At 71.5% G+C, this 57671-nt stretch carries 47 protein-coding genes and 1 pseudogene (2 of these 48 running past the window's edge); 24 read left to right on the forward strand and 24 right to left on the reverse strand.

The window, feature by feature from the left end; all coding sequences use genetic code 11:
* Positions 1 to 303, forward strand: partial view of an isoprenyl transferase gene (locus tag ACGFIB_RS26460; RefSeq protein ID WP_142571252.1) — the final stretch only. Its footprint begins 459 nt before the window's first position; 303 of the gene's 762 nt are visible here — the last part of the coding sequence; its start codon lies off the left edge, out of view; it ends in the stop codon at positions 301 to 303.
* Between the two features lie 246 nt (positions 304 to 549).
* Positions 550 to 1860 carry a PhoH family protein gene (locus ACGFIB_RS26465; RefSeq protein ID WP_191052519.1) on the forward strand — a complete coding sequence of 437 codons (1311 nt, stop codon included), beginning with the start codon at positions 550 to 552 and terminating at the stop codon, positions 1858 to 1860.
* A gap of 9 nt (positions 1861 to 1869) precedes the next feature.
* Here the strand turns inward: ACGFIB_RS26465 and ACGFIB_RS26470 are convergent, their stop codons facing one another.
* Genes ACGFIB_RS26470 through ACGFIB_RS26480 form a run of 3 tightly spaced genes read right to left on the reverse strand, consistent with a single transcriptional unit; the run spans position 1870 to position 4540 of the window.
* Positions 1870 to 2427: a hypothetical protein gene (locus tag ACGFIB_RS26470; protein ID WP_357240599.1), complete on the reverse strand. Its 558-nt coding sequence runs from the start codon at positions 2425 to 2427 to the stop codon at positions 1870 to 1872.
* Positions 2424 to 3869, reverse strand: coding sequence for a sensor histidine kinase (locus ACGFIB_RS26475; protein ID WP_357240596.1), 1446 nt, complete (start codon positions 3867 to 3869; stop codon positions 2424 to 2426). The genes ACGFIB_RS26470 and ACGFIB_RS26475 overlap by 4 nt, the downstream gene beginning before the upstream one ends.
* Positions 3866 to 4540: a response regulator transcription factor gene (locus ACGFIB_RS26480; RefSeq protein WP_142571256.1), complete on the reverse strand. Its 675-nt coding sequence runs from the start codon at positions 4538 to 4540 to the stop codon at positions 3866 to 3868. Before ACGFIB_RS26480 ends, ACGFIB_RS26475 begins: the two co-directional genes overlap by 4 nt.
* Positions 4541 to 4792: 252 nt before the next feature.
* Here ACGFIB_RS26480 and ACGFIB_RS26485 point away from each other — a divergent pair, with 252 nt between their 5' ends.
* Both ACGFIB_RS26485 and ACGFIB_RS26490 read left to right on the forward strand, forming a co-directional pair.
* Positions 4793 to 5503 carry an aggregation-promoting factor C-terminal-like domain-containing protein gene (locus tag ACGFIB_RS26485; protein WP_393375778.1) on the forward strand — a complete coding sequence of 237 codons (711 nt, stop codon included), beginning with the start codon at positions 4793 to 4795 and terminating at the stop codon, positions 5501 to 5503.
* Between the two features lie 95 nt (positions 5504 to 5598).
* The gene (locus ACGFIB_RS26490) at positions 5599 to 7548 is read left to right on the forward strand and encodes a glycosyltransferase family 2 protein (RefSeq protein ID WP_393375780.1); all 1950 of its coding nucleotides are present in this window, start codon (positions 5599 to 5601) and stop codon (positions 7546 to 7548) included.
* Between the two features lie 16 nt (positions 7549 to 7564).
* On the opposite strand, the gene ACGFIB_RS26495 is transcribed toward ACGFIB_RS26490, so the two are convergent.
* The 10 genes from ACGFIB_RS26495 to ACGFIB_RS26540 all read right to left on the reverse strand — a co-directional run bounded on the left by ACGFIB_RS26495 (position 7565) and on the right by ACGFIB_RS26540 (position 21731).
* Positions 7565 to 8599, reverse strand: coding sequence for an alpha/beta fold hydrolase (locus tag ACGFIB_RS26495; protein WP_393375784.1), 1035 nt, complete (start codon positions 8597 to 8599; stop codon positions 7565 to 7567).
* Positions 8596 to 9948, reverse strand: coding sequence for a 3-hydroxybutyrate oligomer hydrolase family protein (locus ACGFIB_RS26500; RefSeq protein WP_393375786.1), 1353 nt, complete (start codon positions 9946 to 9948; stop codon positions 8596 to 8598). The genes ACGFIB_RS26495 and ACGFIB_RS26500 overlap by 4 nt, the downstream gene beginning before the upstream one ends.
* Positions 9948 to 11285, reverse strand: coding sequence for an MFS transporter (locus ACGFIB_RS26505; RefSeq protein WP_393375789.1), 1338 nt, complete (start codon positions 11283 to 11285; stop codon positions 9948 to 9950). Before ACGFIB_RS26505 ends, ACGFIB_RS26500 begins: the two co-directional genes overlap by 1 nt.
* A 76-nt stretch (positions 11286 to 11361) precedes the next feature.
* Positions 11362 to 13290, reverse strand: coding sequence for a helix-turn-helix domain-containing protein (locus tag ACGFIB_RS26510; RefSeq protein ID WP_357263080.1), 1929 nt, complete (start codon positions 13288 to 13290; stop codon positions 11362 to 11364).
* Positions 13275 to 14060: a 3-hydroxybutyrate dehydrogenase gene (locus ACGFIB_RS26515; protein ID WP_142571263.1), complete on the reverse strand. Its 786-nt coding sequence runs from the start codon at positions 14058 to 14060 to the stop codon at positions 13275 to 13277. The genes ACGFIB_RS26510 and ACGFIB_RS26515 overlap by 16 nt, the downstream gene beginning before the upstream one ends.
* Positions 14061 to 14127: 67 nt before the next feature.
* The gene (locus tag ACGFIB_RS26520) at positions 14128 to 15519 is read right to left on the reverse strand and encodes a class II fumarate hydratase (RefSeq protein WP_142571264.1); all 1392 of its coding nucleotides are present in this window, start codon (positions 15517 to 15519) and stop codon (positions 14128 to 14130) included.
* A 161-nt stretch (positions 15520 to 15680) separates the two neighbouring features.
* Positions 15681 to 17072 (reverse strand): serine/threonine-protein kinase, encoded by a 1392-nt coding sequence (locus ACGFIB_RS26525; RefSeq protein WP_393375792.1) that lies wholly within the window; start codon positions 17070 to 17072, stop codon positions 15681 to 15683.
* Positions 17073 to 17114: 42 nt separating this feature from the next.
* Complete coding sequence (locus ACGFIB_RS26530; RefSeq protein WP_357263086.1) at positions 17115 to 18599, reverse strand: serine/threonine-protein kinase; 1485 nt, start codon at positions 18597 to 18599, stop codon at positions 17115 to 17117.
* A 185-nt stretch (positions 18600 to 18784) separates the two neighbouring features.
* A complete protein-coding gene (locus ACGFIB_RS26535; protein ID WP_357263089.1) occupies positions 18785 to 20458 on the reverse strand; it encodes a fumarate hydratase in 1674 nt (557 codons plus the stop codon).
* Positions 20459 to 20756: 298 nt separating this feature from the next.
* A complete protein-coding gene (locus ACGFIB_RS26540; protein ID WP_393375796.1) occupies positions 20757 to 21731 on the reverse strand; it encodes a DMT family transporter in 975 nt (324 codons plus the stop codon).
* A 67-nt stretch (positions 21732 to 21798) separates the two neighbouring features.
* Here ACGFIB_RS26540 and pdxR point away from each other — a divergent pair, with 67 nt between their 5' ends.
* Complete coding sequence (gene pdxR, locus ACGFIB_RS26545) at positions 21799 to 23184, forward strand: MocR-like pyridoxine biosynthesis transcription factor PdxR (protein WP_393375799.1); 1386 nt, start codon at positions 21799 to 21801, stop codon at positions 23182 to 23184.
* Here the strand turns inward: pdxR and ACGFIB_RS26550 are convergent.
* Together ACGFIB_RS26550 and ACGFIB_RS26555 are read right to left on the reverse strand one after the other, a co-directional pair.
* Positions 23174 to 24439 carry an MFS transporter gene (locus ACGFIB_RS26550; RefSeq protein ID WP_393375801.1) on the reverse strand — a complete coding sequence of 422 codons (1266 nt, stop codon included), beginning with the start codon at positions 24437 to 24439 and terminating at the stop codon, positions 23174 to 23176. The genes pdxR and ACGFIB_RS26550 overlap by 11 nt on opposite strands.
* A gap of 83 nt (positions 24440 to 24522) precedes the next feature.
* A complete protein-coding gene (locus ACGFIB_RS26555; protein WP_393375804.1) occupies positions 24523 to 26862 on the reverse strand; it encodes an ATP-binding protein in 2340 nt (779 codons plus the stop codon).
* Positions 26863 to 27015: 153 nt separating this feature from the next.
* On the opposite strand from ACGFIB_RS26555, the gene ACGFIB_RS26560 reads away from it, so the two are divergent.
* Positions 27016 to 27663, forward strand: coding sequence for a DUF1707 SHOCT-like domain-containing protein (locus ACGFIB_RS26560; RefSeq protein WP_317984814.1), 648 nt, complete (start codon positions 27016 to 27018; stop codon positions 27661 to 27663).
* 18 nt (positions 27664 to 27681) lie between these two features.
* Here the strand turns inward: ACGFIB_RS26560 and glpX are convergent, their stop codons facing one another.
* Positions 27682 to 28710, reverse strand: coding sequence for a class II fructose-bisphosphatase (glpX, locus tag ACGFIB_RS26565; protein ID WP_142571273.1), 1029 nt, complete (start codon positions 28708 to 28710; stop codon positions 27682 to 27684).
* Between the two features lie 147 nt (positions 28711 to 28857).
* On the opposite strand from glpX, the gene ACGFIB_RS26570 reads away from it, so the two are divergent.
* A complete protein-coding gene (locus tag ACGFIB_RS26570; protein WP_357240558.1) occupies positions 28858 to 29451 on the forward strand; it encodes a TetR/AcrR family transcriptional regulator in 594 nt (197 codons plus the stop codon).
* Between the two features lie 46 nt (positions 29452 to 29497).
* Complete coding sequence (locus ACGFIB_RS26575) at positions 29498 to 30046, forward strand: DUF4245 domain-containing protein (RefSeq protein ID WP_393375807.1); 549 nt, start codon at positions 29498 to 29500, stop codon at positions 30044 to 30046.
* Positions 30047 to 30138: 92 nt separating this feature from the next.
* On the opposite strand, the pseudogene ACGFIB_RS26580 reads toward ACGFIB_RS26575, so the two are convergent.
* Positions 30139 to 30636 (reverse strand): annotated as a pseudogene (locus ACGFIB_RS26580) (LysR family substrate-binding domain-containing protein); the annotation flags it as partial.
* Between ACGFIB_RS26580 and ACGFIB_RS26585 the strand changes: the two are divergent.
* Positions 30595 to 30936, forward strand: a complete 342-nt coding sequence (locus ACGFIB_RS26585; protein ID WP_393376005.1) for a RidA family protein — start codon at positions 30595 to 30597, stop codon at positions 30934 to 30936. The pseudogene ACGFIB_RS26580 and the gene ACGFIB_RS26585 sit on opposite strands and share 42 nt — an antisense overlap.
* A gap of 101 nt (positions 30937 to 31037) precedes the next feature.
* Here the strand turns inward: ACGFIB_RS26585 and ACGFIB_RS26590 are convergent, their stop codons facing one another.
* Entirely contained in the window at positions 31038 to 31331 is a 294-nt protein-coding gene (locus ACGFIB_RS26590) for an exodeoxyribonuclease VII small subunit (protein WP_268239489.1), read from the reverse strand.
* A 134-nt stretch (positions 31332 to 31465) separates the two neighbouring features.
* Between ACGFIB_RS26590 and asnB the strand changes: the two genes are divergently transcribed.
* Positions 31466 to 33307 (forward strand): asparagine synthase (glutamine-hydrolyzing), encoded by a 1842-nt coding sequence (asnB, locus tag ACGFIB_RS26595; protein ID WP_393375810.1) that lies wholly within the window; start codon positions 31466 to 31468, stop codon positions 33305 to 33307.
* Positions 33308 to 33372: 65 nt separating this feature from the next.
* Here asnB and xseA read toward each other — a convergent pair whose 3' ends face one another.
* Complete coding sequence (gene xseA / locus ACGFIB_RS26600) at positions 33373 to 34578, reverse strand: exodeoxyribonuclease VII large subunit (protein ID WP_142571279.1); 1206 nt, start codon at positions 34576 to 34578, stop codon at positions 33373 to 33375.
* Positions 34579 to 34709: 131 nt separating this feature from the next.
* On the reverse strand, positions 34710 to 35786 hold the full coding sequence (locus ACGFIB_RS26605; protein ID WP_393375813.1) for a hypothetical protein: 1077 nt from the start codon (positions 35784 to 35786) through the stop codon (positions 34710 to 34712).
* 116 nt (positions 35787 to 35902) lie between these two features.
* Between ACGFIB_RS26605 and ACGFIB_RS26610 the strand changes: the two genes are divergently transcribed.
* Positions 35903 to 36868, forward strand: a complete 966-nt coding sequence (locus ACGFIB_RS26610; RefSeq protein WP_393375815.1) for a 4-hydroxy-3-methylbut-2-enyl diphosphate reductase — start codon at positions 35903 to 35905, stop codon at positions 36866 to 36868.
* A gap of 54 nt (positions 36869 to 36922) precedes the next feature.
* Here ACGFIB_RS26610 and ACGFIB_RS26615 read toward each other — a convergent pair whose 3' ends face one another.
* Positions 36923 to 37417, reverse strand: a complete 495-nt coding sequence (locus ACGFIB_RS26615) for a DUF6542 domain-containing protein (protein ID WP_357240538.1) — start codon at positions 37415 to 37417, stop codon at positions 36923 to 36925.
* Between the two features lie 9 nt (positions 37418 to 37426).
* A complete protein-coding gene (locus ACGFIB_RS26620) occupies positions 37427 to 38749 on the reverse strand; it encodes a DNA recombination protein RmuC (protein ID WP_393330816.1) in 1323 nt (440 codons plus the stop codon).
* Positions 38750 to 38837: 88 nt separating this feature from the next.
* On the opposite strand from ACGFIB_RS26620, the gene ychF reads away from it, so the two are divergent.
* A complete protein-coding gene (ychF, locus tag ACGFIB_RS26625) occupies positions 38838 to 39926 on the forward strand; it encodes a redox-regulated ATPase YchF (protein ID WP_142571284.1) in 1089 nt (362 codons plus the stop codon).
* A 102-nt stretch (positions 39927 to 40028) separates the two neighbouring features.
* Here the strand turns inward: ychF and ACGFIB_RS26630 are convergent, their stop codons facing one another.
* Together ACGFIB_RS26630 and ACGFIB_RS26635 are read right to left on the reverse strand one after the other, a co-directional pair.
* Entirely contained in the window at positions 40029 to 42398 is a 2370-nt protein-coding gene (locus ACGFIB_RS26630) for a ricin-type beta-trefoil lectin domain protein (RefSeq protein WP_393375818.1), read from the reverse strand.
* A 404-nt stretch (positions 42399 to 42802) separates the two neighbouring features.
* A complete protein-coding gene (locus ACGFIB_RS26635) occupies positions 42803 to 43279 on the reverse strand; it encodes a GNAT family N-acetyltransferase (protein ID WP_357240532.1) in 477 nt (158 codons plus the stop codon).
* A 141-nt stretch (positions 43280 to 43420) separates the two neighbouring features.
* On the opposite strand from ACGFIB_RS26635, the gene ACGFIB_RS26640 reads away from it, so the two are divergent.
* The 12 genes from ACGFIB_RS26640 to ACGFIB_RS26695 all read left to right on the forward strand — a co-directional run.
* Complete coding sequence (locus ACGFIB_RS26640) at positions 43421 to 43867, forward strand: RNA polymerase sigma factor (RefSeq protein WP_393376007.1); 447 nt, start codon at positions 43421 to 43423, stop codon at positions 43865 to 43867.
* Complete coding sequence (locus ACGFIB_RS26645) at positions 43860 to 44783, forward strand: hypothetical protein (RefSeq protein ID WP_393375822.1); 924 nt, start codon at positions 43860 to 43862, stop codon at positions 44781 to 44783. Before ACGFIB_RS26640 ends, ACGFIB_RS26645 begins: the two co-directional genes overlap by 8 nt.
* Positions 44784 to 45091: 308 nt before the next feature.
* Positions 45092 to 45787, forward strand: a complete 696-nt coding sequence (locus tag ACGFIB_RS26650) for a hypothetical protein (protein ID WP_393375825.1) — start codon at positions 45092 to 45094, stop codon at positions 45785 to 45787.
* Between the two features lie 351 nt (positions 45788 to 46138).
* Positions 46139 to 47149: a conjugal transfer protein gene (locus tag ACGFIB_RS26655; RefSeq protein ID WP_357240523.1), complete on the forward strand. Its 1011-nt coding sequence runs from the start codon at positions 46139 to 46141 to the stop codon at positions 47147 to 47149.
* Positions 47150 to 47199: 50 nt separating this feature from the next.
* Positions 47200 to 47487 (forward strand): hypothetical protein, encoded by a 288-nt coding sequence (locus tag ACGFIB_RS26660; protein WP_139577384.1) that lies wholly within the window; start codon positions 47200 to 47202, stop codon positions 47485 to 47487.
* Between the two features lie 22 nt (positions 47488 to 47509).
* Positions 47510 to 50242 carry a TcpE family conjugal transfer membrane protein gene (locus ACGFIB_RS26665; RefSeq protein WP_393375828.1) on the forward strand — a complete coding sequence of 911 codons (2733 nt, stop codon included), beginning with the start codon at positions 47510 to 47512 and terminating at the stop codon, positions 50240 to 50242.
* Between the two features lie 30 nt (positions 50243 to 50272).
* Positions 50273 to 52750, forward strand: coding sequence for an ATP-binding protein (locus ACGFIB_RS26670; RefSeq protein ID WP_142571291.1), 2478 nt, complete (start codon positions 50273 to 50275; stop codon positions 52748 to 52750).
* The gene (locus tag ACGFIB_RS26675) at positions 52747 to 55233 is read left to right on the forward strand and encodes a type IV secretion system protein (RefSeq protein WP_393375831.1); all 2487 of its coding nucleotides are present in this window, start codon (positions 52747 to 52749) and stop codon (positions 55231 to 55233) included. Before ACGFIB_RS26670 ends, ACGFIB_RS26675 begins: the two co-directional genes overlap by 4 nt.
* Before the next feature lie 19 nt (positions 55234 to 55252).
* Positions 55253 to 55903 carry a hypothetical protein gene (locus ACGFIB_RS26680; RefSeq protein WP_142571292.1) on the forward strand — a complete coding sequence of 217 codons (651 nt, stop codon included), beginning with the start codon at positions 55253 to 55255 and terminating at the stop codon, positions 55901 to 55903.
* Entirely contained in the window at positions 55900 to 57051 is a 1152-nt protein-coding gene (locus tag ACGFIB_RS26685) for a C40 family peptidase (RefSeq protein WP_229689751.1), read from the forward strand. Before ACGFIB_RS26680 ends, ACGFIB_RS26685 begins: the two co-directional genes overlap by 4 nt.
* Positions 57048 to 57449, forward strand: a complete 402-nt coding sequence (locus ACGFIB_RS26690) for a (deoxy)nucleoside triphosphate pyrophosphohydrolase (RefSeq protein WP_393375835.1) — start codon at positions 57048 to 57050, stop codon at positions 57447 to 57449. Before ACGFIB_RS26685 ends, ACGFIB_RS26690 begins: the two co-directional genes overlap by 4 nt.
* Before the next feature lie 93 nt (positions 57450 to 57542).
* Positions 57543 to 57671: the 5' end (the start) of a hypothetical protein gene (locus tag ACGFIB_RS26695; protein WP_393375837.1), read on the forward strand. 924 nt of this gene lie beyond the right edge of the window; the window shows 129 of its 1053 coding nt (coding positions 1-129); it begins with the start codon at positions 57543 to 57545; the stop codon falls past the right edge of the window.

Here is a 57671-nt window from a genome sequence, read left to right on the forward strand (position 1 = left end):
GAGATCGCTGATGCGGTGCGCTCCCTCCTCCAGGAGCACGCCAGCAAGGGCGCGAGTATCGAGGACCTCGTCGAGGTCCTCGACGTCGAGCACATCGCGGAGCATCTCTACACGCGCGGCCTGCCCGATCCGGATCTCGTCATCCGGACCTCGGGAGAGCAGCGACTCTCTGGATTCCTGCTCTGGCAGAGCGCCCACTCCGAGTTCTACTTCTGCGAGGCCTACTGGCCCGACTTCCGCAGAGTCGACTTCCTGCGGGCGCTCCGCTCGTACGCCGCACGACACCGTCGGTACGGCTCCTGAGACGGTACGTGAACAGCGTCTTTCCGCCTGCGTAAACCTATTGGGCTGGGGAGATTCGTTACGTAACGTGGTAGCTGAGCGGCCGTCGAGGGGATCGGCGGCCACCACCTCGGGAGAGGGCCCGTCCTTGCGCGACCACCATGCGAGGAGGGCCGGAGCCCCGGTCTGCTCTCGCAGGTCACGGGCCCGGTCCGTTCACCACCAGTCAAGGCAGGGCGCCCACCTCAGGCGCCCGGGGGAGAACGCGTGGCAGTGTCCTCGAGCAACCCGTCCACATCCCGCACCTACGTTCTGGACACGTCCGTCCTGCTCGCCGACCCGGCGGCGATGAGCCGCTTCGCCGAGCACGAGGTCGTCGTCCCGATCGTCGTCATCACGGAACTGGAGGCCAAGCGCCACCACCCCGAGCTCGGCTACTTCGCCCGGGAGGCTCTGCGCTTCCTCGATGACCTCAGAGTGCGGCACGGACGGCTGGATGAGCCCATGCCGATCGGCGACGGGAACATCCGGGTCGAGCTGAACCATAGTGATCCGTCCTGCCTCCCGGCGGGCTTCCGCCTGGGCGACAACGACACCCGCATCCTCACCGTCGCGCAGAACCTCGCGGCGGAGGGCAAGGACGTGGTGCTGGTGTCGAAGGACCTTCCGATGCGGGTCAAGGCGGCCTCCATCGGCCTCAGCGCGGAGGAGTACCGCGCCGGCATGGTGGTCGAGTCCGGCTGGACCGGCATGGCGGAGCTCCAGGTCACCACGGAGGAGATGGACGCCCTCTTCGAGTCCGGCACGGCCGACATCGACGAGGCGCGCGACCTGCCGTGCCACACCGGCCTGCGGCTGCTGTCGAGCCGCGGCTCCGCGCTCGGCCGCGTCCTGCCGGACAAGTCGGTACGTCTGGTGAGGGGCGACCGTGAGGTCTTCGGGCTGCACGGCCGGTCGGCGGAGCAGCGGATCGCGCTCGACCTGCTGATGGATCCCGACGTCGGCATCGTCTCGATGGGCGGGCGGGCCGGCACCGGCAAGTCCGCGCTGGCGCTGTGCGCGGGCCTGGAGGCGGTGCTGGAGCGCCGCCAGCATCGCAAGATCATTGTCTTCCGCCCGCTGTACGCCGTGGGCGGCCAGGAGCTCGGCTACCTGCCCGGCTCGGAGAACGACAAGATGGGCCCGTGGGCCCAGGCGGTCTACGACACGCTGGGCGCGGTGACGTCCCCCGAGGTGATCGAGGAGGTCATCGACCGGGGGATGCTGGAGGTCCTACCGCTGACCCATATCCGCGGCCGTTCCCTCCACGACGCCTTCGTGATCGTGGACGAGGCGCAGTCGCTGGAGCGCGGCGTGCTGCTGACCGTGCTGTCCCGCATCGGCGCCAACTCGCGGGTCGTGCTGACCCACGACATCGCCCAGCGCGACAACCTGCGGGTAGGCCGGCACGACGGCGTCGTCGCCGTGGTGGAGAAGCTCAAGGGCCACCCGCTGTTCGCCCACATCACGCTGACCAGGTCCGAGCGGTCGCCGATCGCCGCCCTGGTGACCGAGATGCTGGAGGACATCACGCTCTGACCGATCACGTCACGGGGGGAGATGGCCGTCCTTGGGGGCCAGATCCCAGAACTCCCGGCAGGTGTGGACCTTCAGGGGGCCGTTCCTGTCGGGAGTGGCGTGAGCGATCTCCACGGCCCAGATCTCCGGGCGCAGCCGTGCCGTGCAGGTGATCTGGGCCATGGCGGTCCTGGTGATCTTCCAGCCGCTCACGAACAGCCGTACGCGCAGGCTGAGGGTGTTGTCGGGGTCGTTGCGGCTGCCCGCGTCCGGGGCGTACCTGACGAGCTGCACCTGGGCCAGGGTGAGCCCGGTCAGCGCGGTCGACAGCCGGTTCGACGTCCGCCCGCTGGCCGCGAACAGCGCGTCCAGCGCGTCGTTGACGTGCGGCGAGCGCGCCGCGACCCGGGTGGGCCGCAGCCGGCCGTCCTGCAGCAGGTAGATCGTGACGAGGGTGGGGGTGCCGCTGATGACCGGCGCGGGACCGGCGTCGATCACCCGGCTCGGTGCGACCCCGCAGGCCGCCGGCGCCGTGAGCAGCCCCGCGAGCAGGGCCGCGGCCGCGTGCCTGATCCGTCTCCTGTTCATTGTTTCGGGATCCAGACGCGGAAGAGGGTGCCGGGGTCGCAGCGCTCGGCCCTGATCGAACCGCCGTGCAGTTCGGCGTTGGCCTTGGCGATGGCCAGGCCGAGACCGCTGCCCACGCTCCTGGCCCGGTCGGTGCCCGCCTTGTAGAAGCGGTCGAAGACGTGGGGGAGGACCTCCTCCGGGATGCCGCTCCCGTGGTCGCGGACGGTCACTTCGAGCGCTCCGTGATTCTCGCCGCCGACCGCGACCCGCGCGCTCACCACCACGGGGGGCGCGCCGTGGTTGAGAGCGTTGCCGACGAGGTTGGCCACGATCACGTCGAACCTCCGTGCGTCCAGGGAGAAGGTGAGCCCGACGGGCACGGTGAGCTTCACCCGGTCGGCCCAGCCCCGCATCTCCAGGCAGTCGGCCAGCGCGTCGCCCACGTCGACGGTCTCCCGGCGGAGGGTGGCGGCGCCGGCGTCGAACCGGCTGATCTCGATGAGGTGCTCGACCAGCACCCGCAGCCTGTCGATCTCACGGACGACGATCCGCACGGCCTCCCCGGCGTCGTCCGGAAGGTCCTCGGCGTCCTCCGACAGCATGTCCGTCACCGCGGTCATCGCGGTCAGCGGCGTGCGCAGCTCGTGGGAGACGTCCGCGACGAACCGCCGCGACATCGACTCCAGCGTCCGCAGCTCCGAGACGGTGTCCTCCAGCGCCGCCGCCGTCTCGTTGAACGTCGCGGTCAGCTCCGCCAGCTCGTCCCTGCCCCGTACGGGGAGGCGGACCTGCAGCTCACCGGCGCCGAGGGCGCGGGCGGCGGCGCCCAGCCGCCGTACGGGCAGCAGCACCCGCCGGGCCGACAGCAGGGCCAGGGTCACCGCCAGGACGAGCGTGATGCCTCCGGCCTGCGCGAGGGCGGCCTTGAGGCGGGACAGCACGGCCTGCTCCTCCGACAGCGGCACGAAGACGTAGGCCGTCAGGCCCGTCGGGCGCAGCACGCCGTCGCGGGCGGCCCGCTGGATCTGCGTGGCGACGATCAGCCACGGACGGTCCCTGAGCAGCACCCTCTGGTGGACCAGCCGCCGGGCCGCCTGCCAGCGGAGCTGGTCGGGCACGTCGGTCATGGTGAACCTGGCGCCGGCGTTGGAGCTCTGGTGGTCGCCGTAGGTCACGATGACGGTCCGCTCCGGGGCCTCGAGCGCCTGCACCACCCCGCCGAGGTCCTCGTCGGTGACGGTGGTGTCGCTCGGCCAGACCACGTCGCTCGCGCCGATCGGCAGCGTGATCCTGGACAGCGTCTCGCGCACGTCGGCGACCGCGCCCCGCTCCGCGTGCTCCAGGAGCCCCCGGCGGATGATCTGATATCCCAGGCCCGCCACCATGGCAGACGCGGTGACCGCCACCAGCAGGAAGGTGATCACCAGCCGGGCCCGCAGCCCGGTGGGCACCCAGGTCATGGCGGGCTGAAGCGGTACCCGAAGCCGCGCACGGTGTGGATGTAGACGGGGTCGGCGGGCGCCGGTTCGATCTTGGCCCTGATGCGCTGCACGCACGCGTCGACCAGCCGCGAGTCCGCCACGTGCGTGTGGTCCCAGACGGCGCGCAGGAGGTAGCGGCGGTTGAGCACCTGACCGGGGTGGCGGACCAGTTCGAGCAGCAGGCGCAGCTCGGTCGGGGTGAGGTGGATCTCCTTGCCCGCGAGGCTCACCTTGAGGGCTCCGCGGTCGATCACGAGATCGCCGAAGGTGAGGCGGTCGGGCGTGGCCGACTCGAGGCGGCGCAGGATGGCGCGGATGCGGGCGTCCAGGACCCGCGGCTCGACCGGTTTGACGACGTAGTCGTCCGCGCCGGCCTCCAGCCCCACCACCACGTCGAGGTCGTCGCCCCTGGCCGTGAGCAGGATGATCGGCAACGGGCCGAGCCTGCGGATGCGGCGGCACACCTCGACCCCGTCGATGCCGGGCAGCATGACGTCGAGGATCGCGATCTCGGGACGGCGGGAGCGCACGTGGTCGAGAGCCTCCTCGCCGGTGGCGTACGCGGTCACCGAGTGGCCCTGCCGGGTGAGCGCGAGCTCGAGTCCGGCGCGGACCGAGGGGTCGTCTTCGACCAGGAGGATGCCTGCCACCCGGTCATTATGGGGCGGACCTCACCAATTCCCCTATTTGTCTCAGTCCCGTGACCTCGTTCGCACCCCATCATCAAAAAGCGGGAGCAGGCTGGTACCGGGCACCCACGCCCCTCCCTGTGGCGTAAAGTGTGACTAAAATCACATTGTTGGGGAAAGTCCATGTGATCGGCGGTCGGGTCAAGAAGTCACCAAACAGGTACCACGATTCGGTTGCGGAGCACCCCCCACCACAGGGCAAGCTCATAAGCCGTGAGCTCTGGTCAGCAGTTGAAGGATCGCCCCCGCGCCCCCCGGCCCCGGCGGGGGGCTGACGGCCGCTCCCGGCCGGGCCGGCTGACGCCCGCGCGGATCGCGATCCTCTCGGTCAGCGTGGCCGTGCTCGCGGGTGGGACGGCCTTCGTGATCCGCACCTCGGTCGAGCACGGCAACGCGCCCAAGCAGGTGCTGGGCCCGGACAGCTTCCTCGCCCTCGACCCGAACGCGCCCGACCCCGAGACCGACATCCTCAAGGAACAGGCGGTCCAGGCGCTGCGCAAGGACAGGCTGCAGAGCACCCGCGACGATCGGAAGAAGGGTCTCGACCCGGTCGAGATCGCCGAGAAGGCCCCCGGCGGTGGCGGCTTCAACCCCGCCGCCTTCCCGCCCGGCTCCACCCCGGACCCCGGCAGCAACAAGGCGCTCGGCAAGCAGATGGCCGAGGCGCGCGGCTGGGGCGGCGAGTGGGGCTGCCTGGAGAAGCTGTGGGACAGGGAGAGCCACTGGAACGAGCGGGCCATGAACCGCTACAGCGGCGCCTACGGAATCCCCCAGTCGCTGCCCGGCAGCAAGATGGCGAGCGCGGGCTCCGACTGGCAGACCAACCCCGCCACCCAGATCAAGTGGGGGCTCGGCTACATCGCCGGCCGCTACAAGACGCCCTGCGGCGCCTGGGGGCACTCCCAGTCCACCGGCTGGTACTAGTTCGCGGCGTCTGATCCGCGAAACTCTGGTCAGGGTTTCTCGACCTTTCGGCAAGCCCGCGCGTACGGCGGGGGCCGCACTGCACCCTTGGCGTCATGGGTGTGAAGGTCAGCGTGGTTATGCCCGTGTCCAACCCCGGGCTGTCGAACGACGCCTTCGGCGCGTGCGTGCGTTCGGTGCTGGAGCAGTCGCTGCCGCCGGACGAGTACGAGGTCGTGTTCGCCGACGACGGGTCGACGGACGGGACCCGCAGGCGGCTCGACGCGATCGCCGAGCAGCGCGACAACGTGCGGGTCCTGCACCTCGACCACAGCGGCTCGCCCGCGCGCGGGCGCAACGTCGGCCTGTCCGTGGCCCGCGGCGAGTACGTCTACCTGCTCGGCCAGTACGACAGGCTTGAGCCGCACGCGCTGGAGCGGATGTACGACAGAGCCGTGGAGACCGACGCGGACGTGCTGATCGGCAGGATCGCCGACCAGGGACCGCCGCCGGCCGCCTTCGCCCGCGACCGGGACCGGGCCGACGTGCTGCGCGACCACCTCCTCGCGCTGCCGACGGCGCACAAGCTGTTCAGCCGCGACTTCCTGGAGACCTGCCAGCTCCGCTTCGCCGACCGGCCGCTGTCGGAGCAGGCGTTCGTGACCAGGGCGTACCTCACCGCGAAGGTGATCGCCGTGCTGGCCGACGAGATCTGCTGCCACCTGGGCCCGGCTTCCCCGGGCACGGCGGAGGAGGAGACACCGGACGCCGAGGCGCTCTTCGACGGCCTCAACGGGATCTTCGATGTCGTGGACGCCTACACCGAGCCGGGCTCGCAGCGTGAGCGCATCCAGGCCCACTGGTATCGGACGCTCGGGCTGCGCCGCCTCGCGGGCGCGCGGTTCCTCGCGGCCGAACCGGACGAACGGATGATCCTGTTCTCCTTCCTGCGCCGCTTCACCCTCGACCGCTTTCCCGCCGCGCTCGACGCTCACCTGCCGGCGCACCTGCGCGCCCGTACGGCGCTGCTGCGCCTGGACCGCATCGACGGGCTGATCGCGCTCGCGGAGGCGTCCCGGGGCACCAGGCTCAGCGCGGACCTGCGGGAGCTGCGCTGGGACCAGGGCGTGCTGCAGCTCGACCTGAGCGTGGAAATCCTGCGGGCCGGGGGCGCCCCGCTGTGGCTGCGGCAGCGGGGCGACCGGCTGCTGTGGACCCCGCCACCCGGGGCCGAGGGCCCGTTCGACGGCCTGCTCGACGACGAGAGCGCCGACGTGACCGACGCGGTGCGCAGGGCCCGTGTGGAGGTCTGCGTCCGCCACGTGGAGACCGGCGTGATCCACTCCCTGCCGGTCACCTGCTCGGTGGGCCGCGCGGCACTCGGGGACCAGGCGCGCGTGTGGGTGAGCGGCCAGGCCCGCCTCGACGCCGGCGCGGCGGCCCTCGGACGGCCGCTGCCCGCCGGGCTGTGGGAGGTCCACGTGCGCATGCGGGGCATCCGCGCGGGCCGCACCCGGGTGGCCCGGCCCGCTCTGCCGATGAGCTGCGCGGGCGCGCTCGCCGGCGAGCCCAGGCGGCTCGTTGTGCCGTGCTGGTCCGAGCGCGGCGAGCTGGGCGTCTGCGTGGAGCCCAAGTCGTTTCCCGAGTCGATCGCGCTGGTCTCGTCCCGGGCCACCGTGGCCAGGCAGGAGGGGCACGTCTTCGTCGTCGTGCCCGTGCCGTACGTGCCGCCGAGCGGCGGGCCGCCGGCCGAGCTGGTGCTGCGCGAGCAGGACGGGCGCGGGCGCAGCATGGTCGTGCCCGCGCTGGTCGAGCCGGGGATACCCGGCCGGGTGGCCGGGCAGCTCGTCGCGCGGGTGCCGGTGAGCCGGATGGGCGAGGACGACTGCCTCGGCCCGGGATCCTGGCGGCCCGCGCTCCGGGTCGACCAGAAGGACGTGGACCTGCTGTTCGGGCTGACGGTGCGCCGCGGCGGGCAGGTGCGCCTCCTGCCCGCCGGGGCGTCGCCGCAGGCCCCCTCACTGCTGCGGCGCATCGTCGTCCGCGTCCTGCGCGAGCGCCGCTGACTCCGGATCGCGCTGGTTATCCGCGCAGGTGCGCGAGCAGCGCCGCGCGGAACTCCGCCGGCCTGTCGAGGTGCGGGCCGTGGCCGGCGCCCGCGACGACGACCTCCCGATACGCGCCGTAGCGGTCCAGCGCGGTCCGCGTCTGGGTCACCATGGGCTGGGCGGGCGTGCCGTCCCAGCCGGGTACGGCGCCGATCGCCCCCAGGTGCGCGAGGTCGAACAGCGACGTGTCCGAGACGATCATGTCCTGGTCGCCCCTGATCCACAGGATGGGCGGCTTCGGGTCGATCTCGTGCAGGTCGTCGATCCGGAAGTTCGTCGGCGCGATCGTGTTGAGCACGCCCCGCTTGCCGGGGGCCACGCCCGGCCAGGCCTCCGAGGGGAGGAAGTCGCCCGGGTAGTGGTCCTCGCCGATCCGGGTGGACAGCATCGACTCCACGAACGCGTCCTCCTCCTCGCCCAGGTCGGTTCCGGCGGCGACGTACGTGGCGCGCAGCACGGCCCGTGGCGAGACGGGGGAGTCGGCCGACCGGTCGCCCGCCCGGAGCGCCGCCACGAACTCGGGGTTGGCCGCGCCGCCGCCGGAGCCCACGCCGTCCGGGCCTGTGAGCACGCCGTCCGGGCCTGTGGTGCCGCCGAAGCCGTACGGCGAGACGGGGTTGACCAGCGTGGCGCTGCGGACGGCCGCGGGCCGGTCGCGCATGGCCTGCATGACGACTCCGCCGCCGAGGCTCCAGCCCACCAGGTGCACGGGCCCGAGGTCTTCGAACGACGGGTGACCGAGCAGCGCGAGCAGGTCGTCGGAGTAGTCGCGCACGCCCCGGCTCGCGTCCACCGGCTCGGGGTCGGAGTCGCCGAAGCCGCGCAGGTCGAGCGCGTACGGCCGGAACCCCTCGGCCGCGATCGCGATCATCGTCGCGTGCCAGAACGCGCTGGAGGAGACGTTGCCGTGCACGAACACCACCGCGTCGCCCGCCGAGCCGGGCACCGACAGGACGTTGAGGGTCAGACGGGGAGTGCTGACACGCTCGGCGGATATGGGCAGGGTCATGGTGTTGCTCCCAAGGTGCAGGTGTTCTCGAGGTCGCCCGTGGCCGGGCGAGGCAGAGTGGCGTTCGGCGGCGGCGGCGTGCCCGTGGCGATCCACGCCTCCAGCGCGGTGAACGCGCTGCGGAAGCAGGGCAGCAGGGGCCGCAGCCGGTCGGGGAAGGCCGGGTAGAGGCTGTCGACGTGGTTGCCGCCCTCGACGCGGTAGTAGCGCAGCAGCCGGTCGCGGTGCCGGTCGGCGATCATCGTGGCGTAGACGTCGGAATCCTCGCGGATCGGCAGCAGCGTGTCCAGGGTGCCGTGGACGATGACCAGCGGCCGCTTGATCTTCCCGCTGAGGCTCACGCGCGCGACCGCCTGCTTCACCGCCGCGGGCCTGGAGGCGTAGTCGTAGTCGGTGTCGCAGCCGGGCGTGCCGGAGGCGCAGAACGGCGTGCCCGCCTCGGCGTCGCCGTCGTAGCCGGGGTCGAACTCCTCGCGGTAGAGGCGCTGGGTGAGATCCCAGTAGTACTGGTAGTGGAACGGCCACAGGAAGTCGGACTCCGGTGCGAAGCCCGCCGCCGCGACCCCGGCCGTGTCGCCCTTCGCGTACGCGCGCAGCGCGGGCGGCAGGACCGTCAGCAGGTTGGGTCCGTCGGCGGTGAAGAGCGTGCCCTCCCAGTCGACGCCGCCGTCGAACAGGTCGGGACGGTTCTCGATCTGCCAGCGGACCAGGTAGCCGCCGTTGGACTGACCGGCCGCGATCGTCGTGCGGGCCGGCCTGCCGTACCGCTGCCGGACGACCGTCTTGGCGGCGACCGCCAGCTCGCTGACCCGGCGGTTCCACTCGGCCACCGCGTCACCGGGCCGTACGCCGTCGCGGTAGAACTCGGCGCCGGTGTTGCCCTTGTCGGTCGCGGCGTACGCGTAGCCCTTGGCCAGCGCCCAGTCGGAGATCGTGAAGTCGTTGGCGTAGGTCTCCCGGTTGCCGGGCGACCCGGCGACGACCAGGCCGCCGTTCCAGTGCTGGGGCAGCCGGATGACGAACTGCGCGTCGTGGTTCCAGCCGTGGTTGGTGTTCCCGGTGGAGGTGTCGGGGAAGTAGCCGTCGATCTGCAGGCCGGGCACGCCGCCGGGGTTCACGGCTCCGGGGGAGTTGAGGCCCGACCAGTCCGACGGGTCGGTGTGGCCGGAGGCCTGCGTGCCCCTGGTGGTGAGGTCGTCGAGGCAGGCGGCCACCTGCTTCTGCGCGCCCGGCACGGTCACCTTCGGGCACGTGCCCGCCTGTACTGTGCCGGCCTGTGCTGTGCTGGCCTGTGCTGGGGCGGCGACGGCCAGGGGGAGCGCCAGCGCGAGGACGGCGAGAGCCCTCATCAGGCCTCCTTCACGATCGCGGCGGCCCGGGTGGCGCCCGAGGTCGGCTCGATGGCCGACAGGTCGCGGTCGCGGGTCTCCCTGGAGGCGATCACCGCGATCACCGTGAGGATCGCCGCCGCCACCACGTAGACGGAGATCGGCACGCTCGACCCGTACGCGTCGAGCAGCGCGACCGCGATCAGCGGGGCCACGCCGCCGGCCGCGATCGAGGCGAGCTGGTAGCCGATCGACACACCCGAGTAGCGCATCCGGGTGGCGAACAGCTCGGAGAAGAACGCCGCCTGCGGGCCGTACATCGCGCCGTGGAGCAGCAGGCCGACCGTCACCGCCACGGTGACCAGGGCGAAGTTCCCCGTGTCGATCAGCGGGAAGAACGCGAAGGCCCACAGGCCGACGCCGGTGGCGCCGAGAAGATATACGGGCCTGCGGCCGATCCGGTCCGACAGCGCGCCCCACAGCGGGATCGTGACGAAGTGGAACGCCGAGCCGATCAGCACGGCGTTGAGCACGGTGCCCTTGGGCAGCCCCGCCGCGGTCGTGCCGTACACGAGGACGAACGCGGTGATCACGTAGTAGGAGACGTTCTCCGCCATCCGGGCGCCCATCGCCACCAGCACGTCACGCCAGTGGTGGCGCAGCACGCCGGCGATGGGGGCCTTCGGCGCGGGCTCCTGCCGCTCCAGCGCCTCCTGGAACAGCGGCGACTCGGCGACCGTCAGCCTGATCCACAGGCCGATCAGCACGAGCACCCCGGACAGCAGGAACGCGATCCGCCAGCCCCAGGCGAGGAAGGCGTCGTCGGGCTGCACCGCGGCCAGCAGCGCCAGCACGCCGGTGGCGATCAGGTTGCCGCCGGGAGCGCCGGCCTGCGGCCAGGACGCCCAGAAGCCGCGGTGGCGGGGGTCGCCGTGCTCGGAGACCAGCAGCACCGCGCCGCCCCACTCGCCGCCCAGGGCGAAACCCTGCACCAGGCGGAGCACGGTCAGCAGCAGCGGCGCGCCGGCGCCGAGGGTGGCGTACGTCGGCAGCAGGCCGATCAGGAACGTCGCGCCGCCCATCATGAGCAGGCTGACGACCAGCAGCCGCTTGCGGCCGAGCCGGTCGCCGTAGTGGCCGAAGACCAGGCCGCCGAGGGGACGGGCGACGAAGCCGACGGCGTAGGTGAGGAACGCCAGCAGCGTGCCGGTCAGCTCGTCCTCGGTGGGGAAGAACAGCTTGTTGAACACCAGGGCGGCGGCCGAGCCGTACAGGAAGAAGTCGTACCACTCGATGGTGGTGCCGATCAGGCTGGCCCCGACGACCTTTCCGATCCGGGCAGGTGGAGTGTTTGCCATGGGAACTCCTCCGATGGGGGGTTCCGCAACGGTATGCAGTGACCGAGGTCACTCCTATGGGGTGCCGCCACACACCTCAGGTGTCCGGCATGTGGGTGCGCAGCCGGTGCAGCCGCAGGGCGAGCTGGATCTCCAGGGCGCGCCCGGGCTCCTGCCAGTCCTCGCCGAGCAACTGCCCCACGCGGTCGAGCCGCTGAGTCACCGTGTTGACGTGGATGTGCAGGGCCTCGGCCGTGCGCGACAGCGAGCCGCCCGTGCCGAAGTAGGCGTTCAGCGTCTTGACCAGGGCGGTTCCCCGGCGCGCGTCATAGTCGAGCACCGGCCCGATGGCGCCGGACAGGAAGCCGGACACCTCGCGCCGTTCGCCCACGAGCAGGCCGACGAAGCCCAGCTCCTCGGCGCTCGCGCCGTCCCCCGTACGGCCCAGCGCGACCAGCGCCCCGGCGCAGCGCCGGGCCTCGGCGTAGGCGGACGCCACCGCGGCCACCGGCCCGGAGGCGGGTCCGGAGGCCGGAGCGGCCCCCGCCGTCGCGGGGCGGCCGAGCGAGGCGCTCAGCTCGGCGGCGACACGCCGGGCCAGCGCGCCGGGCCGGTCGCCGGGCAGCAGCAGCACGACCTCGTCGCCCCGGGCGGTGGCCAGGCCGTGCGCCAGCGTCGCCTGCGACGACGCCCAGAAGGCGGCGCGCTCCCGCTGCCCGTCGTGCCGCGCCACGACCAGCACGTGCGGCGCGTCGAGATCGACGCCGAGCCGCCGCGCCCGGTCGTCCAGCCCGCGCAGCTCGGGGCGGGAGACCAGGTCGTCGAGCAGCTCGCCGCGCACCCGCCCCTCCGCCTCGGCCACGCTCCGGCGAAACAGCAGCAGCAGCGCCGTGACGATCGCGGCACGCTCCAGAATCCGCTGGTCGGTGTCGGACACCGGGTCGTCGGTCCGCAGGACCAGCGTGCACAGCGGCGCCGCACCGACGTCCACGGACGCGACGTACGCGTCCCCCCGCTTGACCGTGCGGCCCAGCGCCCGCGAGGACTGGGCGGCGTCGAAGACCCCCGTGTCCAGGTCGCCGGACTCGCCCACAAGGGGGCGGCCCTCGTCGTCCAGCACGGTCAGGCGGCCGCCCAGCACCTCGGTGACGACCGCGGCGACGTCCTCGACCCCGCCTCCACGCAGGCCGCCGCGCAGCACGAGGCCGGTCATCCGGTCGTGCGCGTCGGCGGCCCGCTCGATCGACTCGCTGTGCGCCCTGATCAGCGTGTTCGCCTCACTCAGCTCGGTCAGCGCGGCCCGGGTCTCCTGCAGCAGCCTGGCGGTGTCGATGGCCACGGCGGCGTGCGCCGCCAGCGAGCACAGCAGCGCCACCTCCTCCTGCGCGAACGGCCTGGCGCTGCGGTTGGCCGCGAACAGCACGCCGATGACCTGCGTGCCGAGCCGCAGCGGCACGCCGAGGATCGCCACCAGGCCCTCCTCGTGGACGGCCACGTCGATCGTGTTCGTGTGCCGGAACCTGGGGTCGGCGAAGTAGTCCGCCGTGTTGTACGGCGTGCCGCTCTGCGCCACCAGCCCGCCCAGCCCGGCGCCCATGGGCAGCCGCAGCCGCCGGAAGCTGGCCGAGATCGACCCGTCGGTCACCCGCATGTAGGTGTCGCCGCGCTCGGGGTCGTTCAGCGTCATGTACGCGATGTCGGTCGCGAGCAACTGCCTGGCCCGGTGCACGATGGCCTCGAGCACCGCGTCGAGGTCGCGCAGCCCGGCCAGGTCGCTGGCGGTGTCGAACAGCGCCGACAGCTCCGCCTCCCGCTTGGCCCGCCGGCGCAGCACGGCCCGCACCTGCAGCGCCGCGACCTTGGCCCGCTCCAGCTCCTCCAGCGTCGCCGAGTCGGCCCCGGCCGCCCTGGCCTGCAGGATCGGCCCCTCGAACTCGACCGCGGACGCCTCCCGGGCGAGCAGGTCGAGGTACGCGTACGCGCCGTCCGTCTTTCTCGTGGCCTTCGGGGTCAGCGCGCGCTCCATCCTCCGTCGATGGGGATCGAGACGCCGGTGACGAACGATCCCCGCGGGCCGCACAGGTAGGCGACCATCTCGGCCACCTCGTCCGGCTCGATCAGCCGCTTGACCGCCGCGGGGGCGAGCATGATCTGCTCCACCACCTCGTCCTCGCTGATCCCGTGGGTGCGCGCCTGGTCGGCGATCTGGTTCTCCACCAGCGGCGTCCGGACGTAGGCGGGGTTGACGCAGTTGGAGGTCACGCCGTGCGGCGCGCCTTCGAGGGCGATCACCTTCGACAGGCCCTCCAGCGCGTGCTTGGCCGTCACGTAGGCCGCCTTGAACGGCGAGGCGCGCAGGCCGTGCACCGAGGAGATGTTGACGACGCGGCCCCAGCCGCGCTCGTACATGCCGGGCAGCACGTCCCGCACGAGCAGGAACGGCGCCTCGACCATCACCCGCATGATCCTGCTGAAGATCTCGGGCGGGAAGTCCTCGATCGGGGCGACGTGCTGGAAGCCCGCGTTGTTGACCACGATGTCGGCCTGGAGGCGGGTGTCCGGCGAGGACGGGAGCCGGCCCCGCCAGGTCACCAGGAAATCCGGATCGGACAGGTCGACGGCCACCGGCGTGCCGCCGATCTCGGCCGCCACCGTGCCCGCGGCCTCGGCGTTGATGTCGGCGACGACGACGTGCGCGCCCTCGGCGGCCAGGCGCCGGGCACACGCCCGTCCGATACCGCTCCCCGCGCCGGTGACGAGGGCCGTGCGCCCTTCAAGACGCCCTTCAAGGCTCATGCTGCCTCACGATAGGAACCACGCCCTCACCGGCACATGGCGGCCGGCGACATAGATGCCCGCCGTCCTATGTGGGGCGGGCCATGGACAGCACGTCCAGCGCCTGGTCGAGCTGCTCCTCGGTCAGCGCCCCGCTCGCCACGTGGCCGCGCTCGATGACGACCTCCCGGATCGTCTTGCGCTCCTTCAGCGCCTGTTTGGCGATCCTGGCGGCCTCCTCGTACCCCACGTATCGGTTGAGCGGGGTGACGATCGAGGGCGACGACTCGGCGTACTCGCGCAGGCGCTCCACGTTGGCGGTGATCCCGCCGACGCACCGGTCGGCGAGCAGCCGCGACACGTTGGCCAGCAGCCGGATCGACTCCAGCACGTTGCGGGCCATCACCGGCAGCATCACGTTGAGCTCGAACGACCCCGAGGCCCCGGCCATCGTGATCGCGGCGTCGTTGCCCACGACCTGCGCGGCCACCATCGTGACGGCCTCCGGGATCACCGGGTTGACCTTCCCCGGCATGATCGAGGAACCCGGCTGCAGGTCGGGCAGGTTGATCTCACCCAGCCCCGCGCGCGGGCCCGACCCCATCCAGCGCAGGTCGTTGGCGATCTTGTTGAGTGAGACGGCGATCACTTTGAGCATGCCCGACAGCTCGACCAGGCCGTCACGTGCGCCCTGTGCCTCGAAGTGATCCCTGGCCTCGGTGAACGGCAGGCCGGTCGTCCGGCTCAGCTCGGCGATCACGGCCTGCGCCCAGGCGGGACCCGGCACGTTCACGCCGGTGCCCACGGCCGTCCCGCCCAGCGGCAGCTCGGCCAGGCGTGGCAGCGCCGCCTGAAGCCGTTCGAGCGCCAGCTCGACCTGGGTGGAGTAGCCGCCGAACTCCTGGCCGAGCGTGACCGGCGTCGCGTCCATCAGATGGGTGCGGCCCGACTTCACCACGTCGGCGAACTCGGTCGCCTTCTCCTCCAGCGCGGTCGCCAGGTGCTCCAGCGCGGGCGTCAGCTCGTGCACCACGGCGAACGTCGCCGCGACGTGGATGGAGGACGGGAAGACGTCGTTGGACGACTGGGCGGCGTTGACGTGGTCGTTGGGATGGACGGGCTGCCCGAGCCGCTCCTGGGCGAGCGTGGCCACGACCTCGTTCATGTTCATGTTGGACGAGGTGCCCGACCCGGTCTGGAACACGTCCACGGGGAACTGCTCGTCCCATCCGCCGTCGGCCACCTCGCTCGCGGCCTCCTGGATCGCCTGCGCCATGTCCTTGTCGATCACGCCGTACTCGGCGTTGACCTTCGCGCAGGCGGCCTTGATCCTGGCGAGCGCCGCGATGTGGGCCGGCTCAAGCCCCCGGCCGGACACCGGGAAGTTCTCCACCGCCCGCTGCGTCTGGGCCCGCCACTTGGCACGGGCGGGCACTCGGACCTCGCCCATGGAGTCGTGCTCGATGCGAAATTCGTCCATGCCTCAGTCCTTCAGGGTCTTCCTACGGCACGTTCCTGCCCCGGTTGCGCGCCATCTGAACGGTGAGTATCGGCCACCGCCCTCGATCAGGCGCCGGCGAGGGCCTTCGCGACCTTGCTCTCCTGTCCGGGCAGGCGGACGGCATCGGCGTAGCTGATCCCTCATTTGGCGAAGATGAAGACAGCCAGGAGGATCAGCGCGAGGACGCCGACGAGCGCGATTCCCATCGTCACGAGCACCCGGACCTGCGTCTTGGCGTCCGGACCGGCCGGGTCGCGCATCGCGAACAGGTCGGTGCCCAGGCTGGGCGGCCTTCCCGGCACGTGGTCGCCGGGCGGGAGGGAGCCGGGGTGAGGTGGGGCGGCGGGATGCGGTGGGGTGGCGGGAGGCCCCGGCATTGGCGCCGGGCCGTTCCCGGTGAAGCCGGGGCCGGGTGGCGGGGGCGCCGGCGGTCTCCATCCGGGCAGCCTGCCGGGCACCGTGGTGCTGTGCCTGTCCGCGGCTTCGGAGACGTGCTCGGGCCGGCCTGGAGCGCCGTTCCGGGAGCCACCAGAGGGCGGGGACGGCAGGCGGAGGCCGCCCGCGGGGCGAGGGACGATCATGGTGCGGTTCGCGTCGTCCTCGTCGTCTCCGGCCATGTTCCGTCCGGTCGCGTCCCGTCCGGTCATGTTCCCTCCGGGAGCCGGGGCGGGCGGTGCCGGTTCCGGGAGCACCCGGGGAATGGAGCCCGTGGGGGTGTCGGCGATCAGGCGCAGCATCGCGGCGGCGCGCTCCGGCGTGAGGCGCGCGGTGTGGTCCTTCACCAGGAGCCCGTCCAGGACCTGCCGCAACGGCCCGGCCTGGGTGGGCGGGTCGGCCTCCTCCGTCATCAACGCGGCCAGCGTCTCGCCGACGGTCGAGCGCTCATAGGCCGGTCGCCCCTCGACGGCGAAGTACAGCGTCGCGCCGAGCGACCACAGGTCGGACTCGGGGCCGGTGTATTCGCCCCGGGCCCGCTCCGGAGCGGTGTATCCCGGCGAGCCGATCACCATGCCGGTCTGGGTGAGCGCGTGGTCGCCCAGGGCCTTGGCGATGCCGAAGTCGGTCAGCACCACTCTGCCCGTCTCGGTCAGCAGCACGTTCGCCGGTTTGACGTCGCGGTGCAGGATGTCCTGGGCGTGGGCCGCCCGCAGCGCGCCGAGCAGGTCGTAGCCGATCTCCGCGACCAGGCGCGGCGGCAGCGGCCCCTCCTCGTCGATCACCTGTTCCAGCGAGCGGCCCTCGACGAGCTCCATGACGATCCACGGGATGCCGTCGGACACGATCACGTCGTGGATGGTGGCGACGGAGGGATGGCTGACGCGCGCCGCCATGCGGCCCTCGCGCATCATGCGTTCGCGCAGCTCCTGGCGTTGCCGGGGGCTGAGCGAGGGGTCCTGGCGAATCTCCTTGACCGCGATCTCGCGGCCCAGCGACCGGTCGTACGCCCGCCAGACGGTGCCCATGGTTCCCCGGCCGATGCGGGTGCGCAGCTCGTAGCGGTCGGCGAGCGGCCGAGGGTGCTGTTCCGGCATATATAGAAAGATAGCGATTCCAGCTTGGAAATCGCTTTCTGGTCACTTGATGAAGATTCTCGGCCAATACCGGCGCGGGAGCAGCATCATGATCATCTTTGCCACGTGCCGCATCACGGGGATGCGCGCGACCTGGTGAAGGGCGGGCTCCGGCGGCTTGCGGTGCAGGCCCTCGCTCGGCCGCCGCCGCTGGGACGGCACGGCCGGCGTCTCCCGCGCGTAGTCGAAGTCGCGCGGATAGCCGTGGTGGTGGCCGGACTGCCCTGGCTGCCCTGGCTGCCCTGGCTGCTGGTGCGGGCCGCTGAAGAAGCTGCTGTGCGGCCCGCTGTGGGATCCGCTGTACGGCCCGCTGTGTGGGCTGTGCCGCAGCTGACCGCTCTGGCCGAACTGTCCATACTGTCCGGACTGCCCGTGCGAGCCGTACAGGTCGTAGCGCGCCGGGACGTACGGGTCGTACGCCTGGGGCTGGCCGTACTCCCCGGGCCGGTGCGGCTGGCCGTGTCCGTACGGCCCCTGCTGGCGGTGGGGCCCGGAGTCGCGGTCGCGCGGGGTCACCTTGGGTGTGGGCCGCGAGTCGGCCCGGTGCTGTCCCCGCTGGCCGCGCTGCGGCGGCTTGCGGGGTTCGGGCGCGGTGGGCTGCGAGGCCGTGGGCGGCGGCGTGGGCCGGCCGCCCCGGAACGGGGACGTGAACGGGTCCTCGGCCATGCCTCCGGCGGCGATCCTGGACAGCGCGTGCGCCGCGCGCACGCCGTCGAGCCTGACCGCGGGGTCGATCTTGAGCAGGCCGCCAAGGACCGGGGCGAGCGGACCCGCCTTGTCCATAGGGATCGGAGCGCCGCTGGTCAGCGCCGCGAGCGCGGCCGCCGCCGTGCGGCGGCCGTGCAGGCCGCGGCCCTCGACGGCGGTGTAGAGGGTGGCGCCCAGCGACCACAGGTCGGCCGCCGGGCTCGCCTTGTCACCGAGGACGCGTTCCGGGGCGATGTAGCCGGCGGAGCCGAGGACGATCCCGGCCTGTGTGATGGAGGCGTCGCCCTCCAGGGCGGCCAGCCCGAAGTCGGTCAGTACCGTCCGGTCGTCGTCGGTCACCAGCACGTTGCTGGGCTTCACGTCCCGGTGCAGGATGCCCTTGGCGTGGACGGCGCGCAGCGCGCCGAGCACCTGCCGGCCGATGTCGGCCACCCGGCGCGGCGGCAGCGGGCCCTCCTGGCGGATGACCTCCTCCAGCGAGCGGGCCCTGAGCAGCTCCATCACGATCCAGGGCCGGTCGTCCTCGGTGATGACGTCGAAGACCGTGATGACCGCGGGGTGGGCGACCATGGCGGTCGCCCGGCCCTCGCGTTCGGTGCGCGCGCACAGCTCCGCCCGCAGGTCCTCGTCGAGGACCAGGGGGAGCCGCACCTCCTTGACAGCCACTTCGCGGTCGAGCAGCTCGTCATGCGCGCGCCACACAGTGCCCATCCCGCCGCGCCCGACCGGCTCGATCAGCCGATAGCGCGCGGCTAGCAGGTATCCGGACGGGGCACGCATGGGTGGCAGCTTACCGATTTGTGTAGTGCGACCTGTAGAGACCATGCCGGGAAATTGTTGAGATCTTCTGTCAAAGTTCCTGACAACCTCTCTGCAGATCAGCGGCGCCCGGTGGTAAGGACGGGACCGGCCGTGTAAACGCCCGAATCCCGGCCATGCGCCGGTTTCGCCTTGACGGTTTTGATCTACACGGACTTTCGTGCGGGGATGCCCACGAAGGTGGCCCCGCCGTCCTGTTGCCGCGGGTCGAAGAAGTCGTCGCCCTTGTCGTCGACCACGATGAAGGCCGGGAAGTCCACCACCTCGATCTTCCAGACGGCCTCCATGCCCAGCTCCGGATATTCCAGGACCTCCACCTTCTTGATGCAGTCCTGGGCCAGCCGGGCGGCCGGGCCGCCGATCGAGCCGAGGTAGAAACCGCCGTGCTTCTGGCACGCCTCGGTGACCTGCTTCGACCGGTTGCCCTTGGCCAGCATCACCATCGAGCCGCCCGCCGCCTGGAAGCGCTCGACGTAGGAGTCCATCCGCCCGGCGGTGGTGGGGCCGAAGGATCCGGACGCGTAGCCCTCGGGGGTCTTGGCCGGGCCGGCGTAGTAGACGGCGTGGTCCTTCATGTACTGCGGCATGTCCTCGCCGGCGTCGAGCCGCTCGGCGATCTTCGCGTGGGCGATGTCGCGGGCCACGACGAGGGGACCGGTGAGCGACAGCCGGGTCTTCACCGGATACCTGCCCAACTCGGCGAGGATCTCCGGCATCGGGCGGTTGAGGTCGACGCTGACCACGTCGCCGCCGAGGTGCTCGTCGGTGGTGTCGGGCAGGAAGCGGGCGGGGTCGGTCTCCAGCTGTTCGAGGAAGACGCCCTCCGGCGTGATCTTGGCCAGCGCCTGCCGGTCCGCGCTGCAGCTCACCGCGATGGCGACCGGGCAGGACGCGCCGTGCCTGGGCAGCCGGATGACGCGCACGTCGTGGCAGAAGTACTTGCCGCCGAACTGCGCGCCGATGCCCAGCTTCTGGGTCAGCTCGAAGACCTTCTTCTCCATCTCCAGGTCGCGGAAGCCGTGCCCGCTCGGCGAGCCCTCGGTGGGAATGGAGTCGAGGTAGCGGGCCGAGGCGTACTTCGCCGTCTTCAGGGCGTACTCGGCGCTGGTGCCGCCCACGACGATCGCCAGGTGGTACGGCGGGCAGGCGGCGGTGCCGAGCGAGCGGATCTTCTCCTCCAGGAAGGCGAGCATCCGCTTCTCGTTGAGCACCGCCTTGGTCTCCTGGTAGAGGAACGACTTGTTGGCCGAGCCGCCGCCCTTGGCCATGAACAGGAACTTGTACTCGTCCGGGTGGCCGTTCGGGTCCTCGGCGTACAGCTCGATCTGGGCCGGCAGATTGGAGCCGGTGTTCTTCTCGTCCCACATCGTCAGCGGCGCCATCTGCGAGTAGCGCAGGTTGAGCCTGGTGTAGGCGTCGTAGACGCCCCGGCTGAGGTGCTCGGCGTCGTGCCCGTCGGTCAGCACGTGCCGGCCGCGCTTGCCCATGACGATCGCGGTGCCGGTGTCCTGACACATCGGCAGCACGCCGCCGGCCGAGATGCTCGCGTTCTTGAGCAGGTCGAGGGCGACGAAGCGGTCGTTGCCACTCGACTCAGGATCATCGACGATCTTGCGAAGCTGGGCCAGGTGGGATGCCCGCAGGTAGTGCGAGATGTCGTGGATCGCGGTCTCGGTGAGCAGCCGCAGGGCCTCCGGCTCGACCTCCAGGAACCTGCGCCCGGCGGCCTCGGTGACCCGCACCCCCTCGCTGGTGATCAGGCGGTACTCCGTCTCGTCCGGTCCAAGCGGGAGCAGGTCGGTGTAGTCGAACTCCGGCATCGTCCTCGGTTCCTCGTGGTCTGCCCGGTCGGGCGCGCCCGCCGCGCGGACCGCCCATGGTCTTTGCACAGCGTACGGCGCGCGGGGGGTGGTCATCATGCCCGGGCCGTGCGTAGCTTTTGGATAACTTAAAACTGAATATTCGACCTCAAAGAGGGATAATTAGGACAGAAGGCAGAGAGGGGAGGGGACATGGACGGCGAAGTATGGGTAATGGTCATCTTCGCGCTCGGCATTCTCGTGGGCCTGGCGGTGTCGCTGCTCACGGTCGTGCTGCGGCAGGTCAAGGAAGGCGACATCACCTGGTGGTCCCCTTCCGGGATGCGAGCGAGGTCCCGCGAGGAGCCCCGGCCGGCCGAGCACGCTGACGAGCGGCCAGGCGAGCGGCCAGGCGAGCGCCCTGCCGAGCGGGCAGGCGGGGTGAGGGCGAGCGGAGCCCGAGGGCGATCCCGCTGATCACGAGGGCCGCTCCCGCCAGGTCGGCGGCGGAGGGGGTGGCGACCCCCACAAGGGCGGCCGTGGCGAGCGCGCCGACGGGGATCATCCCGGCGAACAGCCCGGCACGGTCGGCGCCGAGGTGGGGCAGCGAGCGGTACCACAGGAAGAACGCCACGGTCGTCACCACCAGGGCGAGGTAGGCGAGGCCGCCCGCCTCCGCGGCGGTCGGCGCGCGCAGCACGTGACGACCGTCCAGGGCGACTCCGGCGACCAGCAGGAACGGCACCGCCAGCGCGGACGTCCAGGCCGACAGCCTGACAGGACCGATCAGCGGCAGCAGCGGCAGCGCCAGCAGCGAGAAGCAGAGCTCGCAGACCAGGGCGCCCAGGGACCACAGCAGCCCGGCCGGGGTGCCGCTGCCGGCGCCGGTCGCCAGCGTGGCTCCGGCGGCCACCACCAGGCCCGCGGCCACGACGCGCGGGGACGGCCGGGCCCCCGTGAGGAGCGGGCCCACCAGGGCGAGCGCCAGCGGCACGGTGCCGAGGACGATGCCGGGCAGCGCGGGCCCGGCCGCACGGGCCGCCTCGATCACGCAGACGTTGAACAGCACGAGCCCCGTCACCGACAGCGCGGCGAGCAGCGCCCATTGCCGTGGCCGGAGCCGTACGAGGCCGAGGCCGCGCCCTCGGGCGACGGCGAGCAGGATCACGGCGGCGAGCGCGTAGCGGAGCGCCTGACCCCCGTAGACCGGATAGTCCGCGATGACGCCGGAGACCGCCGCCAGCGTCCCCACGAGGAACATCGCACCCGCCGCTCCGGCCGCATGACTGTTCATGCCAGGTGATGCTAGGAAGGGTTTGGTCCTGGCACATGGTCCAATCACCCGCCGTTAGAGTGGGCCAATGGCCGATCTTCATCTCGTGGTCGACAGGGCCGCGGGCGGGCTCGCCGGGCAGATCGCCCGCGAGGTGCGCGAGGCCGTCCGGTCCGGGCGGCTCGTTCCCGGGGCCCGCCTGCCCGCGACCCGCGACCTCGCCCGCGATCTCGGCCTGTCGCGCGGCGTGGTGGTCGAGGCGTACGAGCAGCTTGTGGCCGAGGGACTGCTCGAATCCAGGACGGGCGCGGGCACGAGGGTCGCGGCAAGGGTCGCGGCGGGGGCCGGGCGGCAGCCCGCCCCAGGGCGCCCCGGGGACGAGCGGGAGGGCTCCTGGCCCCACTACGGCCATCGGCCCACGTCGCCGGACCTCGGCCTGTTCCCCCGGCAGGCATGGCTCGCCGCCGTCCGTCACGTCCTGGCCACGCTGCCCAACGACGCGCTCGACTACGGCGACCCCGGCGGTGTGCCGGCCCTGCGCCGCGAACTCGCCGCGTACCTCGGCAGGGTGCGCGCGGCCGACGTGTCACCGGACGACGTCGTGGTCGTGACCGGGGTGGCTCAGGGGCTCAGCCTCGTCGTCCAGGTCCTGGTGCGGGACCGGGGCCGCCGCATCGTCCTGGCCGCCGAGGACCCGACGAGCGCGCGTCAGCTTCCGCTGTTCCGGCGGGCCGGGGCGGACGTCGTCCCCGTGCCCGTCGACGGCGAGGGGATCGTCGTCGAGGACCTGCCGGGCGACGCCGACGCCGTGGTGGTCACTCCCGCGCACCAGTACCCGACCGGCGTCGTCCTGTCCCCGGCCCGCCGCGCCGCGCTGGTCGACTGGGCGGCCCGCACGGGCGCCCTCGTGCTTGAGGACGACTACGACGCGGAGTTGCGCTTCGACCGCGACCCCGTCGGGTGCCTGCAGGGCCTCGCGCCCGAACGGGTCGTGCTCGCCGGCAGCGTGAGCAAGGCCCTCGCCCCGGGGCTGCGGCTCGGCTGGATCGCGGCGCCCCCGCGCGTCGCCCGTGCCGTGCGGCTCGCGCGCGGGGAGCTCGACCTCGGCTCGCCGGTCGTCGACCAGTACGTGCTCGCCCACCTCATCGACGGCGGGGGCTACGACCGGCATCTGCGCAGAATGCGCCGGGAGTATCGGCGGCGCAGGGACGCCCTCGTCGACGCCCTGGCCGAGGATCTGCCCTGGATGACCGTCCGCGGCATCTCGGCCGGCCTGCACCTGTACGCCGAGGGGACGGGCGACCTGTCCGGCCTGGTCGAGGCCGCCCGCGCCGCGGGCCTGTCCGCGGAGACCGTGACGTCGGCCCACGGATCGCCGGGGCTGGTGCTCGGCTTCGCCCGCCTGCCCGCCCACCGCGTCGCCGAGGCCGTACGCGTTCTGGCGGGGAAGGCCGGCAGGGACGTCAGGGGGTGACGACGGTGGTCGCGGTGGCCGGGTCGGCCGTACGCGGCTGGAAGCCGCGCGCGAGCAGGATGATCGCGGCGGCGAGGACGAGCGGCGCGGCGAACGCGACGCGGAAGCCGGAGGCGTCGGCGAGGCCGCCGACGAGCGCGGCTCCGACGATGAACCCCACATAGTTGAACATGTTGACCCGGGCGATCGCCACGCCCGTGCCCGCGGGGTCGAGGCGGCCGGCCGCCGAGAACGACTGCGGGGCGACGACGGACAGGCCGATCCCGGTGAGGGCGAAGCCCGCGATCGCCAGCGGCACGGTCGGGGCGGCCACGACCGCGACGAAGCCCAGCGTCGCGACGGCGCCCCCCGCGCGCACGATGGCCGCCGGGCCCCATCTGCGCACCGCCAGGTCGCCGCCGACGCGCACCAGGAACGTCGTGAGCTGGTAGGCCCCGAGGGCCAGTGGGATCACGGTCGCCGAAGCGTGCAGGACCTTGTCCATGAAGACGGTCCCGAAGTTGGAGACCGACGAGTCGCCCACGTAGAGGAACGCCATCGCGAGGCAGAGAGGGATGATCGGGCGCCACGCGGCCCCGGCCGGCCTGCCCGCGTCCGCGCCCGCGCCCTCGACCGCGCCCGCGACCTGGGCCCGGACCGCGGCTGCGCGGTGCTCCTCCTCCGGCCGGTAGAGCCAGAGCGAGGAGAAAACGGCGACGGCGGCGGCCGGGACGAGGGCGACCGCGAACGTGACGGGCAGGCCGAGCCCGAGCGTGGCCGCCGCGGAGGCCCACAGCGACCCGACGACCGCCGCCACGCTCCACAGCGCGTGGAACCCGGTGAGCACCGCCCGGCCGTACTCGCGCTCGACCGCGACGCCCTGCATGTTCATGCCCGCGTCCACCCCGCCCAGGCCGAGGCCGAACAGGACGTTGGCCGCCACCAGCATGGGGACGTTCGGGGCGAGGCCCGCGAGCACGACGGCGGCGCAGGCGAGCGGCTGCACCAGGCGCAGGATCAGGCGGCTGCCCCACCGGGACGCGGCGGCGCCGGCGAGCGCGCTTCCGGCCCCCGCGATGAGCGGGACGACGAGGAGCAGGATGGTCAGCTCGCCGTCCGACAGGCCGTGCTTCTTCTGCAGCGCCGCCACCTGGGTGAGCAGCGTGGCGAAGGTGAGGCCCTGGACGAAGAACACCGCGAACGTGGCGAGCCGCGCCTGCCGGTCACGAGAAGTGGGCGCCGTGTTCTCCACTGGCGCCGCGTCCTCCAGGGGCATCGTGGGCCTCCACGAACATGAGGGGGGTTCAAGTTTTCGCCAGCGTAGGAGCCGCCACCCGCCCGGTCAATGGGGTGAGCGGGTCAGGACCGGCCACCCGCCTGGCGTGCGGCCATCCAGGCGGCGATCTGGGCCCGGGAGGCGAAACCGAGTTTGTCCAGGGTGTGCTCGACGTGGCCCTCCACGGTGCGCTGCGAGATGACGAGGGCGGAGGCGATCTCCTTGTTGCTCCGTCCCTGGGCGATCAGCTCGGCGATCTCCTGCTCACGCCGGGTGAGAGGGGACGGCTCGACCGCCGAGACCGCCGTCGCGGGGCCACCGGGCGGCGTGGGCCAGGCCTCCGCGACCGCCTCGTCCGCGTGCGCGGGCCCGCCCTCGGCCCGCTCGCCGAGTGCCTCCTCGATCGCCTCGTCCGTCGTCAGCCGGTTGCCCCTGCGGACCTCGCGGCTCAGGGCCCGGTCGCCCAGACTCCCACGGAGACTGGCAAGGCACCGCTCGTGGAACTCGGCGAACCGCTTGTCGCGGCACGGCGCCATGCCCACAGAACGGCCGATCTCCTCCGATACCGCGAGCAGCCGGGCGGCGCGGGGGTGACGGCCTTCGCACGTCTCCACCCAGGCGATCACCTCCAGATTCGTCGCGATGTTCATCCGGTCGCCCAGGTCCCGGGCGAGCAGGAGGGACCCGCGTGCCATATCCAGCGCGCGGGCGTTCTCCCCGCCCTGCCACAGATGGATGGCGAAGATCGTGTGCACCCAGGCCCGGCCGGAGCACTCGCCGTGGGCCTCGGTCAGCGCGAGAGCGCGCTCGAACAACTCCGTGGCGCGGGGCCGGTCGCCGAGGTAGCCGACGCTGGCCGCCAGCGTGATGAGGGCGATCAGCAGGCCGCTCAGGTTGCCGACGGCCTCCTCCTCCACGACCGCCCGTTCCAGCAGCGGGGTCGCCTTGGCGTAGTCGCCGCAGTAGTGCTCCGCCATCCCGGCGATCAGGGACGTCTGGGCGAGGGCTCCCGGGTCGCCCAGCCTCTCGGCGAGCGCCCGGCTCTCGGCCAGCAGGTGCCGGCCCCTGTCGGTGTCGCCCTGTGTGAAGACCAGCTCCGCGTCGGCGCACAGCGCCAGCGCCCGCAGGACGGTGGGCTCGGGCGCCGCCCACAGCATGCGGTCCAGCCAGTGACGACCCTCGTTGTAGTACGCGTTGGCCAGCCAGCAGGGGTCGGTCAGGGAGAGGGCCATCAGCAGCCCGGTCTCCGTCTCGCAGGGCTCCTGCAGGCAGAAGTCCATCGCGGCGCGCAGGTGCGCCTGCTCCAGATCGAGCCGCCTGGACCAGAGGAACTGGTGGGGGCCGAACCACTCGGCGGCGGCCTGCCGCGCCAGCAGGAGATAGTGATCCCGGTGCCTGCGCTGCAGCGACCGGCGCTCCGGCCCGCCGAGCCGCTTGCGGCCGAACTCGCGCAGGGTGTCGAGCATGCGGTAGCGGACCGTGCCGGAGAGCTCCTCGCGCAGCAGCAGCGACTTGTCCAGCAGCGCGTCGAGCAGGTCGAGCACGTCGTCCCGTTCGATGCCGCCGCCGGTGCACACCGCCTCGACGGCGTCGAGGTCGAAGTGAGAGGGGAAGATCGACATCCGGGTCCACAGCGTCCGCTCGGCGCCGGGCAGCAACTGGAAGCTCCAGTCGACCAGCGCGTGCAGGGTCTGCTGACGCGGCACCGCCGCACTGCTGCCCCCGGTGAGCATGCGGTAGCGGTCGCGCAGGCGCTCGACAAGCGCGTTCACCGACAGGACCCGCAGCCGCACCGCGGCGAGCTCGATGGCCAGGGGGATACCGTCGAGCTGGCGGCACAGCTCGACGACGGCCTCCTGGTTGTCCTCGGTGACGGTGAAGCCGGGCAGGACCGCCGCCGCCCGCTCCGTCAGCAGGCTGATGCCGTCGTACAGCTCCAGTGACCTGCGGCTGAGCGGCCGGTCGGGCTCCGGGACGGGCAGCGGGCAGATCTTCATCTGGTGCTCGCCCGTGATGCCGAGAGACTGCCGGCTCGTCGCGAGGATGCGCAGCTCGGGAGCCGCGCGCAGGAGCCGGTCGGCGAGCACGGCACAGGCGTCACGCAGGTGCTCGCAGTTGTCCAGCACGAGCAGGGTCCGCTGTGAGGACAGCACCTGCTCCAGCGCGTCCATCGGGCAGGGCGCCGACTCGTCCCGCACGCCCATGGTCGCCGTCACCGTCTCCGCGACGAGCGCGGGATCGGTGACGGTGCTGAGGTCCACCAGCCAGACGCTGTCGAACGCGCGGCGCTGCTCGGCGGCCGCCCGCAGGGCCAGCCGGGTCTTGCCGACGCCGCCCACGCCCGTGAGCGTCACCAGGCGCGAGGCCGAAAGCAGCCGCCTGATCTCGGCCAGCTCACGTCTGCGGCCGACGAAACTCGTCAAGTCGGCAGGAAGATTGCCGACCTGTCGTGTCACCGCCCCCGCGACCACCTCCTCACGCTAAGCGGCCACGAAGTCCCCGGTCAATTCCGGGTTCGACGCCGGGCGCCGCGTCGTATGGTGACCGACGCGCGTGGAGCGCCTACTCTCGATGGTGTGAGCAGCAGCGAGTCCTCAGCCGTGAAGTGGATCTCCGCCTTCCTCTCGCCGCGCACCCCGGACGCGCCCGACCCCTCCTCACTGCGGGCCTCTGACGCCGATCGGGAGCGCATCGTCACGGTGCTCGTGGACGCCGTCACCGACGGGCGGCTCACGCCGCTGGAGCACGAGGAACGCGTGGAGCGCGTCTGGGCCGCGCGGACCCTCGGTGAGCTGGCTGAGCTGACCGTGGACCTGCTGCCGCCGGAGAGCCAGCCCTTCCGGGTGGACAGCCGTCCCGTCACCGCCTTCTTCCGTACGGAGACCCGCGGCGGCCGGTGGGTCGTGCCCTCCGAGGTGCCGGTGACGTCCCTGGGCGGCACGGTCACGATGGACCTGTGCGAGGCGCTGCTCCAGTCGCGGCACGTGGTGGTGCAGCTCGCCGTCATGGCCGGCACGGTCAACCTCACGGTTCCCGAGGGCGTGCGGATCGTGACCGCCCCCGACGCCCGCGTCCGGTCGCTCAGGAACGAGGTGCGGCTCCCGCCGGGCGCGACCGGCTTCGCGCCGGACGCGCCCGTCATCGAGCTCGCAGGGTTCGTCTTCGGCGGCAAGGTCGTCGCCCGCTCGCCGAAGCGCCCCCGCCGCCGCCTGTTCGGCCGCTAGGCAGCGGCCGGGCCGTCGCTACACCGCGGTGTCGAAGTTGATGGCGCTGTAGGCGCCGAGCTTCCAGAGCTGATGCTCGCTTTCGATCTTGCGGATCGTGCCCGACCGTCCCCGCATGACAAGGGAGTGCGTGACCGCCGCCCCGCCCTGGAACCGCACGCCGTGCATCAGTTCGCCGTCGGTGATGCCGGTCGCGGCGAAGAACACGTCGTCGGAGCGTACGAGGTCGTCGATGGTGAGCACCTGGCCGAGGTCGAGCCCGGCGTCGAGGGCCTTGAGGCGCTCCTCCTCGTCTCGCGGCCACAGCCTGCCCTGGATGACACCGCCCATGCACTTGAGCGCGCAGGCGGCGACGATGCCCTCGGGCGTGCCGCCGATGCCGAGCATCAGATCGACACCGGTGCCGTTGCGCGCCGCCATGATCGCGCCGGCCACGTCGCCGTCGGTGATGAAACGGATCCGGGCGCCGGTCTCCCGGATCTCCTTGACGATCCGCTCGTGCCGGGGCCGGTCGAGGATCACCACGGTGACGTCGGACGGCTTGGCGCCCTTGGCCCGCGCCACGGCGCGGACGTTGTCGGCCACCGGGGCGTTGATGTCCACATGGTCGGCCGCCTGCGGGCCCGTGACGAGCTTCTCCATGTAGAAGACCGCGGACGGGTCGTACATCGAGCCGCGCTCGCCGACCGCGATCACGGAGATCGCGTTGTTCATGCCGAGAGCGCACAGCCGGGTGCCGTCGATCGGGTCCACGGCCACGTCGCACCCGGGGCCGGTCCCGTCGCCGACCTCCTCGCCGTTGTAGAGCATCGGGGCGTTGTCCTTCTCGCCCTCGCCGATCACCACGACGCCCTTCATCGAGACCGTGTTGATCAGTTGGCGCATGGCGTTCACGGCGGCGCCGTCCGCCCCGTTCTTGTCGCCGCGTCCCACCCAGCGCGCGGCCGCCATCGCCGCCGCCTCGGTCACCCTGACCAGTTCCAGGGCCAGGTTGCGGTCGGGTGCGCGTTCCCCCGTCGCCAGAGCGGCCGGTACGTGATCAGCCATTGGTCCCCTTTTAGGTAGGCGCCCTTCTAGGGATCGTAGTTCGAGAAGCCGTTCTTTGTCCGATTGGTCTGAACCTGTTGGGCCAGGTGGGAGGCCATTTGTGAGCGTGGACCCCCGGAACGGACGGGTCGGAGATATCGTCGCCGCATGAGCGGCGACACCGAACGACCAGTGACGACGCGCACGTCGGAGCGCGGCGCGGCGACCCGGGGAGCTCTCCTGAACGCCGCCAAGGAGACGTTCATCACGAGCGGCTTCGCCGAGGCGGGCGTCACCGACGTCGTGGCCAGGGCCGGCGCCAGCGTCGGCAGCCTGTACCACCACTTCTCCGGCAAGGCCGATCTCTACCTGACGCTGTTCGAGGAGTTCCAGAAGCGGCAGACCCAGCGCACCCGGCAGGCCGTGCAGGATGCCCGGGCGGACGGCGAGACCGACCCGATGCCCCAGTTCCTCGCCGCCGCGCGGGCCTACCTGGAGGGCTGCCTCGCCGAGCGCGATCTCGCCGCGCTCTTCCTGCGCGGCGACGCCCCGCCCGGGTTCGAGGTCATCATGCGCGACCGCCTCCGCCAGTGGGCCCGGCGCACCGCCGCGCTGTTCGAGCACGAGGACGCCCTGGTCGTCGTCGTCACCGGCGCCCTGGCGGCCGTCGTGCAGGAGGTCACGCTGTCCGACGACCCGGAGCAGGCCCGGAAGATGGCCGAGGACGCTCTTCGCATCATCGGCGATATTCGGCACCGGTGACGGCCGGTACGGCCACCGCCCGCTCCACCGACTAATCTCGGATCACGTGGGACGATTCACCCAGGGCTTCTACGGCTACGCGTTCGCGCTCTTCGTCTGCCTCGCCGCCGTCGGAGTGTTCCTGCTCATCACGCCGCAGAGCCGCACCGAGCACATCCCGCGGGTGGACTTCTCGATCGACAAGGTCAACACGGCGCGTGCGGCGCCGTACGATGTCGTCGCCCCGAGCCGGGTGCTGCCCGATTGGGTGCCCAACAGTTCGTCGCTGACCCAGAAGAACGGCGCCGTGACGTGGCGGCTGGGGTTCGCGACCGCCAAGCGGCAGCACGCCATGCTCGCCCAGAGCGACGAGAGGCCGTCCGCGGACTTCGTCAACCGCATGGCCAACACCGACAAGCCCGGCGGGAGCCGCCAGATCGATGGCGTGACCTGGGAGGAGCGGTTCCGCCAGGACAAGAACCAGCGGACTCTGGTCCGGGTCTTCCCCGACCACGCGGTGGTCGTCACCGGAACGGCCGGCTGGGACGAGCTGACCGCCCTCGCCCGGACTCTCGCGCCGCAGCCCAAGCCCTCGCCGATGCCGTCATCGGGCTGAGTCCGGATCGCGGTCGACGGTCTCCAGCAGGTGCGCGACCAGGGGGTGAAACCCGCGGCCTCACACAGGCCGATGATCTGCTCGTGGAGTCGCGGGCCGGCGTCACGGGGCAGGAGCACGAACGGCTCGTCCGCCAGCCGCGCGAGCCGTACGGTCCGCAGGGCGGCCAGCGGATGGGCGGACGGCAGCACGGCCACGAAGGGCTCGGTGAGCACCGTCCTGAAGGCGAGTCCCGCCCCGTCGGCGTCGTCAGCAGGGGGCTCGCGCAGCAGGCCGACGTCGATGGCCTTGTCGCGCAGGGCGGCGATCTGCGGCGCCGTGGTCATCTCGCGGATGTCCAGGCGGACACCGGGGAAACGCTCCCGGAAGCCGCGAAGCAGACCGGGCAGGACGGTCAGGGCGAGGGAGGCGGCGAAGCCGATCCGCAGGCGCCCGGTCCTGCCGCTGCCGACGGCCCGCGCGGCGGCCAGCCCGTCGGCGAGATCGGTGAAGGCGCGACGGGCGGCGGATCTGGCGCGATCCTCGGCGGTTCGACGTTCGAGGAGCAGATCGGCTATGCCCGGGCCGTGGTGGACGGTGACCGGGTGCACGTTTCCGGGACGGCCGGTTTCGACTACACCACCATGACGATCTCGGAGAACGTGGTGGAGCAGGCCGAGCAGTGTCTGCGCACCATCGAGGCCGCGCTGGCCGAGGCGGGGTGCGGCTTCGCCGACGTGGTGCGGGTGCGCTACCTGCTGCCCGACCGGGCCGACTTCGAGCCGTGCTGGCCGATCCCGCGCCGCCGCTTCGGCGACGTGCGGCCGGCGGCCATGATGATGGAGTGCGGTCTGGCCGACCCCCGCATGAAGATCGAGATCGAGGTCGACGCGCGGCGGCCCGGCGTCTGACGGCCCGTGCGTTGACTGTCCGTGCCGTTGACGGTCCGTGCGGTCCCGCTGGCCACCCGGCAGCTCGCCGCCCTCTGGCACGCCTGGCCGCCTGCCGGGTGTCAGAAGGGCGCCTCCTCGGGGCCGTTCGGCTGGGGCTCCTGGCGCTGGGCCATCGCGGCCGCCAGCTTCGCGCGGGCGCCCTGGAGCCACTCCTCGCAGATCGCCGCCAGCCGCTCTCCCCGCTCCCACAGCTCTATCGACTGCTCCAGCGTGAGCCCGCCTGTCTCCAGACGACGCACCACGTCGGTCAGCTCCTCGCGGGCCTGCTCGTACGACGGGGTCTGCCCGTCCGGCGGGGCCTGCCTGTCCGGCGGGGTCTTCTTGCCCCGCGGGGTCTGCCTGTCCTCAGCCACGTCCCCACCTTAGAGGCCGGGACCGACACTCTGCGGCCTCTTAGGCGTGTCCTATTTGGGCATAAAACTGAGGCTTTGTCCGTTACTTAGAGGTACTAACCATATTCGGGGGCGATGATCGGGGGGTCATCCTTATGTGTGGAATCAGCGGCTGGGTGGACTACGGGCGCGATCTTCGTGGCGAGCGGGAGACCGTGCAGGCCATGACGGACACGATGGCGTGCCGCGGCCCTGACGCCGAGGGAATGTGGCTCGCTCCGCACGCCGCGTTCGGCCACCGGCGGCTGGCCATCATCGACATCGAGGGCGGGCGCCAGCCGATGGTCGCGGACGCCGGCGGCGACGACGTGGCCGCGCTCACCTACAGCGGCGAGGTCTACAACTTCAGGGAACTGCGCGCCGAGCTCACCCGGCGCGGGCGCCGGTTCCGGACCCAGAGCGACACCGAGGTCGTCCTGGAGGCCTACCTCGAATGGGGCGAGGACTTCGTCTCCCGCCTCAACGGCATGTACGCCTTCGCCATCTGGGACGCGCGCCGCGAGGAACTGCTGCTCGTGCGCGACCGCATGGGAATCAAGCCCCTGTACTACTACCCGACGCGGGGCGGGGTGCTGTTCGGCTCCGAGCCCAAGGCCATCCTGGTCAACCCGCTCGCCGAGCGGGTGATCGACGCCGACGGCCTGCGCGAGATCCTGGCCTTCGTCAAGACGCCCGAGAACGGCGTCTTCCGGGGGATGCACGAGGTGCGGCCCGGCCAGGTGGTGAAGGTGCGGCGCGAGGGCCTGAGCAAGCGCCGCTACTGGCAGCTGGAGGCCCGCGAGCACACCGACGACCTGCAGACCACCATCAGGACCGTGCGAGAGCTGCTCGACGACATCATCGAGCGGCAGCTCATCTCCGACGTGCCACTGTGCACGCTGCTGTCCGGCGGGCTCGACTCCAGCGCGGTCACCGCGCTCGCGGCCCGCGCGCTGGCCGACGAGGGCGGGGTGCGCTCGTTCTCGGTCGACTTCGCCGGCTACAGCGAGAACTTCCAGGCCGACGACATGCGCGACACCCCGGACACGCCGTACGTCCACGACGTCGTGCGGCACGTCGGCTCCGACCACACGGACATCGTGCTGGACTCGGCCGACCTCATGGACCCCGCCGTGCGTGCGGCCGTCCTGCGGGCGAGGGACCTCCCGCTCGGCATCGGCGACATGGACACCTCGCTCTACCTGCTCTTCAAGGCGATCAGGGGACACTCGACGGTGGCGCTGTCGGGGGAGTCCGCCGACGAGGTGTTCGGCGGCTACCGGTGGTTCCACGATCCCGAGGCGGTCAACTCCGGCACCTTCCCGTGGCTCGCCATGCAGGGCCACGCGGGCCTGTCCACCCGGGGTGAGTTCCTGAACGAGGAACTGCTGCGCAAGCTCGACATCCCCGCCTACCGCGCGGACAGCTACCAGCGGGCGCTGGCCGAGGTGCCCCGGGTGCCGGGGGAGACCGGGCTGCAGCAGCGGATGCGGGAGATCAGCTACCTGCACCTGACCCGGTTCGTCCAGATCCTGCTCGACCGCAAGGACCGCATGAGCATGGCCGTCGGCCTGGAGGTCCGGGTGCCGTTCTGCGACCACCGCCTGGTCGAGTACGTCTTCAACGCGCCCTGGGCCATGAAGACCTTCGACGGGCACGAGAAGAGCCTGCTGCGCGCGGCGACGGCCGACGTGCTGCCCCGGTCGGTGGTCGAGCGCCGCAAGGTGCCGTACCCCTCGACGCAGGACCCGGCGTACGAACGCGCGCTGCGGGCCGAGGTGACCCGCGTGCTCGCCGGAGACTCGGCCATCGGCTGCCTGGTGGACGCGGACAAGGTGCGCGCCATGCTCGACCAGCCCATGGGCGCGGTCAGCCTGCAGGGCGCCCGGACGTCGCTGGAGGGCATCCTGCAGATCAACGCCTGGCTCGGCGACTACGACGTGCGTCTCGCGATCTGACCGGTCGTGGCCCGCGGTTCACGGCCCGCGATCCGGGTCACGCGGCCCGGGTCACGCGGCCCGGGTCACGCGTCCTGGGCCGTGACCGTCACGCGGTCGTCGGAGAAGCGGATCGTGAGCTCGTCACCCGGTTTGACGTCCCCGGCCAGGCGGACGACCTCTCCGGAAGGACGCTGCGCGATGGCGTAGCCCCGCTCCAGGGTCGCCGCGGGGGAAAGGGCCACGAGCCGGGCCCCGAGATGTTCCAGCGAGTCGGCCGAGCGGTCCAGGGACGCCGAAAGGCAGCGCCTGGACCGCTCGCGCAGCGCGTCGACCTGCTCGGCCCGCCGGTCGAGCTCCCGGACGGGATCGGCGAGCGACGGCCGGGAGCGCACGGACTCGAGCCAGGACATCTCACGCTCGACCCAGCCCCGCAGCACCCGGCGACCCCGGTCTCTGAGCTGATGGACGAGCGTGAGCTGCTCGCCCACGTCGGGCACGACCTTCTTGGCCGCGTCCGTCGGGGTCGAGGCGCGCACGTCGGCCACGAGATCGAGCAGCGGGCTGTCCTGCTCGTGGCCGATCGCGCTCACCACCGGCGTACGGCAGGCCGCGACGGCCCGCACCAGCGACTCGTCGGAGAACGGCAGCAGATCCTCCAGGGAGCCGCCGCCCCTGGCGATGATGATCACGTCGACCTCGCGGTCGGCGTCGAGCCTGCGCAGCGCCTCGGTCACCTCGCCCACGGCGTACGACCCCTGGACGGCGACCTGCTCCACCTTGAAACGGACGGCGGGCCAGCGGCGGCGGGAGTTCTCCAGCACGTCACGCTCGGCCGCCGAGTCACGCCCGCAGACGAGCCCGACGGTGCCCGGCAGGAACGGCAGCCGTCTCTTCCTGTCGACGTTGAACAGGCCCTCGCCCGCGAGCACCTGGCGGAGCCGTTCCAGCCGGGCCAGCAGCTCGCCGATGCCGACCGGACGGATCTCCAGGGCCGTGAACGCGAACGAACCCTTGTTGACCCAGAAGTCCGGCTTGACGTGCATCACGACGCGCGCGCCGTCGACGGGACGCGGCACGCTGGCCTCGTAGACCGCCCGCGCGCAGGTGATCCGGGCCGAGACGTTGGCCACCGGATCGCGCAGCGTCAGGAAGACGGTGCCGCCCCGGGCGGTCAGCTCGGTGATCTGCCCTTCGACCCAGACGGTGCCCAGCTTGCCGATCCACTGGGCGACCATCTGCAGCACCGACCTGATCGGCAGCGGCGCCTCCGGGGACGTCTTCGCGCTCAAATGCCCTCCTCGCCTCGCCTGATCCGGTCGCACCTGCAGGCTAGCCGTACCTGCCGACATTCCACAGGCGACCGGGCGGAGGACACCTCACGTGCCCGTCCCGCGTACGGCCGGGCGGGCGCGGCCCGCGATCAGGCCTCGGACTGGAGCTTGGACATCCGGTTCTGGAACATCCGGACGACTTCGGGGCGGTTCAGGTGCGCCTGCTCGTAGTCCAGCAGCGCCTGCACCTGCTCGGCCGACGTGCCACGCATCCGCGCCCGCAGCGACGCCACGGAGAGGTTCGCGTAGCCCGGCAGCGGCTCCGCCGTCTCGGCGGCTGCCGCGACGGGCTGCTCCGCCGGCGCCTCGGCAGGGCTCTCCGGCGCCTTCTCCGGCGCCTTCGCGGCGGCGGGCTTCTTGCGGGTCCTGGTGGCCTTCGGCGCGGCGGTGGTCGTGCTTTCGGCGCTGCTCCCGGCCTCGGTGCCGGTCGCGGCCTGGGCGTCCTCGGGGGCTTCGGCAGTGGCCTTGCGGCGCGTGCGCGGCTTCTTGGCCTCGGCGGGCGGGGCCTCTTCCGTGGCCTCCGAGGTTCCGGCGGTCTCAGCGGTTGCGGGCGTCTCGGCGGTTGCGGCGGTGGCCTTGCGGCGCGTGCGCGGCTTCTTGGGGGCGGCGGTCTCGTCCGGGACCTCGGCGACGGCCGGGGCCTCGGCCTCGACGGGTGCGGCGGGCAGGTCGAGCGTGTCGGCCTCGGCAGGGGCGGTCTCCGCGGCGGGGGCGGCCTCGGGCTTCGGCTCGGCCGCGGCCTCCACAGCCTCCACAGGCGCGACGGTCTCGGCGGTCGGGGGCTCGGCGGTCGGGGTCTCAGCGGTCGGGGCCTCACCGGTCGGGGCCTCGGCGGGCGCCGCCTCGGCCTTCTCGGCCTGCTGAGCCTGCTCAGGCTTCTCGGCCTGCTCAGGCTTGCCGGTCTTGCTCGGGCGGGGGGCGAAGATGACGGGCTCCCGGCGCGCGGGCCGCTCCCCGGTGGCCTGCTCGGCGGTCTGCGCGGTGGCTTGCTCGGTGGCTTGCCCGGTGGCTTGCCCGGTGGCCTCCCCGGCCCGCGGGGTCTCGGCGGTCTCGGGGCGTTCGCCGTCCTGCGCCTCGCCACCGGCGAAGCGCTCCTTGACGCTGGTCTTGAGCTTGTCGCCGGCCAGCAGCGCCTGTCCGACCCCGTTCAGAGCGGTCTGTAGCACTGTCGTTATTGCTCTAAGGACGGACATTTCTGCTCCCGGGGAGATACGTATCTGGTACACCCAGTCTTGCAAGACCAGGGTCAAGAGGCGGCGCGCGTTCCACATAGCATAGGAACATGGACGTGCAGACCTCAGCGACCCGTCGTGTCCTGGTCGCCAAGCCCCGCGGTTACTGCGCGGGTGTCGACCGTGCGGTGCAGGCGGTCGAACGGGCGCTGGAGCAGTATGGCGCGCCAATCTACGTGCGCAAGCAGATCGTGCACAACACCCACGTCGTGAAGACGCTGGAGGAGCGCGGCGCCGTTTTCGTCGAGGAGACCGAGGAGGTCCCCGAGGGCGCCATCGTCGTCTTCTCCGCTCACGGCGTCGCGCCCGCGGTGCACGAGGAGGCCGCGGGCCGCAGTCTCCGGACGATCGACGCGACGTGCCCGCTGGTGACCAAGGTGCACAACGAGGCCAAGAGGTTCGCGGCCAAGGACTACGACATCCTGCTCATCGGGCACGAGGGGCACGAGGAGGTCGAGGGCACCGCCGGTGAGGCGCCCGAGCACATCCAGCTCGTGGACGGGCTCGACGGCGTCGAGGGCGTGGCCGTACGGGACCCGGAGAGGGTGGTCTGGCTCTCCCAGACGACTCTGTCGGTCGACGAGACCACCGAGACGGTCGCCCGGCTGCGGACGCGGTTCCCCAACCTCATCGACCCGCCGAGCGACGACATCTGCTACGCCACCTCCAACAGGCAGACCGCCGTCAAGCAGATCGCCGCCGAGTCGGACCTGGTCATCGTCGTCGGCTCGACCAACTCCTCCAACTCCAAGCGACTGGTCGAGGTCGCCAAGGACTACGGCGCCGCCGCGTCCTACCTGGTGGACGACGCCTCGTTCGTACGGGACGAGTGGCTGGAGGGCGTGCGCACCGTCGGCCTGACCAGCGGCGCCTCCGTTCCGGAGGAACTCGTGCGGGGAGTGCTCGCCAAGCTGGCCGGTCACGGTTTCACCGATGTGGAGGAGGTCGAGTCGGTGGAGGAGAGCATGCGGTTCGCCCTGCCCCACGAACTGCGCAAGGACCTGCGCACCCTCTAGCGCACAGGTCTGGCGCACGGTCTGACGCAAGGGTCCAGCGGCCGGTCCGGCGGTTCACTCGTCGGCGGCCTTGCCGTACACCCGGGGCTCGAAGTAGCCCTCCGGCTCCGGGTCGAACGTGCGGACGCGGCCACGGCGTGAGCGGGAGGCCGGCGTCGGTGTGGGCGCGGGCGCGCCCCGCAGCTCCCTCAGGCTGTCGGGCAGGCCGCGCACCCACCCGACGCCCAGCGCCAGCGCGGACCCGAGGAACAGCCACGGCGCGCCGGACGACAACGCGGTGAACATCCCGAGCCCGAACGTCTGGAGCATCGAACCCGAGCTGAGCGCCCGCATGAGCTCCACCAGCAGCGCCGCGACGAAGAAGACCAGCGGAGGCGTCACCACCAGCGGCAGCAGGTCCCGGGGACGCACCAGCAGGACCGCCGCGAGGCAACCGGCCACGAACGCGGGCCCGGGCAGAAACGGCATGCCCGCCAGAGTGATCACGAAGAGCATGACGATCGCCCCCCGAGCGGTCAGCCGCACCCCCGCTCGACCGGTGCCTGTCATCGGGCCCCCTTACGACAAGTCTCGCGTCAATTTACCGTTCTGACGATGCGGGGGAGGGGGGCTTACCCGCTCTTCACCTTCGAGCTCGGGGATGGCGACCGGCCGGGGGACCTCCTCCACCGCCGACGGGGCGTCGAGGGAGTAGTCCACCAGACCGAGGTCGTTCATTCTCCGCGCGCTGACCAGGACCCTGCTCTCCAGCGAGCCGACCGTCTGGTTGTAGGCGGTGACCGCTCTCGTGAGCGCCTTGCCCAGGCCGTCCACGTGCCGTCCGAGGCCGCCGAGCCGCTCGTACAGTTCCTTGCCCAGATCGAAGACGGCCTTGGCGTTCTCACTGACCGCGGTCTGCTGCCAGGCGTACTGCGCGGTGCGGAGCATCGTGACGAGCGTCGTGGGAGTGGCGATGTGGACGCGCCTGCGCATCGCGTGCTCCAGCAGCCCCGGGTCGCGCTCCAACGCCGGCGCGAGGAACGCCTCGCCGGGGATGAACAGGACCACGAACTCGGGCGACGGATTGAAGGCCTGCCAGTAGGACTTGGCGGCTAACCGGTCCACGTGCTCGCGCACGTGCCTCGCGTGGGCGTCCAGCCGGGCCGAGGCGAACTCGGGGTCGGTGGCCTCGGCCGCCTCCAGGTAGGCCGCGAGCGAGACCTTCGCGTCCACGATGACGTTCTTGCCGCCGCTGAGCCGTACGACCATGTCGGGCCGGACCACGCCGTCGCGGGTGACGGCGCTCACCTGCTCGTCGAAGTCGCAGAACCGGGCCATGCCGGCGATCTCCGCCACCCGGCGCAGCTGCAGCTCACCCCACCGTCCCCGGGCCTCCGGCCGCTGGAGCGCCCGCACCAGCGCGTCCGTCTGGGCCTTGAGCCGATCGGAGCTCTCCCGTACGAACTCCATCTGCTTGCTCAGCTCGGCGCGGGCGGCGCGGGTGCCCGACTCGCTCTCCCTGAGCTGGCTCTCCACCTTGGCGAGCGTCTCGCGCAGCGGCGCGACCAGGTTCTCGACCGCCTGCCTGCGCTGGTCGAGGTCGCCGGCCGCCTCGGCCCTCGTGGTGTTCAGCCGGTTCTCGGCGAGTTCGAGGAAACGCAGGTTGGCCACGTCGAGGGAGTGTGCGGAGATGGCCTGGAACCGCTCGGTGAGCTGGTTCTCCACGTAGGCCACCTTGTCCTCGGCCGCCCGCGTCCGCGCCTCGGCCTCGGCCACCCTGGCGGCCGCCTGCGCGGCACGGCCCGCGGTCCGCATCCCGGCCAGGGCCGCACCCACCACGACGCCGATCACCAGTCCCACTGCGAGAGCCACGACATCCACGGTCTGGATGATTTCAGGCATTGGCGTGCCAAACAGGGAGGCGCGCCTGGGAGCGGGCCGAGGCCGTCGATGTCCGGCGCACCCTCCGAGGCCCCTAAACTCGTGGTACGTGAGCCTGAGCATCGGCATCGTCGGCCTGCCCAACGTCGGCAAGTCCACTCTTTTCAACGCCCTGACCAAGAGCGGGAACGCCCTGGCGGCCAACTACCCGTTCGCCACGATCGAGCCGAACGTGGGCATCGTCGGCGTGCCGGACTCCCGTCTGGACAAGCTGGCGGAGATCTACAACTCGGCGCGCGTCCTCCCGGCCAAGGTCGAGTTCGTCGACATCGCGGGCCTGGTGAAGGGCGCGTCGGAGGGCCAGGGAAGGGGCAACCAGTTCCTCGCCAACATCCGTGAGACCGACGCGATCTGCCAGGTCATCCGGGTCTTCTCCGACCCCGACGTCACCCACGTGGACGGCGAGGTGGCACCGGGGCGCGACATCGAGACGATCAACACCGAGCTGATCCTCGCCGACCTGCAGACGATCGAGAAGGCGCTGCCCCGCCTGCAGAAGGAGGCGCGCACCAACAAGGACCGCAAGGTCCTCCTGGAGGCCGCCGAGGCCGCGGCGAAGCTGCTCGACACCGGCACGACCCTGTACGCCGGGGGCAAGGCGGCCGGGATCGACCTCGCCGACCTGCGCGAGCTGCACCTTCTCACGGCCAAGCCGTTCCTGTACGTCTTCAACCTCGACGCCGACGAGCTGACCGACGCCGACCTGCGGGCCAAGCTCTCGGCGCTCGTGGAGCCGGCGGAGGCCGTGTTCCTCGACGCCAAGATCGAGTCTGAGCTGGTGGAGCTGCCCGACGACGAGGCGCTGGAGCTGCTGCAGTCCGTCGGCCAGGAGGAGTCGGGCCTCGCCCAGCTCGCCCGGGTCGGCTTCGAGACGCTCGGCCTGCAGACCTACCTGACGGCCGGGCCCAAGGAGGCCCGGGCCTGGACGATCCGCAAGGGCGCGACCGCCCCCGAGGCCGCCGGGGTCATCCACACCGACTTCCAGCGCGGGTTCATCAAGGCCGAGGTCATCTCGTTCGGCGACCTGGTGGAGGCGGGCTCGATGACCGCGGCCAGGGCGGCGGGCAAGGCCCGCATCGAGGGCAAGGACTACGTGATGCGCGACGGCGACGTCGTGGAGTTCCGTTTCAACGTCTGAACCTGCCGGTCGCCTCCGCTCGGCGGACGACGGAACGGCCGGCCGGATCCGCGCCGCGGGCTGCGGCGCCGACCCGGCCGGCCGGCCGGTGTCATCGTCGGCTCAGCTGCGCGACCACCTCTGGTTCGCGCCGCCGTTGCACGTCCAGATCACCAGCTGCGTGCCGTTGGCGGTGCCGCCGCCGTAGGCGTCCAGGCACTTGTTCGAGCCGACTCCGACGATCGTGCCGTCGGAGTTCAGCGTCCACTGCTGGTTGGTGCCGCCGTTGCAGTCGTAGATGTCGACCCGGGTCCCGTCCGCCGTGCCCTGTCCGTAGGCGTCCAGGCACTTGGTGCCGTAGACCATCAGCTGCTTGGACGGCGTGAGGGTCCAGGTCTGGTTGGCGCCGCTGTTGCAGTCCCAGAGCGCGACCTGGGTGCCGTTGGTCTGGGACTGGCTGGGGACGTCGACGCAGCGGCCGGAGGCCTGGCCCCTGATGGGGCCGACGCTGGTGCCGCCGTTTCCGCCGCCGATCGGGGTGATGGAGAGGTTGTCGAACATGTCGGTCTGGTATCCGACCACTCCGAGCCCGACCTGTCCGGTGAAGTAGGAGTTGTCGGTCACCGAGCCGAGCGCGGCGCCGTCGAGGGTGGCGCTGATCTGGTTGCCCGAGAAGCTGAGCGAGATCGTGTGCCAGGTGTTGGTCCCGAGCGAGCTCCGGGAGCCCGAGGTGAGGGTGCTCACCGTGCCGGACGTGGTGCTCTTGGCGATCGACCAGGCGCCGGAGTTGTTCAGCCGCAACTGGTAGGCGGCCTGGTGGCTCTGCGGGCGTGACTGCGTGTTCGCCCGCCCGAGCAGCGTGATGGTGCCGCCCTGCTGGAAGTTGACGTCCACGCTGACCTTGTAGTTGCTCCAGGACGGGTCGCCGACCAGGCCGAAGGCGTCGCTGTCGTCCTGCCACTCGATCGGACGCACGGGAGTCACCTGCTGCAGGCACTGACCGGACCGGCCGCCGGCGCAGGGCCGGACCTCGAAGGATCCCTGCATGTCGGAGAAGTACTTGGCCTCGGTGCGGGAGGCGTAGGCGTCGAAGTCGTCGGAGTACGGCAGAGGCAGCGGCGCACTCGCCGGTCCGGCCGCCGTGCCCTTGCCCTGGCCGGTGGTCGTGGTCAGCGAGTAGATCCGGTTCGGCTGCATGGTGAGCGAGTAGGAGCCGTTGCTGGGGGTGATGTCCGGCTGCCTGACGAACCAGTCGGCGGGGTTGTTCGAGCCGAGGTTGGTGGACCACACGTGCACGGTCCCGGTGCTCAGCCCGCCTGTCACGTTGACGTTCACGGTCTGCGTGCTCGTCGACGTGCTGGTCTCGTAGATGGTCGAGTAGTCGGTGTTGTTCGTGGACTTCAGGGAGATGTAGCTGCCGTTGCTCCGGTTCCCGCCGAGGTATCCGCTCGCGGAGCCGGTGAGGAAGCGCCAGCCCGGCTGGGTGAACTGGGCGATCTGGGCGTTCGCCCACAGGCTGCGGCCCAGCTGGTAGGCGCCCGACCACGGCGAGTTGGCGACCGCCAGGGCGGTGGTGTTGAAGGGCAGGTTCGGGTAGAGCGCGGCCACCAGCGGCCAGTTGACGAAGCCCGTCATCTGGCCGTCGAGGTATCCGCGGGTGACGCTGCGGATGTAGGGGGCCGAGCCGCTGATGTAGTCCTGCGATCCGAACTCGCTGTTCCAGATCGGCTTGCCGGTGGCCACGGCGTTCGCGCTGGAGGGACACGAGGTGGCGTCGCCCAGGTAGCCGCACAGGTAGTGCGACCCGACCACGCCGACCGCGGCCTTGAACGCCGGGTCGCTCAGCATGTCGTCCGCGGTCGACAGGCCGAAGCTGTCGTCGCCGACGATCTGCACGTTGCCGTAGCCGTTGGAGTCGAGGGCCGACCGGAGGTTCTTGTACCAGGTCTTGTTGTGCCCGCGCTCGTTCCATCCGCCGATGTAGCTGACCGTCAGGCCGTGCTGCTTGGCGCAGTTGAGCCAGGAGATGTCGTAGTCGATCATGTCCTGGGACCAGAAGTTCCCGCCGCCGATCCAGCCCGGCGCGGTCCACGGCAGTGCGATCAGCTTGATGTTCGGGTTGCGCGCCACCGCCTGCTCGCCCAGCCAGAACTCGTAGCCGACGTTGCAGTTGATGTCACCGCGGGTGTGCTGGATGCTGGGCTCGGAGCCGTCGGTGGAGTTGGCGTCACCGCCGATCTCCAGTTTCAGCAACTGCACCGCCGCGCCGTACCCGGGCTTGAAGAGGTAGTCCAGGATCTGGGAGCGCTGCGTCTCCGGGTAGTCGATGAGCAGCCGGGAGTTGCCGCCGCCGCCGCTGATCGCCCCCACCCCGTCGAAGGTGCGTCCCGTCGAGCCGCCGTTCACCGTGATGGACGTCGTGGCCGCCTGGGCCGCCGGCGCGGTGACCACGACGGCGCCGGCGCCGGTCATGGCCGCTGTGACCGTGGCCATCAGGATGCGGACCCATTTTCTGTCGCCGACTGGTCGACGTCTGCGCATGCCGGACCTCCGGAGTGCCCGTGTGGGGGATGAGTGACGGGCGGTTCACCGGCCCTGCCGATCCAGAGCGGTTGGCCCCAGCACGCTGGCTCGATACCGTCCGTCATGTTTTCTGTTGAAAGCCGTTTGAAAATGTCAGAGGGGTTGAGGCATGTCAAGACATGGTCAGACGGGAAAGATGGCGTGTGAACACGGCTGAACTGGCGGGCAGCGGAAACGTGCGTGCCGGCCGTCGCCTGCCATGAAAGTTTCAGGCGTGCGCGTACGTTCGGTTGCGCTCGGTTATGGCAGAGATTGTTGGAACGCGAGCCGTCGAGGTCGCCGCTGACGATCGGCGGACCTTCGTCCGGCCGTTCTCAGACGAGGTCGCGGTAGTAGTAGAACATCGGTTCGGGCGCCCCGGGCTCGCTGTTCGCGAAGCCGTGCGCCTCATAGAAGCGACGGGCGTCGGCGTCCTCGCCGTCGACGTTGATTTCGAGCGTCTCCGCGCCGCGTTCCCGCGCGAGGCGGCACGCCGCTTCCAGCAGGGCGTGGCCGAACCGCTGTCCGCGCATGCCGGGCCGCACGTACAGCTCGTCCAGGATCGCGGCCGGACCTTCCTGCCAGACGTTGGGCCGGAAGGACAGAACCGCGACGCCGACGGCCGGTTCCCCGGTGAGAAGCACGACGAGGTGGTCCCCGGGGATCATTCGGCGCAGGCGCGCGGTGAGCACGTGCGGTCCCGGTGACGGCGTGTCGAACTCGCGGTTGAAGGCGTCCAGCAACCCGGCGACGACAGCGGCGTCGGCCGCCGTCGCCTGCCGTACCAGGTGCTCGTGCAGAGGTGTGGCCACCTCCGCACCCTTCCTGCTCGGCCTGGCGGACCACAAGGTATTTTCTCGGGTCGCGGAAGAGGCGGGTGACCATTTCCGCCCCGATCGCGTCTGGTCTGTTGTGACAGACACGAAGACGCGGAGGGCGCCATCATCGAGGAGCTGTATCGCGAGCACTGGGCGCTCGTGTGCGGGTTCCTGTTACGCCGCACCCGCGATCCCCACCTCGCCGAGGACCTGGCTCAGGAGACGTTCGTCAAGGCGACCAGGGCGCTGCTGGGCTGGCGCGGCGGGAACCCGGCCGCGTGGTTGCTCGCCATCGCCCGCAACGTCCTGGTCGATCACCTCCGGCGCCACCGCCGGGAACTGGACCTGCCGCATCCCGACGAACTCGGCGTGCCGCCGCTGCACATCGAGTCGCTGGTCGTGCGCGACGTCCTGGACCGACTGCCTGAGGACCACCGAAGGTTGCTCACCCTGGTCTATTTCGAGGGCTTCTCGCTGGTCGAGGTGGCCGCGATGACCGGCAAGAAGCACACCACGATCAAGACGGCCGTGTGGCGGGCCAGAGCGGCCTTCGCCGATCTGTACGGAGGTCCTCATGACTGACGACGACCTGCTGCTGCCGATACCCGACTTCGACCCCAGGGCGACCCGCCGAGCCGTCCGGCGAGGTGTCGCCCGCACGGCGATCACTGTGCTTGCGGCACTGCTCGCCCTCGTCCTGGCGGCGACGGTGGGCTCCGGCCTGATCCAGCGGCGCGGCGACCGGGAAGAGCGTATGACCGACGTGCTGGGCACCGCCTTCAAGATCTACAACCCCGGCTACGACATCGAAGTTCGAAACTGGGGTGCCACGACACCGCTGTCGATGTCGTTCACCGTGGCCGCCAGGCCCATCCGGGCCGTGGGGGGGTTCGTCGAGGGGTACGGCGGCGTCGAACATGTGGTCACCCAGGACTTCTTCGGCCACGTGGGCAGGCTGCCGCTCGGTCGCTACGCCGGAACCACGCTGAGCACGGCGCTGATGAACGTGGGGACGGGCAACCAGCCCAAGGAGGACAGCCGCAAGGTGCTGGCCAGGCTCCCGGCGGGGCTCAACGCGCTGGCGGTGGTCGAGTTCGTCAAGCCGCTCACCACCGACGAGCTGGTCGCCTTCACCGCCGGAAACAAGTCGGATGCCGAGAAGGTGGTTCTCGAGCGGCGTCCCACGTCGATCCCCATCACGTGGGGAGGGACGACGATGTGGGACCGGGCCCTGATGCCGCGAGCCGATGATGAGCCGGTCAAGTCGGACCTCGCGAACTTCCGCCGTTGGGTCGGCATCCTCAAGGACTACGACGACGACAACCTGCACGACTTCGATCTGAGCCTGGCGCGGCTGCGCAAAGCCGCCGACGACGGCCTGGTCTACGCCTACGTGGACTCGTTGGTCACGATCGGGGAGCTGCGCAAGATCATCGAGGATCCGCTGGTGAGGACGGTCCGCGTGGCGGACGTCGCCTACGATCTCGAACGGCCCTGAGACGGCCGGTTCGCGCAAAAGCGGTGGTCATGGCGTGAGCGGCATCACCCGCCACACCTCTCCCTCTGGTCAGATCCTCCATGTCCGGCGGAAACGCTTGGGCCAACTGCCCTAGACGCATTCATGAGGCTCGGTGAAGCATCGAAATGAGGCCGTTTGGCGCATAATCGCCGTTCGAATCCCTTTTCGCGACAATCTCATCAGTGCCGTCATACGGCACGGCGGACGGGAAGGCGGCCGAAGTCGGGCACCGGGAAAAGCCCAGGTGACCTGACCTGGTGAGGCCCGATCGGGCCCAAGGGGGAACCATGCATCGGAAATCCAGACAGCTGGCTCTCGCGGCGATTTTCGCCTCGACGCTCACGGCCGGCGGAATCGCGCTGCTCGGCGGCACCGCCTCCGCGGCCACGATCGAGCCCGGCGGTTCGGTGCGGGCGACGTCGTACACCACCACCGTCAGCGAGCCGCTGCTGGTGACCGAGTCCGCACCCGTGGCCGGGACGGTGTCGATCGGCGCGCCGACGATCACTGTCGCTCAGTTCCCGGCGCAGTGGTCCGCCGCGCAGTACGCCGGTTCGAGTCTGCCCAGCGGTTCGATTCTGCGGAGCGAGGCGTTCCCGGGCATGGGCGCGTCGATGGAGCAGACGGCGGAGGAGGTCCGGCAGAGCATCCGGGACGAGGCGAGCAGCGCCAGCCAGCAGATCATGCAGGAGGCCGCGGGCGCGCAGCAGCGCATCGAGCAGATGTCCCAGCGCGCGCAGCAGCAGGTGTCGGAGCAGGAGCAGTCCCAGTCACCGTCACAGTCCCAGTCGTCGGCGGGCGAGTCGCAGACCTCCTCGCTGCCGGAGAGCGCTCCGGGCAGCGCTCTGGGCAGTGCTCCGGAGAACATCCCGCCCGAGATCTCGGGTCCGGAGAGCGCCCCGCCGGAGGGCATCCCGCCGGCGTCGACTGAGTCGTCCTTCTCGTCATCCTCCGAGTCGTCCTCCTCGGGGGAGTGCCAGTGAGGGCGCGGGCGTAGTTCGCGGCACGACGGCTCCGCTCGCGCGGGGCCGTCGTGGCGTGCACGGTCGCTTTCGTTATGCCTGCGAGCTGCGAAGACAGCAATAGGTGGCGGTTAGGTAATCGATGCCCCCGCTGGCCAGGCGTAACGTGCTTTTCCACGGAGTGGATAGATGTGGGGCGCCTCTGCGGGATGTAGACCTGGTTTGCTCGGTCGCGGCGATGCTTGCACCATGGGCGTGGCTTACCTGGAAGAATTGGTGAGACCGCTAGGGTGAATACTTCAATGCGGTTAACCGGATCGAGAGCAAGAGGAAACCGCGCCAGCCGGAGGGATCGGCGCGAGCGGAGGCGTGATGGCTCGCAGGTCAGACGTCCAGCAGGATCCGCGGATCGCTGGCGACCCTGACCCGTACCCATTGGAAGGCTTCGAGGCGGCGAGCGCCGCGCACGGCACTGCCCCCCGCCGCAGAGGCTGGAGTGGCGGTGGAGGCCGCTGGCTCGTCTGGACCGGGCGGGTCATCCTCTGGGCACTGATCGTCGTCATCCTGGTCAACGGCATACGCGCCCCGTTGGAACGGCTGGCGGGAGACGATCAGCCCACCACGACGCCGACCGGCACGGTCACCTCCGGATTCCCGGCGACGCAGGCGGCGGCCTTCGCCAACCAGTTCGCGGCGGTCTACCTCAACTACGACGCGGCCACCCCCCAGCAGCGCGCGGAACGGCTGAAGTCGTTCCTGCCGGAAGGCGCCGACGAGCAGTTCGGCTGGAACGGGTACGGGCGGATGTCGGCGGGGGCCTTCCAGTTCGCCGGGATCGACCTGATCGACGACCACAACGCCCGGGTGACCGTGACGTACCAGTCGGGGGGCAGCCGCGGTCTGCTGTCCGTGCCGGTCTATTACGACAACGGCGGGTTCGTGGTCTCGGCCCAGCCGGCTCTGCTGCCCGCGCCGGGTCCGGCGGGCCTGCCGCAGCTCCCGGACCCCGACCGCGACTCCGCCACCGAAGCCGAACTGCGTCCCCAGCTCGAAGGCTTCTTCAAGGCGTACGCCGCGGGCAACCAGGTGGACCTGCAGCGCTACGTCGCGAGCGGGGTGACCGTCAACGGGTTCAACGGGGAGTTCACCCTCGCCGAACTGAAGGACGTCGTGGTGCCGCCGGACGGCGCCGACAGCAGGAAGGTCACGGCGGTGGTCGTGTGGGCGGTGGCGTCCGGACAGTCGACGGCGGTGGCGAGCCCGTCGCAGGATCCGGCGGCGCAGCCCGCCGGTCTTGAGCAGGCCTACCAGTTAACGATCGAAAAGCAGGGCGGCAAGTGGTTCGTCAGGGACATCCAAGGTGCGAACCGGTCCGTGGGGTAGCGCATGCCCGGCAAAGACATCGCTGATCCATACCCCCGGGAGGGCGAGAGTTGATACTGAAGACCATCGCGGACCACGTCCTTGATCTTGCTGCGCCGTCACCGGCGCCGACGACGGGCATCAACACCGAAGGTCTCGCCGACTTCCTCCGAAAGTTCTTCGCTCCGCTCTTCCTCGCGGTCGTCTCCGTCGTGGCGATCTTCTTCCTCTTCACCCGCGAGATCACCAGGTTCGTGCAGTTCATCATCCTGGCGATCGCGATCGGCGTGATCTTCTACGTTCCCAACATCATCGAGGTGACGGCGAAGGCGATCGCGGGCGCACTTGGCATCAAGTGATCGGGCGGAGAGGAGGTTCGGGGTGGATCTGCCCACATATACCAATATCTGGCGTATTGAGAAGCGGCTGTACAAGCTGTACGACCTACGACTGCCAATGCCGCTTCCGGTCGTCTGGATCGGTGTGTTCGTGGGTGTCTCCGTGCCGTGGTGGGTCTTCCTCTACCTGATCGGACTGCCGTTCGCGGCACCCTGGCACGTCATCTACCTCGTTCCTCCGGGCGTGCTCACCTGGCTCTCCACCCGTCCCGTCATCGAGAGCAAGCGCCTCACCGAGCTGCTCCAGTCGCAGCTCCGCTACATGAGCGAGCCGCGGACATGGTGCCGCATGGCACCGTTCGACGAGCCGGACGAGGTCGCCTTGACGGCGCGTGTCTGGCGGACCACGCCACCGGCCGCGGCGGCGCACGCCAGAGCGACGCGCAGGGCGCGTCGCGCGGTCTCGGTCAAGGTGCCCGTCCCGAAGGTCTCCAGGACCGGCGCACGGGCGGTCTCGCCCGCCGCCGCGCGGGTGGGCGCGCACCAGGTGGACCCCTCGCGAGTCGTACGCCCGGCCGTGGCGGCCGCGGCGGCGGCCGCCGCACCGGTCACCGCACCGCTCACCGACACACCCCCCACCACTGCCTCCCGCAGCGGTGCCGCCGCCCGGGTCGGCGCCACCGGTGAGCGTGTCTTCCGCCTCGCGGAACCGCCGGCAGCGCCCGTGCAGCCGGCAGCGCCCGCACCGGCGGCACCGCTCGCACTGTCGCTGCCGCCCGCGCACGCGGCGGAGCCGCAGACCCGTCTCGGCACCGGCCCGGGTCGCGAACACGAGCCGCACGAGGGACACGGCGAGGGACACCTCGGGGGACACGGCGAGGGACATGACGCCCACGAGAGCCACGAGAGCTCTGTGCAGGTCCCTGGGCAGGTCCCTGTGCGGCAGGAGCCCCCGGCCGCTCCCTCCGAGGCTTCGGAGGATGCCGCGGTCCCGCCTATCGGCACCGAGACGCTGCGCCGCCTGCGCCGGCTCGCCGCTTCGGCCGAACCCCACGCCGTACGGCCGTCCGATGTCGTCTCCTCCATCGAGCAGGCCACGGTAGAGCCCGCGCACGAGGAGCGTCCTCGCGACGAGCGTGCGCGCGACGCCGAGCCCGGCGGGGAGAGCGCAGACACCGCAGAGAACGCAGACACCGCAGAGAACGCAGGCACCACGGAGAACGCGGGGGCGCCGCAGGGGTCCGAGGCGGAGTCCGCGCCCGGGGAGCCTGCCGACGACGTGGACCGGGAGAACACGGCGCAGCGGGACGCCGTGGCCCTTGAGCAGCATCGCAAGGGCCGCCCGCCGAGGCTCGTGCGCCCCCGCCTGCCGGGCGGCACAGGGGACGAGCCGGCGGCCTGGGCGGCCTCGGAGGACACGGAGCCGGACGAGGACGCACGGGCCGGACGGGCCGCGACGGACGTCACGACCGAGCACGCACCGGCGGCCACCGCCTCGGTCGCCCCCGCAGCTTCCGATGCTTCCGCGCAGGACACGCCCACCTGGATCAGGCCGTCCCGCGCGCCGCAGGAGGTCCCGGACGACGCCGCTTCCGCTGCGTCCCCTGCCCCGCACCCCGCCGTGCACCCTGTTGCGCCCCTTGCCGCGTACCCCGCGCGTGAGGGGACGCACGCGCCCGGGTCCAGGCCGTACGAGAGCGCCAGGGGCAAGGGGGACGTGACGCCGCCCCCGGCCGGTCCGGCGGGAGTGTCGATCCGAGCCGTGCCCTCGGGGCCCCGCGCGACCGGCCCGGCCGGTCCGGCCCGGCCGTCGCTGCCCGCTCCGGGAACGGCCGTCCCCGGCAGGCCGGCGCACGAGGAGCCGCCGCGGCTGCGCCGTGTCGAGGCCGTGGTCGGGCGCGACACCTCGGGCGGCTGGCGGCGCCTGGCGCAGGTCGTCGTGGGCGGCAGCCGTACGGACGGCATGGAGGTCGACGAGGCCCGGACCCGCATCCCGCTCACCACGAGCAGGCGGATCATGGTGCTCGGCTGCACGGGGGGCGCCGGGCAGACCACCACGGCCTTAATGCTGGGCCACACGCTGGCCCGTTACCGCGATGACCGTGTGCTCGCGCTCGACGCGAACACCGGAGAGGACACGCTCACGACGAGGATCGCCGCCGAATCCCCCGAGACGCTGAGCTCGCTGATCGAGAGCGCGGAAGAGGTGACCGGCTACCTCGGCATGCGGGCCTACACCACGCGCTGCGAATCAGGACTGGAGGTCGTCGGGGCGGACACCGACGACCGGGTGACGCAGCGCCTGGCGGAACGCGCGTTCCTGGCCGACTGGCGCAGGACCCTCGCCGCGCTCGACCGGCACTACCGGCTTACCGTGATCGACCCCGCGGCCGCGCTGGCGGCCCGGCTCCTGCCGTACGCCGACCAGCTCGTGCTGGTCGCCCCCGCGAGCGAGGACGCCTCCGAGGCGGTGGCGATGACCTACGAGTGGCTCGACGGGCACGGCTGCTCCGACCTGCGACGCCGCGCCGTGATGGTGATCAACGGCGTGAGCCGCCGCAGCCTCCCCGACGTGGAGCAGGCCGAGGCGGTGGCCAGCGGCCGCTGCCGGGCGATCGTCCGGGTGCCCTGGGAGGACGAGCTGGCCCCCGGGCGGCCGGGACCGGTCGACGTCAATCACCTCCGAATGGGCGGCCGCAGGGCGTACGTTGCGCTTGCGGGAGTGATCGTGAGCGGCCTGGCGGCTGTCCAGGCCAAGCAGGAGGTGGCCAGATGAGGGGCGAGCGAGGAAGCTGGTGAGAGGTCGATGAGCAGGGCGCGCAGTCGCCTCGCGGTGCGTTACTTCGACGATCGCGTTCTCCTCACCGACTCGGCGGCGTGGGCCTACTTCCGGCTGCCGACGGTGAGCTACGAGTTCCTCACCCCCGAGGAGCGCGAGGCGCTGGCCACCAACGTCACGATCGCGCTGGCGGCGATCAGGATGCCGGACGCCGAGGTGCACCTGCGGATCGCGCACCGGGCCTACCCGGCGGCGGAGTGGGCGATGGCGCTCAACTCGACCTCCGACGAGGGCCAGGGCTGGCGGGAGTACCTGGAGGAGATGTACCGCCACGTCTGGGCCAAGGACTTCTGGAGCAAGGAGATCTACCTCGGCGTACGGCTCGGGCCGCGCGGCGCGCAGCTCGGCACCGGCGTGCTGGCCCAGCTCTTCGGCTTCTACCAGCGCAGCGAGAAGGCCCTCGGCATCGAGGACGACCACGTGCCGGACAAGGAGATCACCCGGTGGACCGAGGCCGCCGAGCGGCTCGGCCGGGCCCTGGCCTCCAGCGCGTTGTACGCCCGCCACGCCACCTCCTCGGAGATCGCCTGGCTGTTCCAGCACGCGGCGGCGGGCGGCCTCGGCGAACCGCTGGCCTCGGCCACGCCGCGCCGCAGGTGGGGCAAGGGCGAGATCGAGGCGCTGGTCGAGGGACAGATCCACAACGGCCGGTCCCTGCTGAGGATCGAGCAGCCGGCCGGAGACTCCTACACCGCGCACCTGTCGTTCGCCCGGTTCCCCGATCTCATGCCGTTCCCCGACGGCGAGCCGTGGCTGCACTTCGCCGACCAGTTGCCGTTCCCGGTGGAGATTTCCAGCCGGATGCGGCTGATCCCCCCGGTCAGGGCGAGCAAGGATGTGGCGCGCAAGCTGGCCCACGCCCGCGACATGGACATCCACATCCGTGAGGCGGGCGCGGAGGCGCCGCTCGCGCTGGCCGAGCAGATCGACGCCGCCCGCATGCTGGAGCACGGCATCACCAAGGAACGGCTGCCGTTCGTGTACGGCTGGCACCGGCTGAGCGTCAGCGCGCCGACCGAGGAGATGTGCGTCCAGCGGGTCGAGGCCGTCGTGGAGCACTACCGCGACCTCGGCATCGACGTCGTCAACTCCACCGGCGACCAGTTCTCGCTGTTCTGCGAGGCCCTGCCGGGGGAGCGGCTGCGGGTCAACGCGTACGCCCAGCGGCAGCCGCTGCGCACGATCGCGGGCGGCATGGCCACCGCGACCGTCGAGCTCGGCGACCGGGTGGACGAGTCGAACGCCGGATGGATCGGGCCGTACGTCGGGGAGACGCTGGGGCGGGCGCGCAGCATCGTGCACTTCGACCCGCTCGTCGCGGCGGCGCGCAACCGCCCGACCGCCATCGCCATCACCGGAGAGCCGGGCGGCGGCAAGACCACGCTCGCGCTGCTGCTGATCTACCAGATGGCGCTGCGCGGCGTCACGATCGCCGTCATCGACCCCAAGGGCGACGCCGAGTCGCTCGTACGGCTGCTGCGCAACCGGGGCCGCAAGGCCAGGATCATCCCGCTGGGGTCGGCCGCGCCGGGCCTGCTCGATCCGTTCTCGTTCGGTGACGACATCGCGACGAAGAAGACGATGGCGACCGAGACCCTGCGGCTGCTGCTGCCGAGGATGTCGGAGGAGCGCGAGTCCGCCATGATCCAGGCGGTCGCCGCGGTCTCCAACGAGCCCGACCCCTCGCTGGGCAAGGTGGTCGACCACCTGGAGCAGTCCACCGACCCGGCGTCCAAGAACCTCGGCGCCGTGCTGCGGTCGATGTCGGAGATGCACCTGGCCAGGCTGTGCTTCGACGCCTCGGGCGGCGAGCAGATCGACACCGAGGGCTGGACGACCGTGTTCACGCTGGGCGGCCTCACGCTGCCCGACGTGATGACGGTCAGGGACGACTACTCCTACGAGCAGCGGCTGTCGGTCGCGCTGCTCTATCTGGTGTCGCAGTTCGCGCGCCGCCTGATGAACGGGCTCGACCGGCGCACGCCTAAGGCGATCTTCCTCGACGAGGCGTGGGCGATCACGTCCACCCCCGAGGGCGCCAAGCTCGTGCCGGAGGTCTCCCGGATGGGCCGCTCACGCAACACGGCGCTCGTCCTGGTCTCGCAGAACGCCGGTGACCTGCTCAACGAGCAGGTGACCAACTGTCTGTCGTCGGTCTTCGCGTTCCGTTCGACGGAACGCGTGGAGGTCGGGCACGTGATGGAGCTCCTCGGCGTGGATCCGTCGGAGGAGCACAAGGCGGTGCTGCGCTCCCTGGGCAACGGGGAGTGCGTCTTCCGGGATCTGGACGGCCGGGCCGGCCGTATCGGGGTGGACCTTATCTCGGAGGAACTGCTGCGCTGGCTTGACACCAATCCGACACACGACAAACCAAACGAGAACGTGCATGATCTTCTTGATGGGGGCTCCGGTCGGTCGGGGGTCGCGCAGGAGGTGCGATCGTGAGCGTGCGCAGGAACGGTCCGAGGGGCCGCGCCAAGGAGGGTGCCAGACGCGGCAGGAGGATTCGCCGGACTCTGGCGTTGCTGTTCGTCGCGTTCGCGGCGTTCGTGACGCTGCCGCTGATCTTCCCGTCGGATACGGCGAGCGCGGTCGGGCCGTGTGACCTGTCGCCGGCCCTCGCTCCCGAGATCGTGGGCGGCGGCGTCGACGGGCTGGTCCAGCCGCCGGCCGCGGACGTGACCGCGGGCCAGAACACCGAGCAGGCGCCGAAGCCGCCGGTGACCAACTACGAGCGGTACGGCATGGCCGGCCAGTTCTGGCACACCTACGACCTCGGGTGCTCCGACGTCACGGCCGTGCTCGGCAACGCGTGGGCCAACACGGTCTTCTCGTGGGCCAAGGCCGTCGACCGGCTGACGATCAGCACCTACCAGGCGGCGGCCACCGAGGGCCCGCTGCAGCCCATCAAGGACGTCGCCGACGAGGTCGTCACCAACCTCGCCAACGCGATGTACTGGCCGTACCTGCGGCCGATCGTCATCCTCGGCGCGATCTGGCTGGCGTGGTACGGACTGATCCGCAAGCGCGCGACGACGACCACCGAGGGCGTCATCTGGATGGTCCTCGCCGTCACGGTCGCCATCTGGTTCTTCAGCCGGCCGGGTGACTTCACCGGCCTCGGCAAGACCGTGACCGACAAGACCGGCGAGATCGTGAACTCGGCGTTCTCCGGGCTGCCGGGGGCGGGCGGCGCGTCCTGCCTGCCGATGAAGGAGACCGCGCCGGGCGAGGTGCCGAGCGCGCCCACCGCGGGCGGCTACGGCCGCCAGGGCACGCCCGGCGTGGAGCAGAACGCGGACGCGCTGTGGTCGGTCCTGGTCTGCAAGCCGTGGCTGATGGGTGAGTTCGGCACGGCCGACCCCGACGCCGGTCTCGTGAAGGGTCTGGGCGCCAAGCTGCTCAACCTCCAGGCCATCGACGCCGCCGAGCAGGCCGCCGATCAGACACCGGCCTCCGACTCCCACCAGCAGCGGTTCGAGGAGGAGGTCGCCAAGCCGATGCAGAGCACCCCGGCGTACTTCCTGTTCCAGGGCAAGGACTGGACCAGCCGCCTGGGCATCTCGATCGGCGCGTTCATCGCGGCGATGGTCGCGGGTCTGCTCATCTTCCTCGTCGCGGTGTCGCTGCTCGTCCTGAAGGTCGGTTTCCTGCTGCTGCTGATGCTCGGGCCGGTCTTCCTGCTGATCGGCGTGCATCCGGGCTCCGGCCGCATCATCGCCATGCGCTGGGTGGAGATGCTGGTCGGCACCCTGCTGCGCCAGGCGGTGCTGGCCCTGGTGCTGGGCATCCTCGTGTACGGCTACGCGCTGATCATTTCGACCAGCCTGCCCTGGGGCATGCAGATCCTGTTCATGGCGCTGCTGACGATCGCGGTCTTCTTCTACAGACGGCCGTTCCAGCACCTGTTCGCTTCGATGGACGGGCACACGCTCACCACCCGGATGCTCGGCGAGGCCGCCAGCGCGCCGACCCTGTCGCGCGCGGCCAACGCGCTGCCGCCGGTCGCGGCGGCCCGGGCGGCCCGGTGGGGCCTGCGCAAGGCCGAGCCGGTCATCAGCGCGGCCGCGATGGCGACGGGCGCGGGCACGGCGGCCGCCGCGGCGGGGGTGGCACAGGGCCGCGTGCGCGGCGAGGAGGGCGCGGGCGGCGTGCCGGCCCAGGCCGGAGCGCGTGCGGGGGCCCAACCCGCGCCGCTCGACGCCGACGCGCAGGGGGCCGGCCGCCGCAAGGCCGGGGTCACCGCGTCACGTCCCGGATCGGCCCCGCCGCTCAACCTGTCGGGGGTGCGGCCGGCCGGACCCGTACGGGCGTCCACGCCGTCCGGCCCTGGCTCGCCCTCGCCGGCCCAGGTCGCGTCCGCCGCGGCGTCGTCGGGGAGCCCGGCGGGCCCGCCGCAGCGGGTCACCGGCGCCTCCGCCGTGCCCGCGCCGTCCGCGGCATCGTCCGGAGCGCCGTCCGCAGGGCCGTCCCGCGGCCGCGTGTCCGGGGGCGGCGGTTCCGGCGGCGGCTGGTTCAGCGGCAGGTCCGGCGGCTGGGCCTCCCGGCCGTCGTCCCCCAGGCCGTCCGGCGGAAGCTCCGGTGGGAGCTCGGGCGGCAGCTCGGGCGGGTTCTTCGGCGGTTCGCGCGGCTCCTCCGGCGGGTCCTCGAACAGGTCGTCCCGTGGTTCTTCAGGTGGCTCTTCGGGTGGTTCGTCCGGTGGCCTGTTCGGCGGATCGTCCCGGCGGGGCGACGGCGGCCGTTCCCGGCCCGCCCCGCCGCGTGACTCCGGGTCGTCCGGCGGGTCGTCCGGCGGCTCGTCGTCCAGCCGTCCGCGTTCGGAGCCGCCTCCGCTCTGGCTGCCGAGCAGGGGAGAGGGCACGCGCCGCGGCGGCGACGCGCCCACCCCGTTCTGGGCCAAGCCCGCCGACCGCGACTCCGGCGACTGACGGGAATCTCCGCGCTGTCATGAGAAGCCGAAACAGTGACCGGGGGAAGGGCCTCGCCTTCGCGGTGGCCGTCGTGGTGCTCGCCGCCGTCGGCGTCTACCTCACGATGAGCCCGCCGTCGAGCTCCTCCGCCGGGAGCGACGAGCAGACGAGGGAGCAGTCCGTCGTGGCCACCCCGCGGGCGACGGCCGCCGTCCGGGAGCCCAGCCCGGTGGCCACGACCCCCGGCGCCTTCGACGTGTACGCGTACCTGCCGCTGTCGAAGGAGGAGATCGGCGCGGCGGCCGACCTGGCGCGCCGTTTCACCGAGGCGTACGGCACCTTCTCCCCCGGCGAGGAGCCGGCGGCGCGGGCCGACCGGCTGAAGCGGTTCGCGACCGACGAGTTCGCCGGCCAGCTCACCAGGACCGTCACCGATCCCGCGGTGGTGGAGCAGAACGAGACCGACCAGGTGACCTCCAAGGGGTCGGCGAAGGTGGCGACGATCCGCGACATGACGGCCGCCCAGGTGGTGTTCGTCGTCGACTCGGTGCGTCACGTGACCGACAGGAACGGCCAGAAGGACGTGCCCGAGCAGTTCGCGGTGACCGTGATCAAGGCGGGGACCGACTGGCGGGTGTACGACCTGCAGCTGGCCGACGCCGGTCAGGACGGGGACAGCTCGCCGTGACCGCCCCGCCGCGCTTCACTTCGTCCGGCGCCTCGACGCGCGTCGTACGCAGGCTCGCGTCGGCGGGGCGGGACTGGCGGACGATCGCGGTGGTCCTCATCGTGATCGTTCCGGCCACGCTGTTCGGCTCGATCATCCTGATGACCCCCAGCCCGTCGATCCTCTTCGGCGGGGGCGCGGCCGAGAACTGCGCCGAGGCGGCCACGGGGGAGGCCGCGGCCGACGTCTCGCAGACGGCCGAGGGGGACATCCCGGACGACTACCTGGAGCTCTACAAGAAGGTCGGCAAGCAGATCGGCGTGCAGTGGAACGTGCTGGCCGCCATCGGCAAGCGGGAGACCAACCACGGCCGCTCGACGCTGCCGGGGGTGCGCAGCGGCACCAACTACGCGGGGGCCGCGGGGCCGATGCAGTTCCTCATCAGCACCTGGGGCGGCCAGGCCAAGATGCGGATCGAGCCGGGCGTCAACGGCTACGCCTCCGACGGCGACGGGGACGGCTACGGCGACGTCTACAACCCCGCGGACGCCATCCTCGGCGCGGCCAAGATGCTCAAGCGCAACGGCGCGCCCGACGACCTCCGAAGGGCGATCTTCGTCTACAACCGGGCCACCTGGTACGTCGACCAGGTGCTGGAGATCGCCAAGCGTTACGCGGCGACCGGAGACATCGCGGTGCCGGCCGAGGCCGACCCGGCCTGCGACTCCGGCTACGTCGACAGCGCCCCCGACGAGGTCGTACGCAAGATCATCGAGTACGCTCTGGCGCAGCGGGGCAAGCCGTACCGGTGGGGCGGCACGGGCCCCGACGCCTTCGACTGCTCGGGGATCATCTACATGGCCTACCGCAACGCGGGGCTGACCATTCCCCGCACGACCTTCGGCCAGTGGCCCTTCGGCGCGAAGATCGAGGAGGGCCGGGAACAGCCCGGCGACCTCGTCTTCTTCAACGCCGGTCCGGGCACGGCCAAGGACAGTCCGGGGCATGTCGGGATGGTCGTGTCGCCCGGCAAGATGATCGAGGCGCGGTGCACGCTGTGCGGGCCCATCAAAATCTCGACGTACCGCGACCGGCCCAACATCGTCGGTTTCACCCGGCCGCTGGAGAACGAGACCGTCGTCGCGCAACTGAAGCGGGCGCAGACGTGACGGGCACGCGGCTCGTCGTCGGGGCCGCGATCGTCGAGGGCGGCCGCCTCCTGGCCGCCCAGCGGTCCGGACCCCCGGCGCTGTGCGGCGGCTGGGAGTTCCCCGGCGGGAAGGTCGACCCGGGGGAGGACGAGCATGCGGCGCTGGTGCGCGAGTGCGCCGAGGAGCTCGGGGTCCAGGTCGTCCTCGGACGCCGCGTCGGCGGGGACTGGCCGCTGGACAACGGTTTTCTGATGCACGTGTGGCTGGCCACCGTCGTCACGGGCGTGCCCCGCCCACTGGAGCATCTCGCGCTGCGCTGGCTGGAGCCGCACGAGTTGTACGACGTCCCCTGGCTTCCGGCGGATCTGCCGGTCGTCGCCGCGATCGAGAAGCTGCTGCCAGGTCAAGAGGCATAGTCGCCGAATCGTTCGCAAGATCCGGCTTTGCTCCTGCTTTTACCGAACTACAATCGGTCCTGACCTCGAAGCCGGGCCGACAGGAGGCGAACGGTGATCGGACGCGCGTACATGAGAGCCGCGTCCTCGGCTGTCGCCTCGGTGGCCATCGCCACGCTGGCGATCGTGGCCGTGGGTCCGGTGATCGGCGCCAACGCCGATCCGGTGGAGCCGTGCGACCCC

The organism is Microbispora bryophytorum (genome assembly GCF_043197435.1).
GTDB classification, from domain to species: Bacteria; Actinomycetota; Actinomycetes; order Streptosporangiales; family Streptosporangiaceae; genus Microbispora; species Microbispora bryophytorum.

What these genes read in the sequence shown, in the direction of transcription:
- ACGFIB_RS26490 (WP_393375780.1), top strand. Translation starts at nt 5,599, where the DNA reads ATGGGTGTGAAGGTCAGCGTGGTTATGCCCGTGTCCAACCCCGGGCTG.
- ACGFIB_RS26515 (WP_142571263.1), bottom strand. Translation starts at nt 14,060, where the DNA reads ATGAGCCTTGAAGGGCGTCTTGAAGGGCGCACGGCCCTCGTCACCGGC.
- ACGFIB_RS26540 (WP_393375796.1), bottom strand. Translation starts at nt 21,731, where the DNA reads ATGAACAGTCATGCGGCCGGAGCGGCGGGTGCGATGTTCCTCGTGGGG.
- ACGFIB_RS26550 (WP_393375801.1), bottom strand. Translation starts at nt 24,439, where the DNA reads ATGCCCCTGGAGGACGCGGCGCCAGTGGAGAACACGGCGCCCACTTCT.
- ACGFIB_RS26650 (WP_393375825.1), top strand. Translation starts at nt 45,092, where the DNA reads ATGCATCGGAAATCCAGACAGCTGGCTCTCGCGGCGATTTTCGCCTCG.
- ACGFIB_RS26530 (WP_357263086.1), bottom strand. Translation starts at nt 18,599, where the DNA reads ATGCGTGCCCCGTCCGGATACCTGCTAGCCGCGCGCTATCGGCTGATC.
- ACGFIB_RS26610 (WP_393375815.1), top strand. Translation starts at nt 35,903, where the DNA reads ATGGACGTGCAGACCTCAGCGACCCGTCGTGTCCTGGTCGCCAAGCCC.
- ACGFIB_RS26630 (WP_393375818.1), bottom strand. Translation starts at nt 42,398, where the DNA reads ATGGCCACGGTCACAGCGGCCATGACCGGCGCCGGCGCCGTCGTGGTC.
- ACGFIB_RS26500 (WP_393375786.1), bottom strand. Translation starts at nt 9,948, where the DNA reads ATGAGGGCTCTCGCCGTCCTCGCGCTGGCGCTCCCCCTGGCCGTCGCC.
- ACGFIB_RS26525 (WP_393375792.1), bottom strand. Translation starts at nt 17,072, where the DNA reads ATGCCGGAACAGCACCCTCGGCCGCTCGCCGACCGCTACGAGCTGCGC.
- ACGFIB_RS26620 (WP_393330816.1), bottom strand. Translation starts at nt 38,749, where the DNA reads ATGCCTGAAATCATCCAGACCGTGGATGTCGTGGCTCTCGCAGTGGGA.
- ACGFIB_RS26520 (WP_142571264.1), bottom strand. Translation starts at nt 15,519, where the DNA reads ATGGACGAATTTCGCATCGAGCACGACTCCATGGGCGAGGTCCGAGTG.
- ACGFIB_RS26495 (WP_393375784.1), bottom strand. Translation starts at nt 8,599, where the DNA reads ATGACCCTGCCCATATCCGCCGAGCGTGTCAGCACTCCCCGTCTGACC.
- ACGFIB_RS26615 (WP_357240538.1), bottom strand. Translation starts at nt 37,417, where the DNA reads ATGACAGGCACCGGTCGAGCGGGGGTGCGGCTGACCGCTCGGGGGGCG.
- ACGFIB_RS26680 (WP_142571292.1), top strand. Translation starts at nt 55,253, where the DNA reads ATGAGAAGCCGAAACAGTGACCGGGGGAAGGGCCTCGCCTTCGCGGTG.
- ACGFIB_RS26670 (WP_142571291.1), top strand. Translation starts at nt 50,273, where the DNA reads ATGAGCAGGGCGCGCAGTCGCCTCGCGGTGCGTTACTTCGACGATCGC.
- pdxR (WP_393375799.1), top strand. Translation starts at nt 21,799, where the DNA reads ATGGCCGATCTTCATCTCGTGGTCGACAGGGCCGCGGGCGGGCTCGCC.
- asnB (WP_393375810.1), top strand. Translation starts at nt 31,466, where the DNA reads ATGTGTGGAATCAGCGGCTGGGTGGACTACGGGCGCGATCTTCGTGGC.
- ACGFIB_RS26510 (WP_357263080.1), bottom strand. Translation starts at nt 13,290, where the DNA reads ATGGAGCGCGCGCTGACCCCGAAGGCCACGAGAAAGACGGACGGCGCG.
- ACGFIB_RS26535 (WP_357263089.1), bottom strand. Translation starts at nt 20,458, where the DNA reads ATGCCGGAGTTCGACTACACCGACCTGCTCCCGCTTGGACCGGACGAG.
- ACGFIB_RS26475 (WP_357240596.1), bottom strand. Translation starts at nt 3,869, where the DNA reads ATGACCTGGGTGCCCACCGGGCTGCGGGCCCGGCTGGTGATCACCTTC.
- ACGFIB_RS26505 (WP_393375789.1), bottom strand. Translation starts at nt 11,285, where the DNA reads ATGGCAAACACTCCACCTGCCCGGATCGGAAAGGTCGTCGGGGCCAGC.
- ACGFIB_RS26470 (WP_357240599.1), bottom strand. Translation starts at nt 2,427, where the DNA reads ATGAACAGGAGACGGATCAGGCACGCGGCCGCGGCCCTGCTCGCGGGG.
- glpX (WP_142571273.1), bottom strand. Translation starts at nt 28,710, where the DNA reads ATGGCTGATCACGTACCGGCCGCTCTGGCGACGGGGGAACGCGCACCC.
- ACGFIB_RS26655 (WP_357240523.1), top strand. Translation starts at nt 46,139, where the DNA reads ATGGCTCGCAGGTCAGACGTCCAGCAGGATCCGCGGATCGCTGGCGAC.
- ACGFIB_RS26570 (WP_357240558.1), top strand. Translation starts at nt 28,858, where the DNA reads ATGAGCGGCGACACCGAACGACCAGTGACGACGCGCACGTCGGAGCGC.
- ACGFIB_RS26645 (WP_393375822.1), top strand. Translation starts at nt 43,860, where the DNA reads ATGACTGACGACGACCTGCTGCTGCCGATACCCGACTTCGACCCCAGG.